47 protein-coding genes and 7 tRNA genes (1 of these 54 running past the window's edge) are annotated in these 57,671 nt (G+C 50.3%); 11 read left to right on the plus strand and 43 right to left on the minus strand.

Annotation, left to right across the window (positions count from 1 at the left end; genetic code table 11):
* The 14 genes from RNAN_RS07185 to pspA all read right to left on the minus strand — a co-directional run.
* A partial coding sequence (locus RNAN_RS07185; RefSeq protein ID WP_040551855.1) for a chemotaxis protein occupies positions 1-848 on the minus strand: 848 nt, incomplete at its 3' end.
* Between the two features lie 186 nt (positions 849-1,034).
* Entirely contained in the window at positions 1,035-1,673 is a 639-nt protein-coding gene (gene maiA, locus RNAN_RS07190) for a maleylacetoacetate isomerase (protein ID WP_008220280.1), read from the minus strand.
* A gap of 155 nt (positions 1,674-1,828) precedes the next feature.
* Positions 1,829-2,845: a fumarylacetoacetate hydrolase family protein gene (locus tag RNAN_RS07195; protein ID WP_008220282.1), complete on the minus strand. Its 1,017-nt coding sequence runs from the start codon at positions 2,843-2,845 to the stop codon at positions 1,829-1,831.
* Positions 2,846-2,868: 23 nt separating this feature from the next.
* A complete protein-coding gene (locus tag RNAN_RS07200) occupies positions 2,869-4,002 on the minus strand; it encodes a homogentisate 1,2-dioxygenase (RefSeq protein ID WP_008220284.1) in 1,134 nt (377 codons plus the stop codon).
* The gene (gene hppD / locus RNAN_RS07205) at positions 3,995-5,068 is read right to left on the minus strand and encodes a 4-hydroxyphenylpyruvate dioxygenase (RefSeq protein WP_008220285.1); all 1,074 of its coding nucleotides are present in this window, start codon (positions 5,066-5,068) and stop codon (positions 3,995-3,997) included. Before hppD ends, RNAN_RS07200 begins: the two co-directional genes overlap by 8 nt.
* Before the next feature lie 214 nt (positions 5,069-5,282).
* Positions 5,283-6,845 (minus strand): transcriptional regulator TyrR, encoded by a 1,563-nt coding sequence (tyrR, locus tag RNAN_RS07210; RefSeq protein WP_008220287.1) that lies wholly within the window; start codon positions 6,843-6,845, stop codon positions 5,283-5,285.
* Between the two features lie 202 nt (positions 6,846-7,047).
* Entirely contained in the window at positions 7,048-7,389 is a 342-nt protein-coding gene (locus RNAN_RS07215; protein ID WP_040551856.1) for a 4a-hydroxytetrahydrobiopterin dehydratase, read from the minus strand.
* Between the two features lie 9 nt (positions 7,390-7,398).
* Positions 7,399-8,205 carry a phenylalanine 4-monooxygenase gene (gene phhA, locus RNAN_RS07220; protein WP_369403246.1) on the minus strand — a complete coding sequence of 269 codons (807 nt, stop codon included), beginning with the start codon at positions 8,203-8,205 and terminating at the stop codon, positions 7,399-7,401.
* A gap of 175 nt (positions 8,206-8,380) precedes the next feature.
* Entirely contained in the window at positions 8,381-9,592 is a 1,212-nt protein-coding gene (locus RNAN_RS07225) for a trans-sulfuration enzyme family protein (RefSeq protein ID WP_008220294.1), read from the minus strand.
* A 104-nt stretch (positions 9,593-9,696) separates the two neighbouring features.
* On the minus strand, positions 9,697-10,707 hold the full coding sequence (locus RNAN_RS07230; protein WP_008220296.1) for a TIGR01620 family protein: 1,011 nt from the start codon (positions 10,705-10,707) through the stop codon (positions 9,697-9,699).
* Positions 10,704-12,083 carry a YcjX family GTP-binding protein gene (locus RNAN_RS07235; RefSeq protein ID WP_040551872.1) on the minus strand — a complete coding sequence of 460 codons (1,380 nt, stop codon included), beginning with the start codon at positions 12,081-12,083 and terminating at the stop codon, positions 10,704-10,706. Before RNAN_RS07235 ends, RNAN_RS07230 begins: the two co-directional genes overlap by 4 nt.
* Before the next feature lie 19 nt (positions 12,084-12,102).
* Entirely contained in the window at positions 12,103-12,519 is a 417-nt protein-coding gene (gene pspC, locus RNAN_RS07240) for an envelope stress response membrane protein PspC (protein ID WP_008220300.1), read from the minus strand.
* The gene (gene pspB / locus RNAN_RS07245) at positions 12,512-12,748 is read right to left on the minus strand and encodes an envelope stress response membrane protein PspB (RefSeq protein ID WP_008220301.1); all 237 of its coding nucleotides are present in this window, start codon (positions 12,746-12,748) and stop codon (positions 12,512-12,514) included. Before pspB ends, pspC begins: the two co-directional genes overlap by 8 nt.
* A 23-nt stretch (positions 12,749-12,771) precedes the next feature.
* Positions 12,772-13,443 carry a phage shock protein PspA gene (pspA, locus tag RNAN_RS07250; protein ID WP_008220303.1) on the minus strand — a complete coding sequence of 224 codons (672 nt, stop codon included), beginning with the start codon at positions 13,441-13,443 and terminating at the stop codon, positions 12,772-12,774.
* A gap of 185 nt (positions 13,444-13,628) precedes the next feature.
* On the opposite strand from pspA, the gene pspF reads away from it, so the two are divergent.
* Genes pspF through RNAN_RS07280 form a run of 6 tightly spaced genes read left to right on the plus strand, consistent with a single transcriptional unit; the run spans position 13,629 to position 20,015 of the window.
* Positions 13,629-14,714 (plus strand): phage shock protein operon transcriptional activator, encoded by a 1,086-nt coding sequence (pspF, locus tag RNAN_RS07255; protein ID WP_008220307.1) that lies wholly within the window; start codon positions 13,629-13,631, stop codon positions 14,712-14,714.
* Positions 14,711-16,345, plus strand: a complete 1,635-nt coding sequence (locus RNAN_RS07260) for an ABC transporter substrate-binding protein (protein ID WP_008220309.1) — start codon at positions 14,711-14,713, stop codon at positions 16,343-16,345. Before pspF ends, RNAN_RS07260 begins: the two co-directional genes overlap by 4 nt.
* A complete protein-coding gene (locus RNAN_RS07265; RefSeq protein ID WP_008220311.1) occupies positions 16,342-17,358 on the plus strand; it encodes an ABC transporter permease in 1,017 nt (338 codons plus the stop codon). Before RNAN_RS07260 ends, RNAN_RS07265 begins: the two co-directional genes overlap by 4 nt.
* A 1-nt stretch (position 17,359) precedes the next feature.
* Positions 17,360-18,256, plus strand: coding sequence for an ABC transporter permease subunit (locus tag RNAN_RS07270; RefSeq protein WP_008220313.1), 897 nt, complete (start codon positions 17,360-17,362; stop codon positions 18,254-18,256).
* Positions 18,256-19,251, plus strand: a complete 996-nt coding sequence (locus RNAN_RS07275; RefSeq protein WP_008220315.1) for a peptide ABC transporter ATP-binding protein — start codon at positions 18,256-18,258, stop codon at positions 19,249-19,251. Before RNAN_RS07270 ends, RNAN_RS07275 begins: the two co-directional genes overlap by 1 nt.
* Positions 19,248-20,015, plus strand: coding sequence for an ATP-binding cassette domain-containing protein (locus tag RNAN_RS07280; RefSeq protein WP_008220317.1), 768 nt, complete (start codon positions 19,248-19,250; stop codon positions 20,013-20,015). Before RNAN_RS07275 ends, RNAN_RS07280 begins: the two co-directional genes overlap by 4 nt.
* A 45-nt stretch (positions 20,016-20,060) precedes the next feature.
* Here the strand turns inward: RNAN_RS07280 and RNAN_RS19510 are convergent, their stop codons facing one another.
* The 21 genes from RNAN_RS19510 to RNAN_RS07380 all read right to left on the minus strand — a co-directional run bounded on the left by RNAN_RS19510 (position 20,061) and on the right by RNAN_RS07380 (position 45,457).
* A complete protein-coding gene (locus RNAN_RS19510; RefSeq protein WP_272942683.1) occupies positions 20,061-26,645 on the minus strand; it encodes a calcium-binding protein in 6,585 nt (2,194 codons plus the stop codon).
* A gap of 709 nt (positions 26,646-27,354) precedes the next feature.
* Positions 27,355-27,864 carry a hypothetical protein gene (locus RNAN_RS19090; RefSeq protein ID WP_148275679.1) on the minus strand — a complete coding sequence of 170 codons (510 nt, stop codon included), beginning with the start codon at positions 27,862-27,864 and terminating at the stop codon, positions 27,355-27,357.
* Positions 27,865-28,201: 337 nt separating this feature from the next.
* Positions 28,202-28,918 (minus strand): hypothetical protein, encoded by a 717-nt coding sequence (locus RNAN_RS07290; RefSeq protein WP_008220326.1) that lies wholly within the window; start codon positions 28,916-28,918, stop codon positions 28,202-28,204.
* On the minus strand, positions 28,915-30,318 hold the full coding sequence (locus tag RNAN_RS07295) for an HlyD family type I secretion periplasmic adaptor subunit (RefSeq protein ID WP_008220327.1): 1,404 nt from the start codon (positions 30,316-30,318) through the stop codon (positions 28,915-28,917). The genes RNAN_RS07290 and RNAN_RS07295 overlap by 4 nt, the downstream gene beginning before the upstream one ends.
* Complete coding sequence (locus tag RNAN_RS07300; protein WP_008220329.1) at positions 30,315-32,531, minus strand: type I secretion system permease/ATPase; 2,217 nt, start codon at positions 32,529-32,531, stop codon at positions 30,315-30,317. Before RNAN_RS07300 ends, RNAN_RS07295 begins: the two co-directional genes overlap by 4 nt.
* A gap of 153 nt (positions 32,532-32,684) precedes the next feature.
* Positions 32,685-34,595 carry a SurA N-terminal domain-containing protein gene (locus tag RNAN_RS07305; RefSeq protein WP_008220332.1) on the minus strand — a complete coding sequence of 637 codons (1,911 nt, stop codon included), beginning with the start codon at positions 34,593-34,595 and terminating at the stop codon, positions 32,685-32,687.
* 221 nt (positions 34,596-34,816) lie between these two features.
* Positions 34,817-35,089 (minus strand): nucleoid-associated protein HU-beta, encoded by a 273-nt coding sequence (gene hupB, locus RNAN_RS07310; RefSeq protein ID WP_008220336.1) that lies wholly within the window; start codon positions 35,087-35,089, stop codon positions 34,817-34,819.
* Between the two features lie 210 nt (positions 35,090-35,299).
* Complete coding sequence (gene lon / locus RNAN_RS07315; RefSeq protein ID WP_008220338.1) at positions 35,300-37,696, minus strand: endopeptidase La; 2,397 nt, start codon at positions 37,694-37,696, stop codon at positions 35,300-35,302.
* 127 nt (positions 37,697-37,823) lie between these two features.
* Positions 37,824-39,104 carry an ATP-dependent protease ATP-binding subunit ClpX gene (gene clpX / locus RNAN_RS07320; protein ID WP_008220339.1) on the minus strand — a complete coding sequence of 427 codons (1,281 nt, stop codon included), beginning with the start codon at positions 39,102-39,104 and terminating at the stop codon, positions 37,824-37,826.
* Positions 39,105-39,158: 54 nt separating this feature from the next.
* Positions 39,159-39,782: an ATP-dependent Clp endopeptidase proteolytic subunit ClpP gene (clpP, locus tag RNAN_RS07325; RefSeq protein ID WP_008220341.1), complete on the minus strand. Its 624-nt coding sequence runs from the start codon at positions 39,780-39,782 to the stop codon at positions 39,159-39,161.
* 105 nt (positions 39,783-39,887) lie between these two features.
* Positions 39,888-41,198 carry a trigger factor gene (tig, locus tag RNAN_RS07330; protein WP_008220343.1) on the minus strand — a complete coding sequence of 437 codons (1,311 nt, stop codon included), beginning with the start codon at positions 41,196-41,198 and terminating at the stop codon, positions 39,888-39,890.
* A 237-nt stretch (positions 41,199-41,435) separates the two neighbouring features.
* On the minus strand, positions 41,436-42,689 hold the full coding sequence (locus RNAN_RS07335) for a glutamate-5-semialdehyde dehydrogenase (RefSeq protein ID WP_008220344.1): 1,254 nt from the start codon (positions 42,687-42,689) through the stop codon (positions 41,436-41,438).
* Positions 42,686-43,807, minus strand: a complete 1,122-nt coding sequence (gene proB, locus RNAN_RS07340) for a glutamate 5-kinase (protein ID WP_008220346.1) — start codon at positions 43,805-43,807, stop codon at positions 42,686-42,688. The genes RNAN_RS07335 and proB overlap by 4 nt, the downstream gene beginning before the upstream one ends.
* A gap of 213 nt (positions 43,808-44,020) precedes the next feature.
* Positions 44,021-44,521, minus strand: coding sequence for a GNAT family N-acetyltransferase (locus RNAN_RS07345; protein WP_008220347.1), 501 nt, complete (start codon positions 44,519-44,521; stop codon positions 44,021-44,023).
* Between the two features lie 193 nt (positions 44,522-44,714).
* Positions 44,715-44,791: transfer RNA gene (locus RNAN_RS07350), tRNA-Pro, on the minus strand.
* 21 nt (positions 44,792-44,812) lie between these two features.
* A tRNA-His gene (locus RNAN_RS07355) sits at positions 44,813-44,888 on the minus strand.
* Positions 44,889-44,912: 24 nt separating this feature from the next.
* Positions 44,913-44,989 (minus strand) — tRNA-Arg (locus tag RNAN_RS07360).
* 58 nt (positions 44,990-45,047) lie between these two features.
* Positions 45,048-45,124: transfer RNA gene (locus tag RNAN_RS07365), tRNA-Pro, on the minus strand.
* A gap of 21 nt (positions 45,125-45,145) precedes the next feature.
* A tRNA-His gene (locus tag RNAN_RS07370) sits at positions 45,146-45,221 on the minus strand.
* Between the two features lie 24 nt (positions 45,222-45,245).
* Positions 45,246-45,322 (minus strand) — tRNA-Arg (locus tag RNAN_RS07375).
* Positions 45,323-45,380: 58 nt separating this feature from the next.
* Positions 45,381-45,457 (minus strand) — tRNA-Pro (locus RNAN_RS07380).
* 189 nt (positions 45,458-45,646) lie between these two features.
* Here RNAN_RS07380 and folD point away from each other — a divergent pair.
* Entirely contained in the window at positions 45,647-46,507 is an 861-nt protein-coding gene (folD, locus tag RNAN_RS07385) for a bifunctional methylenetetrahydrofolate dehydrogenase/methenyltetrahydrofolate cyclohydrolase FolD (protein ID WP_008220350.1), read from the plus strand.
* Between the two features lie 213 nt (positions 46,508-46,720).
* Entirely contained in the window at positions 46,721-47,776 is a 1,056-nt protein-coding gene (locus RNAN_RS07390; protein WP_008220352.1) for an alpha/beta hydrolase family protein, read from the plus strand.
* 78 nt (positions 47,777-47,854) lie between these two features.
* On the opposite strand, the gene RNAN_RS07395 is transcribed toward RNAN_RS07390, so the two are convergent.
* Both RNAN_RS07395 and RNAN_RS07400 read right to left on the minus strand, forming a co-directional pair.
* The gene (locus RNAN_RS07395; protein WP_008220353.1) at positions 47,855-48,163 is read right to left on the minus strand and encodes a helix-turn-helix domain-containing protein; all 309 of its coding nucleotides are present in this window, start codon (positions 48,161-48,163) and stop codon (positions 47,855-47,857) included.
* Positions 48,153-48,470, minus strand: coding sequence for a transcriptional regulator (locus tag RNAN_RS07400; protein WP_040551858.1), 318 nt, complete (start codon positions 48,468-48,470; stop codon positions 48,153-48,155). Before RNAN_RS07400 ends, RNAN_RS07395 begins: the two co-directional genes overlap by 11 nt.
* 197 nt (positions 48,471-48,667) lie before the next feature.
* On the opposite strand from RNAN_RS07400, the gene RNAN_RS07405 reads away from it, so the two are divergent.
* On the plus strand, positions 48,668-49,018 hold the full coding sequence (locus tag RNAN_RS07405; RefSeq protein WP_237739899.1) for a hypothetical protein: 351 nt from the start codon (positions 48,668-48,670) through the stop codon (positions 49,016-49,018).
* A 148-nt stretch (positions 49,019-49,166) separates the two neighbouring features.
* Here the strand turns inward: RNAN_RS07405 and RNAN_RS07410 are convergent, their stop codons facing one another.
* Positions 49,167-49,925: a hypothetical protein gene (locus tag RNAN_RS07410; protein ID WP_008220358.1), complete on the minus strand. Its 759-nt coding sequence runs from the start codon at positions 49,923-49,925 to the stop codon at positions 49,167-49,169.
* A gap of 186 nt (positions 49,926-50,111) precedes the next feature.
* Positions 50,112-51,491, minus strand: coding sequence for a cysteine--tRNA ligase (gene cysS, locus RNAN_RS07415; protein ID WP_008220360.1), 1,380 nt, complete (start codon positions 51,489-51,491; stop codon positions 50,112-50,114).
* 168 nt (positions 51,492-51,659) lie between these two features.
* Here cysS and RNAN_RS07420 point away from each other — a divergent pair, with 168 nt between their 5' ends.
* Together RNAN_RS07420 and RNAN_RS07425 are read left to right on the plus strand one after the other, a co-directional pair.
* Positions 51,660-52,154: a peptidylprolyl isomerase gene (locus RNAN_RS07420; protein WP_008220361.1), complete on the plus strand. Its 495-nt coding sequence runs from the start codon at positions 51,660-51,662 to the stop codon at positions 52,152-52,154.
* Between the two features lie 8 nt (positions 52,155-52,162).
* Positions 52,163-52,912 (plus strand): UDP-2,3-diacylglucosamine diphosphatase, encoded by a 750-nt coding sequence (locus RNAN_RS07425; RefSeq protein ID WP_008220364.1) that lies wholly within the window; start codon positions 52,163-52,165, stop codon positions 52,910-52,912.
* Here RNAN_RS07425 and RNAN_RS07430 read toward each other — a convergent pair.
* From RNAN_RS07430 to RNAN_RS07445, 4 genes are all read right to left on the minus strand, one after another.
* Positions 52,909-53,484 carry an acyloxyacyl hydrolase gene (locus RNAN_RS07430; protein WP_008220365.1) on the minus strand — a complete coding sequence of 192 codons (576 nt, stop codon included), beginning with the start codon at positions 53,482-53,484 and terminating at the stop codon, positions 52,909-52,911. The two genes, RNAN_RS07425 and RNAN_RS07430, sit on opposite strands and share 4 nt — an antisense overlap.
* A 134-nt stretch (positions 53,485-53,618) precedes the next feature.
* Positions 53,619-54,527 (minus strand): LysR family transcriptional regulator, encoded by a 909-nt coding sequence (locus RNAN_RS07435; protein WP_008220367.1) that lies wholly within the window; start codon positions 54,525-54,527, stop codon positions 53,619-53,621.
* A 102-nt stretch (positions 54,528-54,629) separates the two neighbouring features.
* Positions 54,630-55,640, minus strand: a complete 1,011-nt coding sequence (locus RNAN_RS07440; protein ID WP_008220368.1) for a Gfo/Idh/MocA family protein — start codon at positions 55,638-55,640, stop codon at positions 54,630-54,632.
* Positions 55,597-57,671, minus strand: partial view of a GH36-type glycosyl hydrolase domain-containing protein gene (locus RNAN_RS07445; protein ID WP_008220372.1) — the 3' portion only. It continues 379 nt past the right edge of the window; 2,075 of the gene's 2,454 nt are visible here — the last part of the coding sequence; the start codon falls outside the window, past its right edge; the stop codon is at positions 55,597-55,599. The genes RNAN_RS07440 and RNAN_RS07445 overlap by 44 nt, the downstream gene beginning before the upstream one ends.

A 57,671-nucleotide genomic window follows, 5' to 3' on the forward strand; every position in this document is an offset into this window, starting at 1 on the left:
CCTTTTTTCACCATCGCTTCATTAAATACCCCACTTAACGACGAATGCAGTCCTACATGCATATTGCGCAGCTGCGGATCGGCTTTAATTTCAGCCGTCAGGGTATAACCATCCATCTCTGGCATTTCAATGTCAGAAATCAGCAACGGCACCTTAGCAGAAATATCACCACCGAGTTCAGCCGCTTTCGCATTGAGCCAATCTAATGCCAGTTTGCCGTCATTAACCAGCTCCACCCGTATGCCAATTGAACTTAACGCCCGCTTTACCTGATTGCGTGCCACGGCGGAGTCGTCTGCTACCAAAACAATCAGATCGTCAAAATCACGCTCAGTTGCTTTAGTTTTTACCTCCTCACTAACGTCTTCATTCACCGGGGTAATCTCAGAGAACACTTTTTCCACATCAATAATTTGTACCAGCTTGCCATCGATCTCGGTAACGGCAGTAAGATAATGCCCGGCGCCGGCGCCTTTAGGTGGCGGCATAATCTGATCCCAATTAGTGTTTACGATGCGGTCAACACTGCTAACTAAAAAGCCCTGGGTATGACGGTTGTATTCGGTAACCAGCACATAGGCGCTAGATAAATCTTCTATTGGTTTGCCGCCGGTCGCCTGGCTTAAATCGATTACCATCACCGGCACACCGCGCAAATGGGCAATGCCCCTGACATGCGGGCTAGAGCCCGGCATTTCGGTTAACTCAGGGCATTGCAGCACTTCACGCACTTTAAACACATTAATGCCAAATGGCTGCGGCCCGCGCAAACGGAACAACAAGAGTTCCAGCCGGTTATTGCCAACCAGATTGGTACGCTGGTTTACTGCCGCCATCAATTTACTCATGCTTGCCTACCCCAGTGGCCTTGCGCCGCTTTTGAATATTAATGCTATCTACTACAACATGTTACCGGTGTTCACGCAATCAACTGGTGACAAATTGTGGTAGAAACTTGATTAAGCATAGGCGACTCTGGCCAATCGTCTAGAGAAAAGAGAAAGATGATACCGGCTGCAATGCAGCCGGTAGCTTTACTGAGCGTCAGGTTGTTGCTCTGGGGCAGCTAAGGCAAACGCCGCCAGCTGCAGGCAGTTATGGTACACCGCGCGAATATGTGGATAAGGCGTTAAGTCCAGCGCAAAGCGCTGAGCGTTATACACCTGTGGCACCAGGCAGATATCGGCCAGGGTTACGCTATCGCCAAAACAGTACTGGCCGGCGCTTTGTGCCAAGCGCTGTTCCAGTGCCGTAAAGCCAGTGCTTAACCAGTGTGCTATCCACGCCAGCTTTTGCTGCTCGGTTAACGCCAGCGGCCCGGTCAGGTACTGCAGCACCCGTAAGTTATTCAGCGGGTGAATATCACAGGCGATATCCAGCGCCAGTGCCCGTACCCAGGCTTTGGCTGCGGTATCTTCTGGCAACAGCGCAGGCTGTGGGTACATCTCATCCAGATAATCGATAATGGCCAGCGACTGGTTCAGGCTAAGATCGCCATCCACTAAGGTGGGCACCAGCTGCGCCGGGTTTAGCGCTTTGTAACTGTCGCTATGCTGTTCGCCGCCGTTTTTCACCAGATGTACCGGCAGGTTTTCAAAACTAAGCTGTTTTAAATTCAGTGCGATGCGCACCCGATAAGCGGCAGATGAACGCCAGTAGCCATAGAGTTTCATGATCTGTCCTGCAAATTATGCGCTTCGAATCCCGCAGCTGCTGCGTACATTTTTTCTGTGACACGCCGTAAACCCATCCCTGGGGGCTCGTCTCAGGCCGTCCGGGCCTTCAACGGTCACAGAAAAAAGTACATCCGCATCTGCTCACTAAGCTGTTAGTTCTGATACTTAACCACTTGCTGGTCAATAGCGCCAAAAATGCTATTGCCCTGCTCGTCCAGCATTTCCATACGGATAGTATCGCCAAACTTCATAAAGGATGTTGACGGCTTACCATCGCGGATGGTTTCAATCATGCGGATCTCGGCAATACAGCTATAGCCTACACCACCTTCTTCTACCGAGGTACCATGATCAGTACCCTGCTTGTTCGACACTGTCCCCGAGCCAATAATAGCGCCCGCGCCCAGGTTACGGGTTTTCGCCGCATGCGCCACCAGCTGGCCAAAGTCGAAGGTCATATCAACACCGGCATTGGGTTTACCAAACAACTTACCGTTGTAGGTCGATAGCAGCGGCAAATGCACCCGGCCGTCCTGCCATTTGTCGCCCAGTTCATCCGGCGTAACCGCTACCGGGCTAAAGGCCGATGCCGGCTTCGATTGAAAAAAGCCAAAGCCTTTAGCCAGCTCGTTCGGAATAAGGCCGCGCAGTGACACATCGTTTACCAGCATAATTAAGCGGATTTTGCTGCGCGCCTCATCGGCAGTTGAGGCCATCGCCACGTCATCGGTAATCACCGCCACTTCGCCTTCAAAGTCGATACCGTAGTCTTCGCTGACCACATCGATATTGTCACGCGGGCCGATAAAATCGTCTGAACCGCCCTGATACATTAAAGGATCAGTCCAGAAGCTGGGTGGCATTTCAGCATTGCGCGCTTTGCGCACCAGCTCAACGTGGTTGACATAGGCACTGCCATCGGCCCACTGATAAGCGCGAGGTAATGGCGATTCACACTGTGCCTGATCAAAGGCCATTTCGCCATCGACTTTGCCGCTGTTCAGTGCCTGATACACTTCCTCAAGCTTTACACTTAACTGCGCCCAGTTATCCAGCAGCTGCTGCATGGTTGCGGCCACTGCTGGCACCGCCACACAGCGGCTTAAATCACGGCTTACCACTACCAGCAAACCGTCACGGCTGCCATTTTTTAAACTTGCTAACTTCATGTTTTGTCCTTAACCAACCGTGCTCAGGGTTTTACTTTCCAGCTGTTAACGTATTCCGGGTTTTCGGTGGCCAGTGCCGCCTCGCCCATTTCCAGCGCATCGCGGGTATCCAGCATTACCGCCACTTCGTCGGTAAACTTTTTGCGGTACTCCAGGCCAGCCTGAAAGGCTTTCGGGTGCGGGCCGTGGGTAAAACCAGCCGGATGAAAAGTCACCATGCCTTTTTCGATATTATCTCGGCTGAAAAAATCACCGGCATGGTAAAACAGCACTTCATCATAATCATCATTGTTATGATAAAACGGCACTTTTAACGCGCCCGGGTCACTCTCGATTGGCCTTGGCACAAAGGTACACACCACAAAGCGCTGCGCCACGAAGGTGGTGTGCGCTGAGGGCGGTAAATGGTAACGGTGGCTCATCAGCGGGCGGATATCGCGCCAGTTAATGCGCATTACCGCTAAATCACCGTGCCAGCCAATAGCATCCAGCGGGTTGTAGGGGTAAGTAATTACTGACACCTGGCCGTGACGTTTTACCTCAACCTGCCAGCGCTCTTCGCTGTACTGTGCTTTAAAGGCATCGTTAATTTTTGGTGTATCCAGCATCGCCGGGTCAAAAATAGCGTGGTTACCTACCAGGCCTTTTTCCGGCAGCTGATAGCTGTCGTTGGTGGCCTCAATCAGCAGAATAAACATCGGCTCTTTTGGCTCTAAGCGCCACATGGTTGAGCGCGGGATCACGATGTAATCACCGTCGCGCACTGTCATATGGCCGTAGTCGCAGTACAGCTCAGCACTGCCTTCGTGGATAAACAGCAGTTCATCACCATCGGCGTTACGCACCAGCTTGCTCATGTTTTCTGTTAAACGCCAGGTGCGCATTTTGCAATGCGCATTAAACAGCAGGTTTGGCACTGCCCAGGGCGAGTTGGCGTTATCTTTACCAATCTCATTAAAGTTGAACAGGTGCGGCCGAAGCGGCCCCTGCCAGTCGGTCCAGCCGGTTGGTGCATGGCGATGATGAAAGTGCGTCGCCGGGCCAAAAAAGCCGCTGCGGCCGGTTTCGCGCTCATAAATCGCCTGCTCGGGAAAATCGGCATGTGCCTGACGTGATACATCTCCTTCCTTTAACGGAAACGATGCCCATTTACGCATTGCTTAACACTCCGCGCTGAATTTGGTCTTCTTCAATCGATTCAAACAGGGCTTTAAAGTTACCCTCGCCAAAGCCTTCATTGCCTTTACGCTGGATAATTTCAAAGAACACCGGGCCTATTACTGTTTTGGTGAAGATTTGCAGCAAAATGCCATCTTTCATCGGTGCGCCGTCAATCAGAATACGCAGCTCGCGCAGCTGATCTAAATCTTCGCTATGGCCTTCAACCCGCTCGTTTACCTTGTTGTAGTAAGTATCCGGTGTGGGCATAAACTCCATACCACGGCTACGCAGCGTGCGTACGGTGTCATAGATATTGTCGGTGGTTAACGCAATATGCTGAATGCCTTCGCCTTTATATTCACGGATAAACTCTTCAATCTGTGATTTGTCATCTGATGATTCGTTAATCGGAATACGAATTTTACCGCAGGGTGCTGTCATCGCTTTTGACACCAGACCGGTTAACTTACCTTCGATATCAAAGTAGCGGATCTCGCGGAAATTACCGATGTTCTCGTAAAAGCCGGCCCAGACATTCATATTGCCGCGCATCACGTTATGGGTTAAGTGATCCAGCACTTCCAGGCCAACGCCGTGCTTGGCCATCTCGACCTGCCAGTTGTCGTAATATTTAAAGTCGATGTCGTACACGCTGCTTGCGCCGTAACGGTCAACAAAGTACAGCAGACTGCTGCCAATACCGTATACGGCTGGAATATTCAGCTCCATTGGGCCAATTTGGTTTTTGTACTCTTTGGCACCGTTGGCCAGCGCATGCTTCAGGGCATGGGCCGCATCTTTTACCCGAAATGCCATCGCGCAAACGCTCGGGCCATGGGCACGGGCGAATTCTTCGGCTTGTGAATTTGGCTCAGCATTGACAATAAAATTGATATCACCCTGTTTGTACAACCAGGCCTGTTTAGAGCGGTGCTTGGCTACTTCGGTAAAGCCGAGTGAGTAAAATAAGTCTTTTAACTTTTGAATGCCTTCTGCATCTGCCGCCGTGTATTCAACAAACTCAAAACCGTCAGTACCCAGTGGGTTAATGTTATCAATCATTGGTGTATTCCCTGCTACGTCTTAGATGGCGCTAATAATGCGCCAGCGGTAAAAAAAAGGAAGAGGCCAACAGCCGACACTTAGAACAGGGCCAAACGGTGGTTTTGTAAAGTTGGCGCTACGAAACGCACAAAGTACCCATAAAAGGGTAAAAACGGGCCGCCAACTGGCATTGGCGGCCCTGATTTCGTATCACTTTGCGGACAAAGCGTAATTAAATTTTTACACTCTTGCGATTTATGCCGTAGTCGCGCAGCTTGTTGGCGACCGCGGTATGGCTTAAGCCCAGCTTTTTCGCCAGCTGGCGCGAGCTGGGGTAAGCCGGAAACAGCTTTCGTAGCAGGTTGGCTTCAAAGCGTTTTACCGCTTCATCCAGGGTGCCGTCAAAATCCTGCTCTAAATAGCCAAAGTCATTGTTGTAGCTGGGCAGTTGCAAATGCTCTTTATCCAGTTCAAAGCCTTCGAGCAGCGTAATGGCGCGGTACAAGGCATTTTCTAGCTGACGCACATTACCCGGCCAGGGGTAATTTTGCAGGAAATTAGCACAGCTGTCGGTCAGTTTCGGTGCCTTACGGCCCAAACGGGCGGCAAAACGGGCGATAAAAAATTCGGCCAGCGGCACTATGTCCTGTTTACGCTCTCTAAGCGCCGGCAAGGCCAGTGTCAGTACGTTTAAGCGGTAGAACAAATCTTCGCGGAATTTGCCCTCCTGTACCATGCCGGGTAAGTCTTTTTGCGTGGTGCAAATCACCCGCACATCCACTTTTACTTCGTTTTCATCGGCAACCCGGCGGAAACTGCCATCCTGTAAAAAGCGGATCAGCTTAGTTTGCAGCTGGTGCGACATTTCACCGACTTCATCTAAAAATACCGTGCCGCCATTGGCCTGTTCAAAAATGCCTTTTTTGCCTTCGGTGGTACCAGGAAACGCATTGGCGCCGTAGCCAAACAGCTCAGACTCCGCAACGTTATCCGGTAAAGACGCACAATTGAGCGCTAAAAACGGTTTACCACTGCGGCTACTGGCAGCATGACAGGCACGGGCCAGCAGCTCTTTGCCGGTGCCGGTTTCACCCATAATTAAAATAGGGGCATCGAGCTGCGACATTTTCTTGGCTTCGCGTACCACCTTTCGCATTAAATTACTGTGTGCCTGCAGGGTGTTAAAACTTTCCTGATCGCCTTTTTTAAACGCCACCATATGTTGGCCAAGCCGGCTTTCCGATTTTAAGTTAATCACCGCACCGGCCAGAATTTCATGGCCGCTTTCATCCGGCACCATTACCGGCAGAATATCTGCAACAAAGCGCTTGCCGTGAATTTCCAGCCGCCGCGTTTGCGCCAGCACTTCATCACCTTCCAGCCAGCGCTGAAAGTTAAAGCCTTTTACCATGCCCTGTAACGACTGGCCGGCAATCGCATCCTGACTAACGGCTAACACGTCCAGCGCCGCATCATTGATTACCGTAACATTGGCTTTGCTGTCTACCGCTATCAGGCCATCCGGCAAGGTTTTTAATAAGGTCGACAGCTCGTTATGTTCGCGCTCTGAGGGCATAAAAGCGGTGGTTTTCACGTCTTCCACCCCGGCAATGCGGCGGATCTTAGCCATCAGCTCCTGGAATTTCTCAAAGTTAACGGTAGGAAAAGACACGTACATCCGGCTTAAGCTGGGGTCTACCTCGATACCACGCAGATCCAGCTGATAACTTACCAGAACATTTAAAACTTCTTGCGCCAGCCCAAGCCGGTTCTGACATTGAATTTCTAACCGCATACCGCAAAGTGCCTCACGACTATCGAATGAGCAGCATAATACGGTAAAACACGAACAAGAGACCAGCGCTTTTGTAAAGAAATGTGAACAAAAAGACAGTTGACAATGCCGATGCGGCAGATAACGGGAACAGCGCTGAGATATTAACACAGCAGCGCGGCGCGTTAACGCCACGCTGCTAACTAGCTTAGCGCACTATGGTTTAGGCCGATAACAAAGCATCAGTTTTGGCAGCGCAAATAAAGTCGTTCTTATGCAGGCCTTTAATCGAATGCGACCACCAGGTCACCGTCAGCTTACCCCACTCAAGTAATAATGCCGGGTGGTGGCCTTCAGCTTCAGCCAGCTCCGCCACTTTGTTATGAAAGGCCCAGGCCAGCTTGAAGTTTTTAAATTTAAACTCACGCTCCAACTGCAAAATGCCATCACGCACTATTGGCGTCCAATCCGGGATCTGACGCATTAACTGCGGTAATTCAGCATCAGACACCTTAGGCGCGTCAGCACGGCAGGCCTCGCATTGCATAGCTTTTAATTCAGACATCACTTTATCCTAACTTGCTTGTTTTTCTTTTGGCGGAAATTTAGGCGCATGCAGCCCCAGTGCTTTGGCTTGCTCAACCAGCGCCATCAGATCCAGCTGGGCAATATCAAACAGCTGGTCGATACGCTCAATCATAAAATAAATCGGCTGCATAATATCAATGCGGTATGGCGTTCTGAGCACATCAAGCGCATCAAACGGCTTGCGCTCTGCCACTGTTGACTCTAGCGCATACTTCGTCTCACCAGGCGAAGATAAAATACCGCCACCATAAATGCGCAGGCCATCGGGCGTGCTTAATAAACCAAACTCGATGGTAAACCAGTACAACCGCGCCAGATATACCCTGTCCTGCTTGCTGGCGGCCAGGCCCAGCTTGCCGTAGATATGGGTAAACTCGGCAAAGGCCGGGTTGGTCAGCATGGCACAGTGGCCGAAAATTTCGTGGAAAATATCCGGCTCTTGCAGATAATCAAATTCCTCGCGACTGCGAATAAAAGTGGCGACGGGGAAACGCTTATTGGCTAACAGCTCAAAAAACTTGTCAAAACTTATCAGCGCCGGCACTTCAGCACACTCCCAGCCAGTGGTCGCGCGCAATACTTTACTCACTTCTTCCAATTGCGGAATGCGGTCAGTTGGCAGCTGCAGTTTATCCAGCCCGGCCATATACTCGTCGCAGGCTTTACCTTTGATCACGCCAAGTTGACGGGTGATCAGCTCATGCCAAATTTGATTCTCTTCATCTGACCAGGCAATAACGCCATTGTTATCAGACTGACGGGAAACATACTTACTCGACTTACTCATAGACAACCTGTTGCTAAATACTGTTATACGGGGTGTCCCGCTTATCTGCGCGGATATTATTGTGTGTTGTTGGGCAGATAATTAGTTAGTGCGGATACTAAGCGATAGCACGGCAAGAGTTAATCTCGTTGCCGGCTAAAGTTAACGCTAAAAGCGTAAAGAATGGCTTACAAAGCAACACTCAGCGCTGCAACTGCTGCATCTTGGTCAGCGCCTGCGCCAGATCGGCAATAATATCATCGACATGCTCCAGCCCAACCGATACACGGATTAAGCCATCGCTAATACCGGCCATTTGCCGCTCTTCGGCGGTGTAAGGGCTGTGCGTCATTGAGGCCGGATGCTGAATAAGCGATTCGGCATCGCCCAGGCTAACGGCAAGGCTTAACAGCTGGCATTGGTTAATAAAATAGCGGCTCTCGTCCAGACTGGCATTGAGCTCAAAAGCCAATACACCGCCGGCGGCTTTCATCTGACTGCCGATAAACTTATAGCCCGGGTGGCTGGGTAAGCCCGGATAGTACACTTCACGCACCGCCGGGTGTGCCGCTAAAAACTCGGCCACTTTTTGCGCGTTGCTGCAATGGCGCTCTAACCTTACCGCCAGCGTTTTTAAACCGCGGATAATCAGCCAGGCATCATGCGGACTAATGGTAGCGCCCATGTCTTTTAGCGTGGTCAGCTTAATGGTTTTAATGGTTTCACTGTCTGACACGATAAGGCCGGCGACCACATCGCCGTGGCCATTGAGGTACTTGGTGGCACTGTGAATAATAATATCAATGCCATAGTCAGCCGGTTTTTGCAGCAGCGGCGTCATAAAGGTGTTATCGATCACCGAAATAAGCTGATGCTGGCGGCAAACATCGGCTAAAAACGCCAAGTCCAGCACCACCATATTGGGGTTAATCGGGGTTTCGGCGAACAGCATTTTCGTATTCGGTTTAATGGCCTGCTCTACCGCGGCATGATCTGTCATGTCAACAAAGCTGACTTCAATGCCATAGCGGGCAAACATATGGTTAAACAGCGCGAAACTGCAGCCATAAATCGCCTTACTGGCCAGCAGATGATCGCCCTGCTGTAAAAATGCCATGGTACTGGCAGCGACGGCGCCCATACCGGTAGCGGTGGCAGCGGCATCGGCCATCCCTTCCAGCGCAGCAATTTTAAGCTCCAGCTCGCGCGTAGTCGGGTTGCCTAAGCGGGTATAAATATAGCCCTCGGCTTCGCCGGCGAAACGGGCAGCGCCCTGCTCGGCATTATCAAACACAAAGGTAGAACTTTGATAAAGCGGTGTGGCTAAAGTGCCATGCTGGTTTTTCTCTTTACCGGCATGAATGCAGAGTGTTTCAGCGTGGTTGTTTTTATTGTTTGGTGTGTTGTCGTGCATAGAAATACTGCTACTGAGAGTGATAGTCGCAGTAACAAATAGCAGAATCTGCCGTTAATGGAAGCACGCCAGACATCTTGCAGTCTGGCGGTATCAGCTAAGTGTTAGGCTTTGCTGTCAGCTTTAGTTTGCAGCGCGGCTTTAAAGCGCTGCAGCAGCGCTTTACTCAGTGCGCTAAGGCTTACTTTGGCAGTCTTGCTGGCCGGCAGTGGTCTGAGCCGCTGCTGGGCCAGGTTACCCAGCCGCGCTACCAGCAAGCCGGCAATAATACCCTGGCCGGCGCGGGCAGAAATTTTTGCTGTCAGTTCACTACTTAGCACGTCAGAGGCCATATCCAGCGCCAGTTCAGAGCCACCGGCCCACAATAACGCGCTAAACAGCTGCTTCAGTAACACCAGGCTGCGTAACTGGCCAATACTGCCGCCATATAGCTGCGCCAGTTCACGCAGCATGCGGCTGCTGCGCCACAGTACCAACAACATGTCGGCCAGAGCAAAGGGGCTTACCGCTACGGCCATGCTGGTATCGGTCGCGGCGCGGTAAATCAGCTGCTGCGCCTCTTTGTCCAGCGGGCTTAACACCAGTTGCTCAAACAGTTGTAACTGCTCTTCGTCACTGTGCTCGGCTTTTACCGTACTGCGCCATTGCTGTAATGCTGCATCAAGCTCAGCACTGGGTGTCAGGCTCTGCGCTATCGCCTGACACAGCGCTGCCGCCTCACCATATTGCACGCTGTTAGCGATACGCTCAGCACTGTGTTGCCAGCGGCGGTTACGTGCCAAACGCCGCCATAGCATTAGCTCACGCCAACCAAGCGCCACCAGCAAAATAAGCAGCGCTAATGAAATAAGGCTGACAGCTGTACCGTACAGCCAATGCTGTTGCCAGCTTTGCTCCAGCCATTGCCACCACTGCCAGCCTGACAACAGCAGCAAGCCAATTAAAGTGCCTGCCGCCAGCCGCCACCACCAGTTCGCGGTCGCTTTTGCCGGCACTTCAGCACTGACCATATCTGGCTGCATCTGCTCACCGTCCAGGGCGATGGGCCCTTGCAACGGTGCAGGCTCTGCCAGCGTTTTGTCAGCAAAAAAACGTGCTTGTTTTAACGGGCTCATCTGAGTTTATCTCCGAGCAAAAATTGCAGCACATGATCCATGCGAATGTGGGGCAAGGCGGTATTGTCACGCCAGGGCTGTGGCCTAAGTTCAATAAATTCAAATTTATGGCGGCTAAACAGCTGCGCATCTGGCTGTGCTGCCGGTACCTCGCCGGGAAAGTAGGTTACCGCTTTGCCTGTCATAGTAGTGCCGCTTAAACAGGGCTGCGCCAGACCGTCTACCTGCACATAACCGCTGTTACTGGCGCGAATGGCAGCAATCGACATTGCCTCTGAAGTCGCGGCCTGATACAGGCTTTGTTTCAGCGGCTGTTGCAACAATTGCTGCAGCAGCAGTGTCAGCGCTTTGTGCTGCTCTGGGGTAACATGATCGGCTTTGCTGGCGGCAAATAACACTTTATCGATGCGCGGCTTAAACAAGCGGCTTAACAGCCCGCCCGGCCCGTACTGAAAGCTCTGCAGAATAAGCTTGAGCGCCTGGCTCAGCTCAGCTAACGCATCAGCACCGGCATTAAGCGCCGCCAGACAGTCAACCAAAATAACCTGCCGGTCCAGCCGGGCAAAATAACGCTGATAAAATGGCTTAATCACATGCTGGCAATAGCTTTGATAATGCTGCTCCAGTTGCTTAGCCAGTGCCGGTGCAGCCTCAAGCTGCTCTGGCAGCAGCGGAAACAGCTGCAGCATAGGCGCACCGGCAAGCTCCCCCGGTACCAATACCCTACCGGGCTGGTTTAAATAAGCGCCTGGGATCTGGTGAAACTGTTGCATTAAGGTTTTGTAGGCATCGGTTAACTGCTGCAGCTGGCCGGGCGTACTCAGGCTTAAATCAGCAGATAGCAACGCTTGTTTAAACGGCTCTGCCGCCGCTTTACGGTGCGGCCGGGCAAATAACTGCCAGCTAAACTCACACCACTTGGCATAAGTTAACTCTAACAGTGGTAAATCAAGTAGCCACTCCCCCGGGTAATCGATCACCTCCAGCGCCAGCTCACTGCTATGTTGTAACCTGGCGCGCAGCCCTTCAGCAGCTTTATAACGCAGGTTCAGGTTCAATTGGCTAAAGCCCTGCGTTGAAGGCGGCCACTGTGGCGGCTCGTGCTGCAGATAACTGAGGTTTTGATCCAGCGCAAAGCGCGGCACGCTAAGTGGTTGCTGGCTTAAACGCGCGCCTAAAAAGCGTTGCTGTTGTACCACGGCAAAAAACGGCAGGTTGTCACTGCTATCGCCTTGTGTCAGCTGATGTACCAGGGAAGTAATAAACGCAGTTTTACCGGCTCCACTTAGCCCGGTTACCCCCAAACGCAGGTGACGGTCAAGGGCCCGGCCGGTCAGCTCGCGCCCCTGATGTTGTAGTTGACTGAGAAATGACACCGGCAATAGCGCTTCCTGGTTAAAGGTTGTTAAATTCGCGGTTTAACTGGAACCGGGCCGAGGTAACATGACGCTCCAGATCGCGTAGCCGCAACTCTAAATGGTTAAACTGGCTATTAATATGTTGCAGAGCCTCTTTTGGCGCTTCACCGCGCTGCCAGAGGCGGGTTTTTACTTCCACCGTTTTTTCAGCAGGCAAGGGGCTGCTGTCGATAGTATTAGCCTTTAGCGCCGCTTTGGATTTTTTCTCCAGCACCACCCAGGCGGCGATATACAACACCAGCACCAAACCACCGGCGCCAAGGAAAAACGCTGATACCGTTACGATGCGCACCAGCCACAGCTCCCAGCCAAAGTAGTCGGCGATGCCGGCACAAACACCGGCGATTTTGCCGTTGGCGTCATCGCGCAGCAACTCACGTTTTGGCTTAGTCATGCTGCGATCTCCATTTGGGGCTTTCTGCATCTAAAATCGCTTCCAGCGTTTTTATGCGATCTGCCATTTTCTCTGCCCGCTGTGCCAAATCATTTAGCTGTGTCAGCTCCTGATCCGACAAGCCCTGTCCCATTTTACTTTTGCTGCGGTAATGCATAATGACCCAGATTGGCGCCACAAAAATCATGAACAAAATAAACGGGATGCCAATGACCTCGGTAATATCCATGTCTGCTCCTAAACGCCTGAAGATCAGGCGTCTTTACCTTTTTGATTAACTTTAGCCTTTAATGCCGCCAGTTCATTATCAATTTTGTCCTGCGCTGCCAGCTCGGCAAACTCGTCTTTCAGGGTTTTCTTACCTAAATCATAGGCTTCTACCTGAGCTTCTAAAGTATCAATTTTTTGCTCGTAACGTTCAAACTTATACATCGCATCATTGATACGGTTGCTGTCCAGCGTTTTCTTTACTTCCAGGCGCGAGGCTACCGTTTGCTGACGCATCAGCATCGACTTTTGCCGGGCTTTGGCATCAGCCAGTTTTTCTTGCAGTTGGGTGACTTCATCCTGCAACTTGCTGATATGTTCGTCCAGGTTAGCTATATCTGCCGCTACGGTCTCAGCCTGGTCGGCCGCTTTTTGCCGTTCAATCAGCGCCGCACGGGCTAAGTCTTCGCGCTCTTTACTCAGCGCCAGCTCAGCTTTGGCTTGCCAGTCGGCCACTTCCTCCTGCAAACGGGTGACTACACGTTGCAGATCTTTTTTCTCGGCGATAGTTTTAGCCGATGACGAGCGCACCTCAACCAGGGTGTCTTCCATTTCCTGAATGATCAGGCGCACCATTTTTTCCGGATCTTCGGCTTTATCTAACAAAGCGTTGATATTTGAGTTCACTATGTCTGAGAAGCGTGAAAAAATACCCATAATATTTACCTCTATGAATGACTGTATTAGTACAGGCTAGCTTATTCAGTTTTCTTGCCAACTTTGCCAGCCATAATAAAGCAATGATTAATAACAGCTTTTATTTATTTTTCGCAAAAGCTTCTGCTACCCGGCATTATGAAATACACTACTAATTAGCCAATTTAACCAACTAATAGCACGCCATGAACCGAAAATTCCAACAAGATAATCTGGTGGGCCAGTCTAACAGCTTTCTGAATGTGCTGGATCAGGTGTCACAAATTGCGCCACTGGACAAACCGGTGTTAATTATTGGTGAGCGCGGTACCGGTAAAGAGCTGATTGCCGCCCGCCTGCACTTTTTATCACAGCGCTGGGATCAACAATACTTAACGCTGAACTGCGCGTCATTAAATGAAAACCTGCTGGAAAGTGAGCTGTTCGGCCACGAAGCTGGCGCTTTTACCGGCGCCAGTAAACGCCATGAGGGCCGCTTCGAGCGCGCCCATGGCGGCACCTTGTTCTTAGACGAACTGGCCAATACACCGGCACTGGTGCAGGAGAAATTGTTACGGGTTATCGAGTATGGCGAGTTTGAGCGGGTAGGCGGTAGCCGGGCAATAAAAACCGATGTGCGGCTGATTTGTGCTACCAACGAAGACTTACCGACACTGGCCGAGCACGGCGAGTTTCGGGCAGACTTACTCGATCGGCTGGCGTTTGACGTCATTACCCTGCCGCCGATGCGCGAGCGGCGTGAAGATATCCTGGTATTGGCAGAACACTTTGCTATTAATATGGCGCGTGAGCTTGGTCTGGAGCTATTCAGTGGCTTTAGCGAGAAAGCCAAGCGCACCCTGCTGGAATATGATTGGCCCGGTAACGTGCGCGAGCTAAAAAACGTGGTCGAGCGTAGCGTATACCGCACCAATAATGCCTATGTGCCGGTGCATCATATTCAGTTAGACCCGTTTGAGTCGCCGTACCGGCCGAAACAGCGCATTAAAGCCGCACGCCAGGCCCCGCAGCCCACTGCAGCGGCTGAACCGGTAAACCCGGTAACAGCGCCGCAACATGCGCTAATGATGCCTAAAGCCGATAAATTTGATTTTAGTCAGGTACAGGATTTTAAAACCCTGTCACAGGATTTTGAAGTAAACCTGATAAAACAGGCGCTGGCGGCTAGTCAGTTCAATCAGAAAAAGACAGCGGAGCTGCTCAACCTGACTTACCATCAACTGCGTGGCTATATGAAAAAATATCAGTTATTGGAAAGCCAACAAGCATGATGCTGAACAAGAAAGCATCTGAAGGGGGGCGCCGCGCTGCTCTGCTAGCAGCGGGCTTAATGCTAAGCGCCTGTCAACCACCGCTGCCCGATACGCTGCGCAGCGGCCTGGTATACTGCTCTGAAGGCTCGCCCGAGTCGTTTAACCCACAACTGGTGACCTCAGGCACCACTATTGATGCGATTAGTCAGCAGTTATATGACCGCTTACTGGACATTGCCCCTGGCAGCGGCGAGCTGTTACCTGGCCTGGCGCTAAGCTGGCAGGTCAGCAGTGATGGGCTCGAATACCGGTTTACTCTGCGCCCCGACGTGCAATTTCACCGCACCGAGTATTTCAGCCCCAGCCGGCCTTTTAACGCCGAAGATGTAGTGTTTACCTTTAACCGCATCATGCAGGACGAGCATCCGTTTCATCGGCAAGGCGGTGGCAATTATCCGTTTTTTCAAAGTGTCGACTGGGCCGCGTTGGTTAACAGTGTTACAGCGCTGGATGAGTATCAGGTGCGTTTTACCCTGAACCGGCCGGACAGTTCATTCTTATCTAACTTAGCCACTGATTTTGCTGCTATTTTATCAGCTGAATATGGTGCCCAGTTACTGGTGGCAGGCACGCCACAGCTTATTGACAGCAAACCTGTTGGCACAGGGCCGTTTCGGTTTAAGGAATATCAAAAAGATGTACTGATCCGTTACTATCGCCACCGTCAATACTGGCGTGAGCTGGCAAAACCAGAGCAACTGGTATTTGATATTGTGCCCAATAACGCCAGGCGGATGGCCAAATTATTTACCCATGAATGCGATGTAGTGGCTTTTCCGCGCGTGGCCGAACTTGGCCTTATCAGTAAGCGGCCAGATGTCGATGTGCAGGAAAGTACCAGCATGAATGTGGGCTTCTGGGCGTTTAACACCACCAAGCCGCCGTTTGATAATGTAAAAGTGCGCCAGGCGCTGGCGCTGGCGATCAACCGCGATGCCATTTTGCAGGCGGTGTATTTTGGCCACGCTACCCGTGCCAATTCGGTGCTGCCACCTACCTCCTGGGCCTATAATGACGATCTGGCAATCACAGGGTTTGATCCAAAGCGGGCCAGGGAGCTGCTAAAAGAGGCCGGTTTTGCCAATGGCTTTAGCATGGATATCTGGGCGATGCCGGTACAACGGTTATACAACCCCAATGCACTGAAAATGGCCGAGCTGATGCAAGCAGATCTGGCCCAAATTGGTGTCAGAGCCAGCATCGTATCTTATGAATGGAACAGCTTTCGCCGTAAGCTGGGTGCAAATGAGCATGACTCGGTATTAATTGGCTGGTCGGCCGATAACGCCGATCCGGATAACTTTTTCCGGCCGCTGCTTAGCTGCAGTGCAGCACAAACCGGCACCAACAGAGCAAACTGGTGCGATGAAACCTTTGACCGCTTAATAGGCCAGGCACTGTTAACCGCCGACCAAAAACAGCGCCGCAGTTTTTACATGGCCGCGCAGCAGTATCTGAGTGAGCAGATGCCACTGGTTCCCATAGCGCACTCGCAACGCTTTCAGGCACTTAATAGCAGAATTAGCGGTGTAGAGATAAACCCGTACGGCGGTATTGCGCTGGCTGGCGCCACCAAGGAAGCACCATGATCCTGTACTTATTGCGGCGCTTATTTTTACTCGGTTTTGTGTTTATTGCGCTGAGTATCCTCGCCTTTAGTTTGGCTTATCTGTTTCCGGGCGAGGCCTGGCAAAATTTTAGTGGCCTGCGCGACGTACCCGCAGCTGAAATGCAAGAGGTAATAGCGCGTTACCGACTGGAGCACGGCTATCTGAGCCAATATCTGGCTTATCTGGGGCGGATTTTCAGCGGTGACTGGGGTCTGTCTTTTGCCAGTCAGCAACCTTTATTAAAAGAGATGCTGCCTTTACTGCCGGCAACCATTGAACTGGCAGCCTATGCGTTATTTATCTCTTTTGTCATCGGTATACCGCTGGGTATTGCTGCAGCCATCAAGCCTGATGGCCTGCTTAGCAAAGCCATTTCAGCACTGGCGGTAGCCGGCTATTCGATCCCGGTGTTCTGGTGGGCGTTATTGCTGATTATGGTGCTGTCGCTAGGGCTGGGCTGGCTGCCAACCGCTGGTCGCATTGGCGTGTTATACGAGATTAATCAGGTAACCGGCTTTATGCTGCTGGATATCTTACTGGCCGACAGCCCACACCAACAGGCTGCGCTATATAATGCGCTACGGCATTTGTTACTGCCAACTTTGGTGCTGGCAACCTTCCCGACTACGGTTATGATACGTTTTACCCGTGACTCGATGCTGGAAGTGTGGGAGCAAAGCTACATTAAAACGGCACGGGCCAAAGGCCTTAACCGGGCGCAGGTATTGTACCGGCATGGCCTGCGCAACGCGCTACTGCCGGTGATCCGCCAAATTGGCTTACAATTTAGCACCCTGATTACGCTGGCGATGATCACCGAGGTCATTTTCTCCTGGCCGGGTATTGGCCGCTGGCTGATTGACAGTATTTATCAGCGCAACTATCCGGCTATCCAGGCCGGTCTGTTGGTGGTGTCTACTCTGGTGATCACCGTAAACATGCTGACGGAAATTTTGCACACCTTATTTAACCCGCTGGCGAGGAAACGTTAAGATGCCACGCTTTCGCTTGCTTCCTGATGAGCAACTGGCCCGCTCGCCGCTGTCACAGCTTTGGCGTGAATTTGCCCGCCAGCACAGCGCTGTGGCTGGCCTTATTCTGTTTACTGCGTTCTTTGCCCTGGCCATACTGGCACCGCTGATTACGCCGCACGGCCCTTATTGGCAAAATGACGCTTTATTGCTGCTACCTCCTTCCTGGTCTGAGCTGGGTTTAGTGCAATATCCACTGGGTACTGATGATTTGGGCCGCGACTTGTTCTCGCGTATTTTGGTGGGTGCCCGTTACACCTTTGGTATCGCAGTGATAACAGTAATCGGGGCGTTGCTAATGGGATTGTTGCTCGGCACCCTGGCGGGCATGAGCCGGGGCGTAAAGTCCAGCGTGTTTAACCATATTCTTGATTTGGCGCTGACCATCCCCTCCCTACTACTGGCCATTATTATCGTCGCTATTTTGGGCCCTGGCCTGCTTAACACCACCTGGGCGATTATGCTGGCTTTATTGCCCCAGTTTGTGCACGGCATTCGCAATGCGATTGCCGAGCAATTAAGCCAGGATTACGTTATCGCCTACCGGCTGGATGGCGCCAATAACTGGCAAATCTTCAGCCGCATTGTGATACCCAATATCTGGGAAAAGCTCACCTTAATGGCAACAATGGCATTATCTACCGCGATTTTAGACATTGCCGCCTTAGGCTTTCTTGGGCTCGGTGCCCAGGCGCCCAGCGCAGAATGGGGTGCTATTATCGCCGATTCATTGGATCTGATATACATAGCACCAGCCGGTGTTGCTATACCCGGCTTACTGATTTTTCTGGCGGTATTATCGGTGAATCTGGTGGGCGATGGCTTGCGTACAGCAGCCAAAAAGCGGCGGGAAAACTAATGTTATTACTGGATATTAAAAACCTGACCATAGAGCTTAATACCGCCGATGGCCTGGTGCGGGCAGTAGACAGAGTAAATCTTAGCCTGCGCGAAGGGGAAACCCGCGGCTTGGTCGGCGAGTCGGGCTCAGGCAAGAGCCTGGTGGCCAAGGCTATTGTTGGTGTGTTAAATAAACGCTGGCAAATCAGCGCCGACCGCTTTAATTGGCGCGGTCAGGATATGCTGAGCTTACCCTATGAGCAGCAGCGAAAAATTATCGGCCGCGATATCGCGATGATTTATCAGGAGCCCAGCCGCAGCCTGGATCCGACCGCTCATATTCTGGAGCAACTGGAAGAAGCCATACCCGACCACTTGCTGGACGGCCCCTGGTGGAAACGTGGTTACCTGCGCCGGCGTAAGGCTATTGGTTTGTTGCACAAAGTCGGTATTCGTGACCATCAAAGTGTGCTGCAAAGCTATCCGTTTCAATTATCTGAAGGGGTTTGTCAGAAAATCATGATCGCCATGGCGATTGCGAAAAACCCTAAGTTATTAATTGCCGATGAGCCTACCACGGCGCTTGAGAGCACCACTCAAGCCCAGCTGTTTCGCTTACTGGCCAGTTTTAATCAGCTAAAAGGCATGTCGGTACTGCTTATCAGCCACGAGCTGGAGAGTATAGCCCGTTACACCCAGAGCTTAAGCGTGCTGTATTGTGGCCAATTGGTAGAAGCCGGTGAAACGGCGGCGATTTTAAAGCAGCCCTATCACCCTTACACCCATGCCCTGATTAAAAGCGTGCCGGAGTTTCAACCTAACCTACAGCCGAAAACACCGCTTTATGCCCTACCGGGCAGCATACCGGTACTACAGCACTTGCCGATAGGTTGCCGTTTAGGCCCGCGCTGCCCCAATGCACGCAAAGAATGCGTAAAAACCCCAACGCTGGAGCGGCTGCAAAACCATTTTTACAGTTGCCATTTTCCGCTCACCGGAGCCAAAGAGCCATGAGTACCCTGTTAGACGTACAGCAGCTTTGCAAAAGTTATCGCAAGCAAAGCGGCTTATTCCGTTATCGCACTGTGCAAGCACTGGATAACATCAGTTTTAGCTTACAACAGGGAAAAACGCTGGCGGTGGTGGGCGAAACCGGCTCGGGTAAAAGCACCCTGGCCAAGCTGTTAGTGGGCATTGAAAAGCCGGATCAAGGCCGCATCCTGCTGGATAACACCGAAGTCCAGCTGGGACATTACCGGCAGTACAACCATCAGGTAAGGTTTATTTTTCAGGATGCGGCGAAATCGCTCAATCCGCAGCAGAAGATAGGCCAGATGCTGGATGATGTGCTGCGCTTTAGCACTGCCATGGATGTGACTGCGCGCAAACAAAAAATTCAGCAAACACTGAAACAACTCGGGCTATTAGACGAACACAGTGAATATTATCCGCATATGTTTTCCGGCGGTCAGCTGCAGCGCGTGGCGCTGGCCCGGGCCCTGATCCTTGACCCTAAGCTGTTGATCCTCGATGAGGCCCTGACAGCCTTAGATCCGTCGTTACGGGCACAAATTGTCAACCTGCTGCTGGAACTGCAGCAAAACACCGGGCTGGCGTATTTGTTAATCACCAACCATTTGCGCCTGGTTAAACATATTGCCGATGATTTATTGGTATTACATCAGGGCAAAGCGCTGGATTATGGCGAAACGGCTTATGTGTTTGAGCACGCCGAGCACGATTACAGCCGTAAACTGATCAACAGCGCCATTGCATAAAAAAACCGTGGCAAGCCACGGTTTTTTAATTTATGTTACTGGCATTTAGTAATATAACTCTTCCAGCTTAGGCTGCAGGGCTAAGTTGCCGCCAATTTCAGCGTCATCTGCACCATCAAACGCATTTAATGCGTCGACCAGGCTGGCATAGCGACTATCTACAACAGTGTCCGGTTGCTCGGCGTACGCCATCGACTGCCAGTCCATGCTGCTTGTTGCAGCTGCCAGCTGTTGGGTTACGCTATTGCTATCCCACACAGTACCATCAGCGAACTGGATTTGATCTAACCGGTAAGCACTGACGCCTGCGTCGGCAAAATAATTCACCACTGTTACACTGGTGTCCGCGACCGCTAACAGCAAGTTGTCACCATCACGCTGCACCGATACATCGCCCGGGTTTATTCCCTGCGCAAATCGCAGTACATCAGTGCGCCCTGTCGTCGGATCATAGTTGTTAATGGTGTTATTACCGTCATTAGCGCCAAACAGGTAAGTGTCGTTGCCCCGACCGCCCAGCAGGTAATCATTGCCCGCACCGCCGTTAAGGATGTCATCGCCATTACCAGCGTCGATAAAATCATCATCAGACGAGCCGACAATGTTTTCTGTCTCACCGGTGCCAACAAACACATTGCCAAAGGCACGCTCATCCGGTAAATCGGTATAGGCCAACGAACCTTGTGGATTGGGATTACTCAGGCCAAAGGCACCAAAGATTTGATTAGCGGTAATTTGGCCACCGGCAGCAAAACGGATGGTTGGTACGACATAATCGCCACCAAGGAACCAGTTTTTCAAGGTAACTTTGTCACTACCTCCGCCAATGTTTAATACCAAGTCATTACCTGACTTCATTAAACCACTGGCTACCTGATTAAAGCTGATGCCCTCAAATAGCAGCACATCTTCACCCCCGCCACTGTTATCAATAGTGTCGTGGCCACCGCCGGCACTAAATACGTACGTATCGTTACCCCGGCCACCGATCAAGGTATCATTGCCAGCACCACCGTTTAACGTATCGTTTCCGTGCGAACCCGTCAGAACATCCGTGCCAGCAGAACCGTTCAGCACGTCATTGCCTGCGGTGCCGTTGATCAGATTATTTGCTGGTGATTCACCTGTTGGCACCGGCAAACCGAAGGCGCCAAAAATCTGTGCTGCACTAATACTGCCGCCGGTTTCAAACTCAATGCTTTCGACTAAATGGTCTCCCCCGAGGAAGAAATTAGTCAGGGTTACACTATTCGCAGCGTTACCATTTACCCGAAGCACAAGGTCATTGCCACTCTTCATTAAGCCTGATGCAACCTGATTAAAGGTAATACCGTTACTGAAGATAAGCTTATCGGTGCCGCCTGCTTCAGTAATAACGTCCTGTCCTGAGTGATAAATATACGTATCGTTGCCAGTGCCACCAAATAAGCGGTCATTGCCCGCCAAGCCGTTTAGCACATCATCGCCTGCGCCGGCCAGCAACACATCGTTGCCGGCAGTACCCGTTAGCTGATCATCACCTCCCAACCCCGGCGTTACCGTATCGCCCGGCTCGGGTTCGCCATCACCTGGCTCAGTAGGATCTACAGGGTCTGTGGGGGTCGGCTCGGTAGGGTCTACTGGTTCTGGCTCTTCCTCGTCACCAGCGGCAATAATGGCAGCAATCTGTGCTGCCGTCAGCATAGAGCCGCCGCTTGGCTGCACATAGCTTATGGCCGCCTCACCACCTAAGAAGTGGTTTAGTACCCTTACACTTTGTGTTTCATCACCATCAACCAGAATAACTAAATCGTCGCCATCCTGGCTAAAGCTAAGCCGTGATGCATCGATGCCATTGGTAAAGAATACGCCATCAAAACCGCCGCCGGTATTATCAATAGTGTCCTGGCCAGTTTGCGGGTTATAGACATATTTGTCATCACCGGTACCGCCAACCAGTAAGTCGTTGCCCGCGCCACCCACTATGGTATCGCTACCGGCGCCACCATAAAGTTTGTCGTCACCAGCGCGGCCATCGATATAATCATCGCCGGCTTCGCCGTAAATCACATCCACTTGTGCCGAGCCAAACAAGCTGTCCTCGCCTTCAGTACCAAAGGTAACCATCTGTGCTTCAACTTGTGCTGCAGTCAACTCAGTACCATCGGCAAAGGTCAGTAAGTTAAGCTGGTAATGCGCCGAGCCAGCAAACCAGTTTTGCACCCTGATGCTGTCTGTGCCATTACTGTGACGAATAAGCAAATCACTGCCACTGCGGATAAACATCAAATCATCCGCCGCAATGCCTTCACCAAATTGCAGCGTATCGTTCGATGCTTCAACATTGCTGTAGGCTTCACCCTGACGGCGTTCAATTATTACATCTGCGCCATCGCCTAAGTTAAAGATATAAGTATCGTCGCCAAAGCCACCGTAAATAGTATCATTGCCTTTGCCGCCCTCCAGAATATTGCTGTTTTTGGTCCAGGCATCGCTATGGGCAATTAAGGTGTCGTTGCCGTCGCCACCGCGCAGAATGTCAGAACCTCGGCCTTCCAGCACATCATCACCTGCACCACCATCCAGCAAGCCGGTACCAATAATATGGTCGTTGCCGTCTTCGCCGTATAGCTCGTTATTGCCTTTCGTTGCAAGGATATAATCATTACCAGAACCAGCATAGACAAAGTCATTACCAACGTCACCATAAATTCTATCATCACCGGCTTCTGCCGTTATCGTGCCGCCCTGTCGAATAGATTGAATGGTATCATTACCAGCCGTACCTAAAAGCGCTCTGGCGTTAAGTTCTTCTCCAAACCAACTCACACCATCAGCAAATTCAAATCGACTGTCGGTAATAAAGTTTCGCCCGATACCATAGCTACCAAAGAAATTTTTAATTGTAACGTTATCACCGGTCAAATTATTAACCAGCAGTGCATCTGTCAAAGGCACATGATTTACCACTACTCCATCGCGCACGACTTCGTCTACTTTCCTGCGTATAACAATATGTTGGGAGTCTGTATCAAGAAACTTGAAAATGCTGGCGTCCCATGGATCAAAGACAATATCATCCCCGCTGCCTTGCTGAAAAACATAGGTATCAACACCAGAGCCACCTTCAAGCCAGTCGTTGCCTGCACCGCCGTTTAGCACGTCATCACTGTCGCCACCGTACAGTCTGTCATTGCCATCGCCACCAAACAATAAATCCTTACCTTTGCCGCCGTGTAATTCATCATTACCCGCACCGCCCTGTAATTCATCATCGCCATCCTGGCCATACAACATATCATCGCCTGCGCCGCCCTGCAGCACGTCATCTGTTGCATAACCATACAAAGTATCGTTGCCCTCTGTACCTTGCATCGCTATCGCTTTGATCTGTTCAATGTTCCATACCGTGCCATCGGCAAAGCGGATTTCCTCCAGTTTGTAATCACTGGCGCCATCGTTCTGGAAGTAGCTGCTCACTGCAATGCGGTCTGTGCTATCATTCAACGTCAATATCAGGTCGGTGCCTGAGCGGGTAATTAGGATATCTGCCGGGGTAATGCCTTGGCCAAATACAATAGCATCGGTCTTATTTATACTTGTATCGTGGTTATAAATGATGTCCTGGCCCCAACCACGGCTAAAGTGATATTCATCACTGCCGGCTCCGCCATTTAGTTGGTCATTGCCAGCGCCGCCAATCAGTACATCCTGGCCATCGCCACCATACAGGCTATCGTTACCGGCACCACCATCCAATATGTCATCGGTTTCAAAACCATACAACGAGTTATCGTTGTCATCGCCGGTTATGGTGCGTACGTCTATTTCAACCTGTGCCAGGTCAAATTGCCGGCCATCGGCAAACTGCACCGCCTGCAGCTTATAATTGCCGTTGCTGCTAAACCAGTTGCTTACTGTCACTGTGTCAGTAGTACCGGTTATGCTAAATACCAAATCGCTGCCTGAGCGGTAGTAGCGAACATCTTCCAGTGCAACGCCGTTTTTAAACACTAAACGGTCGTGGCTATCAGGGTTTAGCTCATCTACAGTGTCATAATTGTAGATGGTGTCCTCGCCATCACCACGGCCAAACAAGTAAGTATCGTTACCAGCGCCGCCATACAGATAGTCATTACCGGCACCGCCATCCAGCACATCATCACCGGCATTGCCATATAGGCTGTCATCGCCTGCATGGCCGTACAGCACATCATCGGTAGCAAAGCCATGCAAGTGGTTATTGTCTGCATTACCATGAATGGTCTGTACATCAAGCTCTACCTGAGCCAGGTTCAGGCTACGGCCATCAGAAAATTCCACTGCCTGCAACTTATAACTGCCAGTATTGTTGAACCAGTCACTTACAGTAATCGTGTCCGTGCTACCGGCAATCCGAAATACCAGATCATTATGTAAACGGAAATACTCGACATCCTCCAGCGCAACGCCGGCTTTAAATAGCAGCCGGTCATGGCTTAACGGATTATTGTGATCTGCGCTATTGTGATTATAAATAGTGTCCTGACCATCACCACGGCCAAACAGATAGGTGTCATTACCTTCGCCGCCGTATAGTTTGTCATTACCGGCACCGCCATCCAGCACATCGTCACCGCCATCACCATATAGCTGATCGTCGCCTTCCTCACCAAGCAAGGTATCATTCCCGTCTGAACCAAACAGCATATCATCGCCTTGCCCGCCGTATACCTCATCATCTCCATCGCTTCCCACTAAAGAATCGCCCCAATGAGATCCGTGCAAGGCTAAAGCTGATACATCAGAATATTGCCACACGGTGCCATCGGCAAAACGAATTTCTTCCAGCCTATAATCACTTTCACCATTATCGGAAAAATAATTAATTACAGTAACATAAGCCATGCGACCATATTCAAGAAGCAAGTGAGCTCCACTTCGCCTGACCTGAACGTCAGAAGCACTAATCCCCTCAGCAAACTGAATGGCATCAACTTTATCTGCTGAGTTATCAAAATTATCAATAGTACTGTTGTCGCCGGCTGCGACTAAGTAAACATCACTACCAGAGCCGCCCTGCAGATGATTACGGCCACCTCCGCCAATCAGAATATCGTCACCATTACCGCCATTAAACGTATTGTCCTGAGTACTGCCTACCAGAATGTCGTTGCCCTCAGTGCCTTGAACAGCACCGACAGATTGCGCGTCTGCTTTTATCAGTTGCACCGTGCCTGCAATCCCCTGCAACTCCCCCTCTGGCAGCACGGTCAATAGCTCTGATGGTAGAAAGCTTAACCAGCTTTGACCATTAAATACGTCAGCAGAAAGCTGGTCAAATAAAGGTGTTGCCGTCCAACCAGTTTCAACCAGTAATTCGCCATATTGTCGGATGAAGATAGTCAAATCAGCCAAGCCGACTTCAGGGTTTTGCGCGATATGTTCAACTAGCTGTTGGTGCATCGAACTAAAATCAGCCACTAAACCCTCAGCAGTAAAACTGTAACTGATGCTTTCGAGTGAAGATCTAATGTGCTCAAGACTTTGATGATATTGAAGCAAATCAAACAATTGCCGATGCAATTCTGTGTACGTTAATTCAATAGCTTTAACTGTATCGTATTGCGTCCAAGCCTCTCTGCTGTTGTCCTCATACTGCGCATAAGGCATAAAGTGCGTGAACCAACCTTCATAGCCATTATTATTATTTAACTGTGTCTGCATTCGCTCAATTTGACGGCCGTTAAAAGCTTCCAAAATACTGTATTTGCCGGCCAGCTCACCTTGAACCACGGTAAAAGCATAGTGATTGCCATGCGCTACGTCTTGATACAAGGTTGGCGTGGCTGCGCTTAGATGCCATTGCCATAAAATGGCATCAACAAGGCTTTTTTGCTGCGCGGGATCTGTGGTTTGGGCAAATTGCTCTAACAAGCTCGCCAATACGCCATCCTGGGTGGCCGCTTCACGCAAATTGCGTAAGCCTCCGGTGCCATCGATGTTAGCGAAATTTTCAGTTCTATCGGTGAGTTCAATAGTATCGGTAAAGTTATTGCGAAAGTTATTCGCGGCAAAAAACAATGAACCTACCTGCCCCTCGGTGCCATCTTCTCGCGTAAAATGAGCAAAACTGTCCATTCGGTTACCGTTGCCGAGCGCCCAACCAGAACGTAGCAGCTCCATATTTATGGACGCGATACCCAATTCGCTAAGGCTGAAAAGCTCAGTAGACTGGCTGATACCATCCTGGTTTACATCCTGCCAAATCTGTAAATCTGCAAAAATGGCATCGTTATTGTCAATAACGCCATCAGCATTCACGTCGTAATGTAACAAAGCTTCAAAGCCGTCCCGAGCTAACCGCTCCTCAGCAGTGCCAGAAAACAGCAAGTGATTATCGCCAAACAACTCCCGGCCACTGTCAATGGTGCCGTTGCCGTTAATATCCCATACAAGCAAACCATCACTTGGTGCTACCCAACCGGTGCCACTGCGTATACCATCATTGTTATGGTCAAATAATACCCCGTCAGCCACACCTACGGTTTCAATACCGTTGCCGTTTAAGTCAAATACTAAAGGGTCAAGCGCATATGTGGCGCGGTCGAGCATATTGAAAAGATTGTTGATATTGTCTGTAAAGCTGCCAGGTGCATCGAAACCAAACAAAGATTGCAGTTTGGATAGGCTGTTCGAAAAGTTTAGCAACTTGTCTAAAATCAACGATTCAAAGGAACCTGGGGTTGAATCCGGAACAGGACTTGAGATCATCCAGTTGTAAATACCTTCAGCTAAATTACCAGCCCAATTTATTCCGTCGTTTAGCCCTTCTGAAAAACTATGTAATGTATCAGCAATTTTTACTGATAAATCAGAAGCATAATCTTGAAAGTTATCAGCGTAACTCGAAAAGCTATCTACGACAGAATTAAATGCCTGTATTGATTCGATATGAGCTTGATATTGGGTTGGCGTAAAGAAATTTTGAAAGTTGTTCACGCCCCCTGCTTGCAGTATCTTATTGACCACTGTTGCGCAGTTATCGCCTAAAATTGAATGATGAAGATTTGGGCTATCGACAAGAAAGTAGGGCGGTGGGGAGTTTTTAAGCGAGTCTCCCATTAACTTCATACCATCATACATTTCTTGTGTAATATGCATCTCAACTCTATAATCATCACGACCTATTGGTTCACTATAGTCCCGCATTGCGCCTGGACCATAAATCGTATTACCTAAACCATCAGCTGCAGGGCCATAGCTATATTGGAAACTGTTACCATCAGCATCCGTAAGAACAACCCAAACATGATAACCTTCTGAATTTTCGTGAGTTGAACTGTCAACAAAAACAGTTGCTTTATAACCTTCCATAAAACTAACCTCTCCTTCCATTATTATTTAAAACAATTGACCAAATAAAAAATACAAATATAAAAAACGTACAAATCAAATAACCAACCAATGAATCCGCACCAATTCTTAGTATCAGATCATTTCGACCAGGCAAGGGGGCCAAATATATTTTGCAAACTGCAAAACGCGCTCTAACAGCAAGCATGTCAACACCATTACTTTTTCTATGACTTACTGAACACATAGAAAATTCAGTAGGTGAAAAAACTGATTTAATATCTACACCACAACTATCACCATCACACGTAACCCCATCCAACTTGTAATAACTGACTAACGCAGGATGAACACTGAAGACATAAATATCGTCATCAATATTTTTACCATCACCAAAAACGCTAGATTGGTAGGAAACAAAAAAGACAAAACAAAATAACAATAACCCAAAGTAATATGAAACATAACACCTATACTTTCCCCCAAAAAATATAACGGCAGCTGGAGCAAACAAAAAAACCGACCAAAAAAACATAAACCACCTATAAGCCAGTATTAAAAAATTAATTAAACACTAAGCACTCTACTTGTGCCCAACTCTAACTCATAAACCAGAGAACGCCAGACATAAACATCAAGGAAAATATCAATGCTTTTTAAATTATCATTTAACGCTACCTTACCCCCTTCATCTACCGCCTTAATCACCGGTGACAATAAAAATTCAATAATCCGCCGCTGGCCGGTTTTATGCCTACCGTTACCAAAATAGATTCACAGCAAAATAAAATAAAAGCAGAATTGCCATTTAATTTTGATCTAACCCAATTAATTATTTATTTTCCACAGCCTGTTGTAACTGTGCCAATACCTCACTGCTTAACTGCATTATTTTCTTCCTTTTCTTCTTTTATTAAATCGTCTGTGACTTTAAATTTGTCGACCAAAGCCGCCAGTCGATCAGTAATCAACTGCCAATCCGTTAAGTAATCTTTTGAAAATGAAAATGAGAATGAGAATGAGAAATAAATATCGTCGCTATAGTTGTAAAAACCTCGGCAGGATGGGTAAGGAACACTTCCGTCTGTACTACAGGAAAAATTTACTTTGTCGTAGACTTCAGACTTGGGCATCACATACAGACGATCTTCAGATACGCTCGAAGTCCAAATCCAAAGATCATGAAAAACCTCTGGCTGTGCCCGTTTCCAAAAACCTTGCTGCTCTGCAAAAGCCCTAGCCCCAACGCTATTTGGCCCTCGCTCGCCAATTACAAATGTGATTTCTATCCCCAAGCCCGGTGATGCCGATTCCTCCTTGGTAATAGGTAGCATATCCGGGTAGGCTGCATGCAGATTAACCCCTTCGGCTTTACAGCCCATAAGCCCACGCGTTGACCAGATATAGTTTGGTGGTACACGGAAAGTGTCACCGGCCACAGTAAATTCAATCACCTCACAGGCGCTGTAATGCTGCACCGAGCGAGTTAAATAATACATTCCCAGCAGCAGTAAAAAGCCCAGTAATAGCGACACACCAATAAAGCCTGCAATAATCAGCGCCCATTTCTTAAAAGCATTTAATCTCATCGCTCCCTAATCCCTTCATCCACCGCCTTTATCACCGGTGACAATAAAAACTCAATAATCCGCCGCTGGCCGGTTTTTACTTCTACCGTTACCGCCATACCCGAACCTAAGGGCACGGTTTTACTACCGGCTTTAATACTGTGCTGCTTTAAGGCAACCTTTAACGGGAACACTAAGCCGACACCTTCCATTTCCACTGCATCGGTGGAGATATCGATAATTTCGCCGTCTATCACGCCGTATTTGGTAAATTCAAAGCTTTCCAGCTTTAACTCGGCGGTTTGCCCCACTTCAACAAAGCCGATATCTTTGTTGAGCAGCCAGGCTTCGGCGACCAGTTGCTGATCTTTGGGCACGATGCGCATCAGCTCTTGTGCTGGGGTGACTACACCGCCGATGGTAGTGAGCACTAATTGCTCTACGGTGCCATCTACCGGTGCCAGCAATTGCTGCTGGGCGTTGGTGCTTTGTGCTTTGATTAGCTCTTGTTCCAAAGTGCTGGCATCACGGTGGTATTGGTTTAGTGCATCACTAAGCTGGCGCTGAAACTCAGCTTGTAATACCTGCTGTTGTTGTTTGGCTTCGTTAATGGCGGCGGCCAGCTGCTGCAGTTTGGCCTGTTCAATAGTTAAGCTTTCGGCCTGATTAATGCGGTTTAATTCCAGCTCTAAATACTGGCTGCGTGAGGCCAATGATTTGGCCAGCAATTGCTGCACGCTATCGGCTTGCTCGGTGATCAGCGGCAAGGTTTTCTCAATGCGGCCAATATTGAGCTTGGTGGTCGCCACTTCGGCGTCCAGCTTGTCGATTTGCCGCTGTACGCTAAGCTGCTTCGCCTGATATTCCTGCCAGCTGCTGTTAAGCGCCTGTTGTTGTGGCAGTGATAATGCAGTGATATCTGCCTGGCTTTGCCGTTGTTGCAGCCGCTGCTGTAATAACTCAGTGCGGGCAATATCCTGCTTAACGCTATTCAGCTGCAGCGTTAAACGCTGTAAGTCAGCCTCAGCGATAGTGCCGTCCAGCGTTAGCAACACATCGCCTGCCTGTACTTTTTGCCCCTCGCGCACATGAATGTGCTGCACCACACCGGCATTAAGCGGCTGAATAGTTTTTACTTTGGCACCTGGCACCAGCTTGCCCTGGGCGCTGGCGGTAATATCAATTTGGCCCCAGCAGGCCCAGGCTATGGCTAACACAAGCAGTACCATAATGGCCCAGAGGATAATGCGGCTGTAAGGGGCTGGTGGCGCCGCTTCTATTTCGAGTGCTGCCGGTAAAAAGCTTAATTGCTCGCGGCTTAAGCGTTTTGCCAGCGGTAGCTCAACAACATTAGATGCCGCGCTGCTGTTTTCTGCTGTTGCCGCTGTAGTCGCATTAGCCGCGTGTTGGTTTTGCATCATGGCCGCTCTCCTTTACCGGCCACAGCCTGCGGCAGTAAACTGGCCACCTGCACTGCTGCAGAGGTGTGGTTTGGGTTAGCCGCCGCTGCTGGCCCGCCATGCTGTATTTGCATTAGGTAATGGTAAATACCCTGCTGCTTTAGCAGCTCTGTGTGGCTGCCCTGCTCGGCAATTTGGCCTTTGTCCATCACAATAATGCGGTTACAGTCACGCACCGCAGACAACCTATGGGCAATAATAAACACGGTACGGCCAGCACAGATTTGCGCCATATTGGTTTGGATAATGCGCTCCGACTCGTAGTCCAGCGCACTGGTGGCTTCATCAAAAATCAGGATTTTCGGGTTAGCAATTAACGCGCGGGCAATAGCTAAGCGCTGACGCTGACCACCGGATAAACTGGCGCCGTGCTCACCGACGACAGTGTCGTAGCCTTCTGATAACTCGCAAATAAACTCATGCGCCCCAGCGAGTTTTGCCGCCTGGATAACCTGCTCTATACTGCTGCCCGGGTCGCTAAGCGCAATATTGTCGCGAATACTGCGGTTAAATAAAAAGCTCTCCTGCAGCACCACGCCCACCTGACGGCGTAACCAGGCGGGCTCAACCAATGCCAGGTCAATACCATCAATCAGCACCCGGCCACCTTGCGGCACATATAAGCGCTGAATAAGCTTAGTGAGCGTGCTTTTACCTGAGCCAGAGCGGCCAACTATGCCGATACGCTCGCCGGCGGCAATGTCCATGCTGACGTTATTTAAAATCGGCGCCGAGTCCGGCCGGTAGCGAAAACTCACCTGCTGCAGGCTGACCTGGCCCTGCACGGCCGGCAGCGCGGTGCGGTTAGGGTTATAGCCCGGCTCTGTCGGCGCATTTAGTACATCACCTAAGCGCTCTATCGAGACTTTAGCCTGCTGAAAATCCTGCCACAGGTTAACCAGCCGCATAATAGGGCCCGACACGCGCTGCGATAGCATATTAAAGGCAATAAACTGGCCAACGGTAAGGCTGCCTTCTACTACCGCAATGGCACCAAAATACAGCGTTAATAACGACACCACTTTATTAATGTAATTGGCAATGCTGGCGTAAATATTATTGATATGCGAGGCGTCAAACGAGCTGGCGACATAATCGGCCAGCTTTTCTTCCCATTTGTTGCGCATTTGCGGCTCGACCGCCAGCGATTTTACCGTTTCAACGCCAGATACGGATTCCACTAAAAACGAGTGATTCTCGGCGCTTTTCTGAAATTTTTGCTCCAGTTTCGCCCGTAAGGTCGGTGTTATTAACACCGACAGCAGGATATAACAGGGAATAGAACCAACGATTATCCAGCTAAGTAGCGGCGCGTAATAAAACATCACCGCAAAAAACACCACGCTAAACAATACATCCAGCACCACGGTCAGCGACGAGCCGGTAATAAACTCGCGTACCTTATCCAGCTCTTTAATCCGCGCTACTGTGTCGCCGACCCGCCGTGCAGCAAAGTAAGATATCGGTAACGACAGCATATGCCGGTACAGCTGGCCGCCCAGCTCCACATCCACCCGGTTAGTAGTATGGCTAAACACATAGGTGCGCAGCGCGGTTAGCAGCACCTCAAAGGTAATCACCGCAAAAAAACCAACCGCTAACACATCCAGCGTCGTCATGCCTTTGTGCACCAGCACTTTATCAATCGTGACCTGAAAGAAGATGGGGGTAGCCAGGCCGACTAGCTGAATAAAAAACGATGCCATCAATACATCGGCAAACAGATGGCGGTATTTAATCAGCGCCGGAATAAACCAGCGAAAACCAAAGCGGGTTTTATCATCCAGCAAACTGGCGCGCTTGGTTAAATGCAACAGCTCGCCTGTCCACATTTTCGCCAAATTTATTAAAGGAACACTTTGCACCTGGCCGGTTGTAACATTCTGAATAAGGGCGTTATTGTCTTTAATTCGTGCCAGAATAAAGTAACCACCATCCTGGGTTTTACCCACTGCCGGCAATAACAGGGCGTCTAATTTGTCAGGGGCTACGGCAATAAACTTAGCCTTAAAGCCTAAGCTTTTAGCGGCCTTAACCAGGTAAATATCATTTAAATCATCAGATTGTGGAGTAAACTCACGCAGTAAACTACTTACTTCAGCAGGGGTTTGCTGCATGCGGGCAACAATAGCCAGACACTGCACGCCAACGGCAAATGGCGAATTCTGTGACATAAGTTCCCTTTATCACTAAATAATAAGGGTTGCATACTAATGTCTCGAGTTAAAAAAATAAACGCCCTGCGTTACATTTTTTAATATTCTGATAAATGTTTAAGCAATAAAAAAACCGTGGCTTGCCACGGTTTTTTTATATCACCAATGTGGTTACATCGGCTCTGTGCTTTGTGCTGCACGTAAATTGCGGCTGATCTCAGCTTTAGCTTTTAAAGACGCTATCAGCGCTCTGTAGGCCTGCTCTGCCTGCTGGTCGGCTAAGCGGTCAAGCTGGGCATTATCTGGCACCAGCGTTACTTCAGCGTCTTTTACCGCCGTTACTGACACTAAGGCTGCATCACCGTTGGCCAGGGTAGCTAACTCAGTCGATGCAGTATCGACCGGACGGGCCATGGCAAAGGCTTTGGCGCGAATTTCACCATCTAAAGTACCGCCAAAGCGTGGCGTGTCAGCGGATTGCTCCAGCGTCATATTCAGTGCTTGCGCTTGTTCAGCCAGGCTGCTGTTGGCAATCTCGGCCAATACCTTTTCAGCTTGCTGTTTCGCCAGCAGTGCACTTTGCTCGGCACGCACTGCAGACTCTACCTGCGCTTTCACTTCGTCTAAGCTTTGTGTGCGTGCACTTTGGTAATCTTTTACCCGCACCACTATGGCCCGCTCTTTACCCAGCTCTATCACTTCACTGTTTAACCGCTGCTCAATAAAGTCAGCTTCAAACAACTTGGTCAGTACCGCAGGCTCATTTAACGGTGCCGTTGCCTCGTTACGGCCAAACAAGCCGGTAGTAATCACTTTCTGCCCTACAGCAGCCGCGGCGTCCTCAAGGGTGTCCGGCACTTCAAAGCTTACTTCGGCCAGACGCTGCTGCAGCTCATAAAACGCTGCTGTGGCACGGTCTTGTTTTAAGGTCTGGGCAATTTCTGCCGACACTTCAGTTAAAGGTTTAACCTGAGCCGGTTCCAGCGCCACTAATTTTATGATGTGATAGCCATAAGCACTTTTCACCACCTGGCTTAACTGACCTTGGGTCTCAAGGGCAAAAGCAGCTTGTTCAAAATCAGCGTCCATATCACCGGGCGCCAACCAATCTAATACGCCGCCGTTTTCTGCCGAGAAGGTATCCGCTGAGTTGGCTTTAGCCAGCTCGGCGAAGTCTGCACCGTCGTTTAGTTGCTTAAGCAGTTGCTCAGCCTGCGCTGCCACCTCAGCATTGTCTTCTTCTGACTCCAGCATGATATGCGCCACCTGACGGCGCTCTTCGCGGGTGTAGCGGGCTTTATTGGCGTCATAGTAAGCGGCAATTTCATCTGTTGTTACTTGCTGCTCAGCCGCCAAAGTTTGGGCAGAGATTTCGACATACTCAACGGCCACTTTCTGTTCGGTTTCAAATTGGGCCAGATTAAGTGTGTAGTAATCTTGCAGCATTTGCTCGGTGACAGTCACCTGATCGGCGTAATCCGCTGCTTTAAACCGTAAAAAGCTAATGTCACGCGTTTGTTGTTGCAGTTTTAACAGCAGCTGCATTTCCTTGGCGGTAGCAAACTCACTGCCCAGTAAGCCCATTACCAACTGATTACGCGACATTTGCTCGCGAATAAGCTCACGGAATTGCTCAGGCTGATAACCGGCCTGACGCAGTAACGCCAGATAACGGTCATTGTTAAACTGACCGTCAATCTGAAACTCTGTCATCGCTCTGATGGCATCACGCACCTGCTCATCACTGACACGCAGGCCCAAACTGTCAGCGTATTGTTGCTGCAGTCTCTCATCGATCAAACGCTCTAACACCTCTGAGCGGAAATTATTCATGTAAGCCGTATCGGCGGCCAACGCCGCGTACATTTCACCGAATTGCTGCTGCATACGGGCACGTTCATTTTGAAATGCCTGTTCAAAATCCTGGCGGCTGATTTTTTCGCCGTTAACTTCCGCCACATTAGTCTCGGCTGGCGTAGCTAAATAACTGCCAACACCGGCTAATGCAAATGTCAGGATCACTAAGCCTAAAATAGACTTAGCGATAATTCCCTGTGAGCCTTCTCTGATTCTTTCTAACATCTTAGCGCAATCTCTTTATTCAACTTTTAGCCGCCAAAGGGCAACAACACCGGTTTGATGTTGCCGTAAAAAAAAACGCATCTTAACAGATGCGCTTTTTTTAGAGAAGCCTTGGGAGGCGACGGTGGCGGGTTTAGGCTACCTTGTTTGGTCTGCCGCACCAGCATGCAAACCTCACAGCACTCCCAACCTGAGCGTTACCTTAGCGGCAACGCTTCAGCTTAGTTACATGCGTCTTTTAACGCTTTACCAGGCTTGAAAGAAGGAATTTTCGCAGAAGCGATTTGAATAGTGGCACCAGTTTGTGGGTTACGGCCAGTACGGGCAGCACGCTCGCGTACGCTGTAAGTACCAAAACCAACTAATGCTACAGAGTCGCCTTCCTTAAGAGCTTCGGTAACAGCGTCAATGAACGAATCTAAAGCACGACCAGCTGCCGCTTTAGAAATGTCTGCACCAGCAGCAATTTTGTCGATAAGTTGAGACTTGTTCACAATATCATCCCCTTCAATTGTTATTATTTTCAACACCTACACGTTATTAGTTTTGTAAGTGAGCATCCTCGTTATAACAAGCATCCTGAATGCTTGCAAGCAAAAGAAGCGACAAAACTAATAATTCTGGCTTTGACTGCAGCCCTTGTATAACAAGGGCTTGGTCGAAACTGTCCATAACTTAGCACAGCCAACGGGAATGAAAAGCCCCTATGCAGGATTTTTTTCCGTTTTTTTGCTTTTTGCTGAATTTTTTGCCGTATCCAGCACTGAAACACGCGCTAAAGGCTCTTGCAGCGCCAGCTCCAGCACTTCGTCTATCCATTTTACCGGGCAAATTTCGATATCGCCTTTCACATTGTCAGGGATATCTTTTAAGTCACGCACGTTGTCATGGGGAATAAGCACCCGCTTAATACCACCGCGATGCGCCGCCAACAGTTTCTCTTTTAAACCACCTATGGGCAGCACTTCACCACGCAGGGTAATTTCACCGGTCATTGCCACATCAGCCCGTACCGGGTTACCGGTTAAACTCGACACCAGTGCCGTTACCATGCCAATACCGGCGCTGGGGCCATCTTTTGGTGTGGCGCCTTCCGGCACATGCACGTGAATGTCGCGCTTTTCGTAAAAATCTTCGCTGATCCTAAGCCCTTCCGCCCGGCTGCGCACCACGGTCATCGCCGCCTGAATAGACTCTTTCATCACATCGCCCAGCGAGCCGGTAAACGTGAGTTTGCCTTTACCGACCACCGAAGCCGCTTCAATGGTGAGTAAATCCCCTCCCACTTCGGTCCAGGCCAGGCCGGTAACCTGCCCTACCCGGTTGCTGTCTTCGGCTTTACCGTAGTCATAACGCTGCACGCCTAAGAAGTCTTCCAGGTTTTGCTGGTTAATCACCACTTGCTTCAGGTTTTTACTCAGTAAAATCTGCTTCACGGCCTTACGACACAGTTTAGAGATTTCCCGCTCTAAACTGCGTACGCCAGCTTCGCGGGTGTAATAACGGATAATGCCGATAATAGCGCTATCCTCTATCAGGATCTCACTGACTTTTAAGCCGTTACGCCCGATCTGCTTCGGAATAAGATGCTGCTTGGCAATGTTTAGCTTTTCATCCTCCGTGTAGCCGGCCAGCCGGATCACTTCCATCCGGTCCAGCAGCGCTGCCGGAATGTTCAGGCTGTTGGAGGTGGCGAAAAACATCACATCAGACAGATCGTAATCGACTTCCAGATAGTGGTCGCTAAAGGCGGTGTTTTGCTCCGGATCCAGCACTTCTAACAGTGCTGCCGCCGGATCGCCGCGAAAATCAGATGCCATCTTGTCAATTTCATCAAGCAGGAACAACGGGTTGCGCACGCCGACTTTAGCCATTTTCTGGATAATTTTACCCGGCATAGAGCCAATATAAGTACGGCGATGGCCGCGGATTTCGGCTTCATCGCGCACGCCGCCAAGAGCCATCCGCACATACTTACGCCCGGTGGCTTTGGCAACCGACTGGCCCAGTGAGGTTTTACCCACTCCCGGTGGCCCGACCAAACACAAAATCGGCCCTTTGAGCTTATTCACCCGCTGTTGCACCGCCAAGTACTCTACGATGCGCTCTTTCACCTTTTCCAGACCATAATGATCGGCATTCAGAATTTGCTCGGCTGCAGCCAGGTTCTTTTTCACTTTGCTGCGCTTTTTCCACGGCACATTGCTCAGCCAGTCAATATAGCTGCGCACCACGGTCGCTTCGGCCGACATCGGCGACATCATTTTGAGCTTTTGCAGCTCGCTACGGGCTTTATCAGCCACTTCCTGCGGCATCTGCGCCTGTTCAATTTTCTTGCTTAAGGTTTCAAACTCATCCGGTGCATCTTCCAGCTCGCCAAGCTCACGCTGAATGGCTTTCATTTGCTCATTCAGGTAATACTCGCGCTGGCTTTTCTCCATTTGTTTTTTCACCCGGCTACGAATACGTCGCTCTACCTGCAGAATGTCGATTTCACTCTCCATCATCGCCATCAGGTATTCCAGCCGCTCGGTCACGTTGAAGATCTCCAGCACTTTTTGCTTATCTTCAACCTTAAGCGGCATATGGGCGGCCATGGTGTCAGCCAAACGTGCCGGATCGTCAATACCGGTCAGCGCCGTAAGCACCTCTGGCGGGATCTTTTTATTAAGCTTGATATAGCCTTCAAACTGGTTAATCGCCGAGCGTAGAAATACTTCCTGCTCGCGGCTGTCAACTTCAGCCGTTTCAATAATATCCACGTAGGCGGCAAAGGCTTTGTCTGTTTCGGTAAATTCAGCCAGGCGGGCGCGGCGGCTGCCCTCAACCAGCACTTTTACCGTGCCATCGGGTAACTTTAACAGCTGTAAAATGGTGGCAACCGTACCGACCTGATACAGATCAGTCGCCGCCGGGTCATCCAGGGTGGCATCTTTTTGCGCTACCAGAAATATTTGTTTGTCATTTTCCATTGCCGCATCCAGGCATTTAATGGACTTTGCCCGGCCGACAAATAGCGGGATGACCATGTGCGGATAAACGACCACGTCGCGCAGTGCCAGTACCGGCATATGCAAACGTTCAGCGTGTTCTGATGTCATTGATTCTCTCTCGAATTTAGTTACTGCAGGCGCAAATATGTTTCAGTATATGGGGTTCATTTTAAAAACTTCAATTACATATACGAAAAAGGAGCTGTATCAGCTCCTTTTTTCAGCGGCGTTTCGCCTAATGTGACTCTGCTGCCAGTGGTTCACTGCTCTGGTAGATCAGAATGGGGTCGCTTTCACCACGGATCACGGTTTCGTCAATCACCACTTTGGCCACATCCTGCATCGAGGGCAATTCATACATGGTGTCTAACAACACACCTTCGACGATAGAGCGCAGGCCGCGGGCGCCGGTTTTACGTTCCATCGCTTTTTGTGCGATGGCGTTAAGGGCGTCATCACGAAACTCCAGCTCAACATCTTCCATGGCAAATAACGCGGCAAACTGCTTCACCAGGGCGTTTTTCGGCTCACTGAGAATTTGCACCAGCGCAGCTAAGTCCAGCTCGGTTAAGGTAGCCACCACTGGCAAACGGCCGATAAACTCCGGAATTAAGCCATACTTGACCAAATCTTCCGGCTCAACATCGCGGAACGACTCACTTAAGCTGCGGCTGCTTTCTTTGCTACGCACCTCAGCACCAAAGCCAATGCCAGAGCCTTTGGCGCAGCGCTGTTCGATCACCTTATCTAAACCGGCAAAAGCACCGCCACAGATAAACAGAATTTTCGAGGTATCTACCTGTAAAAACTCCTGCTGCGGATGCTTACGGCCACCTTGCGGCGGTACCGAGGCAATAGTGCCTTCGATCAGCTTTAACAGCGCCTGCTGCACCCCTTCACCGGATACATCACGGGTAATAGAGGGGTTATCAGATTTACGTGAAATTTTGTCAATTTCATCGATATAGACGATACCACGCTGGGCCTTTTCGACATCGTAATCACATTTTTGCAGCAGCTTCTGAATGATGTTCTCGACATCTTCGCCAACATAACCCGCTTCGGTCAGTGTTGTGGCGTCGGCCATGGTAAAGGGCACATCCAGTAACCTGGCTAAGGTCTCGGCCAGCAGCGTTTTACCACTGCCGGTTGGGCCAATTAACAGAATATTACTTTTGCCAAGCTCAACCTCTTGTTTGTGCTGTGCACTGCGCAAACGTTTGTAATGGTTGTACACCGCCACCGCCAGCACTTTTTTGGCATGATCCTGGCCTATGACATAGTCGTCCAGATGGGCGCGAATTTCGCGGGGCACCGGCAATTTATCGGCATCACGTTTGGGGGAAATATCTTTAATTTCCTCGCGGATGATGTCATTGCATAAATCAACGCATTCATCACAAATATAAACCTGTGGGCCTGCAATCAACTTACGCACTTCATGCTGTGATTTGCCACAAAAAGAACAGTACAACAACTTACCGCTCTTATCGCCGTCAGTGCGGTGATCAGACATGTATCTACCTCTTTCACTACCTGCAGCGGCGTTGCGCGCCGCTGCACAATGTCATTATTTTACTTCTCGTTGCGTTAATATGGCATCTACCAGGCCATATTCCAAGGCTTGCTGCGCACTTAAGAAGTTGTCACGCTCAGTATCCTTACACACCTGCTCGTAGCTTTTACCACTGTGTTCAGCCATCAGGCGGTTTAATTTCTCTTTAATACTTAAGATCTCGCGGGCATGTATTTCAAAATCGGTCGCCTGGCCCTGGAAACCACCTAAAGGCTGATGGATCATCACCCGGGCGTTGGGTAAACAATAACGCTTACCTTTAGTACCGCCAGACAATAAGAATGCCCCCATACTGGCCGCCTGCCCTACGCACACTGTGGCAATATCTGGCTTGATATAACGCATAGTGTCATAAATTGACAAACCAGCCGTTACCGAACCACCCGGTGAGTTGATATAAATATAGATGTCTTTTTCCGGGTTTTCTGATTCTAAGAACAATAATTGCGCCACGATCAGATTGGCCATATGGTCTTCTACCTGACCGGTCAGAAAAATGACCCGCTCTTTTAACAAGCGCGAATAAATATCAAAAGAGCGCTCGCCCTTGGCAGTTTGCTCAATAACGATTGGCACCAGTGCATTAACTATGTCGTTCAGATGTTGCGGCATAGACATATTATAGGGTTCCCTCTAAATGGCTGGGTTTTGCTGTTGCAGAAAATAAAATGGCCCGAACTGTTGTCCGAGCCATTAAAGCCGTCAAGCCAAAAGAAGTCAACGTTAGTTGGCAGCTTGCGGGTTCATAATTTCGTCAAAGGCGGCTTTTTGTTCAGTTACCTTGGCACCGGCCAGGATAACGTCAATGGCCTGCTCTTCCAGTGCAACATTACGCATGCTTTGCAGCAGTTCTTTGTTGCTATTGTAGTACTGCACCACTTCTTGCGGATCTTCATAGGCAGAAGCAACCGTTTCGATTAGTGCCTGCACCTTTTTATCATCCACTTTCAGCTCGTTGGTTTTGATGACTTCACCCAACAGTAAGCCTACTTTAACGCGATCTTTCGCCTGAGCTTCAAATAATGAAGCTGGCAGCTCTGGTAATTGCTTTGGATCCAGGTTGTTGCCAAAACGCTGCAGCGCTTGCTTACGCAGCACCTCTACTTCACCTTTGATCAGGGCTTGTGGCACATCAACGTCATTGTTCGCTAACAGGCCTTTGATCACCTGCTCTTTTACTTTGGCTTTGATGTTCTGGTTCAGCTCACGCTCCATGTTCTTGCGCACTTCTGCTTTTAACGCATCAACAGTGGCCGTTTCTAAACCAAATAACGCAGCGAATTCATCGTTCAGCTCTGGCAGTACTTGTTTTTCTACCTTGTTCACGGTAACGGCGAAGCTGGCGGCTTTACCTTTTAAATTTTCTGCGTGGTAGTCTTCCGGGAACGTTACGTTAACGGTAACTTCTTCACCGGCTTTTTTACCAATGATGTCATCTTCAAAACCCGGGATCATGCGGCCCTGGCCCAGCTCCAAAGAGAAGTTAGTGGCTTTACCGCCTTCGAATTCTTCACCATCAATTGAACCGACAAAGTCGATGACCACACGGTCGGCTTTAGCGGCTTTGCCTTTTTTCTCTTCCCATTTCGCATGTTGTTTGCGCAGGGTGTCCAGCATTTTGTCCAGATCAGCGTCTGAAATCTCTACCACTGGCTTATTGACTGCAATTTTATCCAGGTTTTTAACTTCAACTTCCGGATACACTTCGAAGGTGGCTTTGAACTGCAGATCTTTACCCTGCTCTAATTTTTCCGGTGCAAACGTAGGTGCACCTGCCAGGTTCAGCTTGTTCGCGATAATGGCATCATAGAAATGACGCTGCATTTGCTCACCGGCCACTTCCTGTAATACGGCTAAGCCGTAACGCTTCTGAATTAATGACACCGGTGCTTTACCCGGACGGAAACCGTCGATACGCTGACGCTTGGCCAGATCACGTAAACGGCTTTTTACTTCAGCATCAATTTTTTCAGCCGGTACAGTGATGGTGACCTGGCGCTCTAAACCCTGAGTGGTTTCCACAGAAACTTGCATCTTGCTACCTCAAATTCATAAACAGGCGACACTCGCCGCCGTACTGGTGTGATCTGGTATCAAAATGCCACCTGAACCAGACCTGTTATAAAATAGGACGCGGCATTATAGCGGGCTAAATGTCTGGAGTCGAGCCCTTAACCCAACTGCGCTAACGGGCTGAGCCTGAAACTAAAAAGCGCTGTATAGTCAGTTAGTTAACTATACAGCGCCGGCAATTTAGCAGCCGCTTTAATGCTAATTACGGGTTTGGCCGCGCCCGGTGACCACGTATTTTTCCGTGGTTAAAGCTTCAAGCCCCATAGGGCCGTAAGCATGCAGTTTGCTGGTTGAAATACCAATCTCTGCCCCTAAGCCTAACTCACCACCATCAGAGAAGCGTGAAGAGGCGTTGTGCATCACCACAGCAGAGTCGACCCGGCGGATAAAGCGCTCGGCATTAGCGCCATCTTCTGTACAGATCACCTCGGTATGCTGGCTGCCAAAACGGTCAATATGCGCAATAGCCGCATCAACATCATCCACCACCCGGATGGCAATTTCAGGCGCCAGGTATTCCTGACCAAACTCGTCATCAGCAATGGCTTGTGCCTGGCTGAAATAGCCAATGCTGTCTTTACAGGCATGCACTACAACATGGTGCTCTGACAGCGCGGCCGCGGCCAGCGGCAGAAAATCGGCTGCGATATGTTTGTTCACCAACAAGCCTTCGAGCGCGTTACACACCCCCGGCCGCTGCACTTTACCGTTTAATAGCAGCTCAAGCGCCATGGTAAGGTTGGCACTTTGGTCGACATACAAATGACAAACGCCTTTGTAATGCTGGATCACCGGAATACGGCTATGCTCGGTGACAAAGCGGATCAGCCCCTCGCCACCGCGTGGGATCACTAAATCAATATGATCATCTTGCTTTAACAGTGCCAGCATCAGGTCGCGGTCTGGGTTTGGCACTATGCTAATCACTTCATCTGGCAATTGATGCTCGCGCAGGGCCTTGCCCATCGCCGCAGCAATAGCCAGGCTGGTCTGAATAGCCTCACGGCCACAGCGCAAGATAACAGCATTGCCCGATTTAAAACACAGCGCGCCGGCATCGGCGGTCACATTAGGGCGGGCTTCGTAAATCATACAGATAACACCCAGCGCAATGCGGCGCTTTTCAATATTAATACCATTGGGTCGCTGTTCGATATGACGGCTTTGGCCAACCGGATCTGGCAGGGCAATAATTTGCTCTATGGCTTTGGCCATGGCTTCGATGCGCTCATCATTAAGCGTTAAACGGTCCAGCATAGCCGCACTGGTGCCATTCGCCTGAGCGGTGGCAACTTCATCTTTATTGGCTGCCAGTATGGTCGCTTTGGCTTGCCTAATCTGGTTTGCCATACTTTGCAGCACCAGGTTTTTCTGCTCTGTGGTTAAGTTAGCAACTGCTTTAGCCGCTATAGCAGCTTTGGCGGCTATTGTAGCCGCTACATCGGTACTCATATTCTCTCCAATAACATCATTTCGCTGCGGTGAATCACCGCATTACTCCCGGCCGGGCAATAACCTAAACAGGACGCAATGTCACTGCTGTGATGGCCCTTAATTGAGAAAAGTTCACTGGCACTAAAACGGCTGACACCTTTGGCAATTTTACGCTTACCCGACGCGCAGCGCACCAGTACGGCATCACCTGAATCAAATTCTCCCTGAATATCGACGATACCGCTGCAAAGTAAAGACGCGCCCTGCTGGCAAAGTGCTTCTACGCAACCATCATCAACCCAAATTTCGCCTTTGGCGCGCAGCGTATGACGTACCCAATGTTTTTTAGCCGGTAACGGCCTGGCCTGGCCATAAAAAATGGTGCCCGGATTTTTACCCGCTAAAATACACTGAAAAGCCTCGGCCTTATGGCCGTCAATAATTAAGGTATCAATGCCCTGCGCAGTGGCTTTTTCGGCCGCTTCAATTTTCGTGCGCATTCCGCCGGTACCGACCTTAGATGACGCACCGCCGGCCAGGCCATAAATATGCTGATCTATCTTACGCACCTCAGCAATGAGACTGGCGTTAGCATCCTTATTTGGATCGGCAGTGTACAGCCCGTCAACATCCGAACAAATAATCAGCGCATCGGCATTCGCCACTGTCGCCACCATGGCCGCCAGATTGTCATTATCGCCCACTTTAATCTCGTCAGTGGCGATGGTGTCGTTTTCGTTAACGATGGGCAAAATCTGGTGGTCGAGCAGTCGTCTTAACGTATTGCGGATATTAATATGCCGCACCCTATCGCTTAAATCGCCGTGGGTTAACAGCACCTGAGCACAGGGGAAATCAAAGCACCGGCTCCAGAAATTCATCATCTGGCTTTGACCCACAGCAGCCATCGCGCGTTTTAGCGCAATAGGTACACGTTGATGCTGAAAATTAAAATGATGACGGCCAGCGGCCACACTACCTGAAGAGACCAGGATCACTTCCAGACCCTGCAGTCGGCATTGCCGGATAAATTCGGCGATGGGACGCAAATACAACTCGCTACACCCCTGGTTTTCTGGCGCGATCAGGGCACTGCCGACTTTAAGCACGACCCGACGCCAGGATGGGTTAATCATAACTCCTCCAATGGTTGTTCCGGCGGCTATACTAGCAAAAACTGTAACCCGGTTCCACTTGGGTTACAGCTGCGCTATAGAAAGGGCTTATAAAAATAATATAATGCTATTGAAAAATATAAATAATTCACAAGATAAATAACCGCCATAGCGTTTGGGAATACCAAAAAAGCGGATAAAAATGTAATTAAATTACATTTTTATCCGTAAGCATTAGCTGTAAAGCTGGATAAACTCAGCACCCGGCTGCAACTGCACCATTTTTTCAAAGCGCAAACCAAGCCGCTGCAAAATAGCCACTGACGGCAAATTACCTGCCAGGGTAAGCCCGACGATACGTTTTAGTTTCAGCTGGCCGTAGCCATAATGCATCACCGCAGCGGCGGCTTCATACGCGAGCCCTTTGCCACGAAAGGCCGGCAGAAAAGCAAAACCAATATCGGTTTCTTGTAAAGAGTCACGATAGAGTAAACCACAAAAGCCCATCGCCTCTGAGCTGGCGTTATCTTCCACCAGGAACAAGCCATAGCCATGTTGCTTATAACTTTGGATAGGCCCGTCGGTCAGGTACTGCAAGGCTTGTTGTTCCGTGCGTACACCCCGGTCGGCAATATTGCGGATAAAATCGGCATCGTTTAGTAACTGACAGGTAAAGGCCGCATCGGCAGCGGTTAAATGGCGGATCCTCAGCCTTGGCGTTTCAGCGATAACCAAGATAATTGTCCCTAAAGCATTGGTTTAGAGCAGCTTACCTCAGTTTAGTGTCGCTAAGAAAGAGTTTTGCTGTACTGAAGTCGACGATGGGAGAATGGTCGGTAATGCAGAATGTAAAGCTGCGACCGCTGGTATCATGAGCACCCAAACCAAGTGCGCTTGTTTTGCTGTAACGAAATTTAACATGGGAGAATGGTCGGTGATGCAGGATTTGAACCTGCGACCCCTTGGACCCAAACCAAGTGCGCTACCAAGCTGCGCCAATCACCGACTGTTGTGAAGCAAGAGAGATGGGGTGGATGATGGGGCTCGAACCCACGACAACCGGAATCACAATCCGGGGCTCTACCAACTGAGCTACAACCACCACTGAAACGTTTTGCGCTTGTTATGGCGCGCCCGATAGGATTCGAACCTATGACCCACGGCTTAGAAGGCCGTTGCTCTATCCAACTGAGCTACGGGCGCAATATCGAAAGCCCTACCAAGCTGTTTTCTGAACGCAGATGAGTTGCTATCAGAAAGATGGTCGGTGATGCAGGATTTGAACCTGCGACCCCTTGGACCCAAACCAAGTGCGCTACCAAGCTGCGCCAATCACCGACTTTTGTGAAGCAAGAGAGATGGGGTGGATGATGGGGCTCGAACCCACGACAACCGGAATCACAATCCGGGGCTCTACCAACTGAGCTACAACCACCACTGAAACGTTTTGCGCTTGTTATGGCGCGCCCGATAGGATTCGAACCTATGACCCACGGCTTAGAAGGCCGTTGCTCTATCCAACTGAGCTACGGGCGCAATATCGAAAGCCCTACCAAGCTGTTTTCTGAACGCAGATGAGTTGCTATCAGAAAGATGGTCGGTGATGCAGGATTTGAACCTGCGACCCCTTGGACCCAAACCAAGTGCGCTACCAAGCTGCGCCAATCACCGACTTTGCTGCACTGCTGCAACGGGGCGGAATATTACAGCTGAGGCGCTATAGCGTCAAACCTTTTTTTGCACAAAACAACTGATTGTCTAATATTTGAACCCCGCGTCATTGGGCGATAGCAGGATGGCGTTACGCCGGTGTCTGTGCGAAAATATGCCGCAGTAAAAATATGGCAGAGACCTAAGCAAATGACAGCGCAAATTATTGATGGCAAAGCCGTTGCACAGGCAACAAAAGATAAAGTCGCCGCCCAGGTTCGCGCCCGGGTTGCCGCCGGCAAACGCGCGCCCGGCTTGGCAGTGGTATTAGTCGGGCTGGATCCGGCATCACAGGTGTACGTTGGCAGCAAACGCAAAGCCTGTGAAGAAGTGGGCTTTCACTCGGTATCCTATGATTTGCCATCCGACACCACTGAGCAACAGCTGCTGGAATTGATTGACAAGCTGAACAACGACAACAGCGTCGATGGCATCCTGGTACAACTGCCCTTACCGGCCGGCCTTGATGCCTCTGCCATTTTAGAGCGTATTCACCCGCATAAAGATGTCGATGGTTTTCACCCTTATAACATTGGCCGCTTAGCCCAGCGTATGCCGGCACTGCGTCCTTGTACCCCCAAAGGCATTATGACGCTACTGCAAAGTACCGGCGTTAACGTAAAAGGTATGGATGCAGTAGTAGTCGGTGCTTCTAATATCGTTGGCCGGCCAATGGCGCTGGAGCTGTTGCTGGCCGGCTGCACTACCACGGTATGCCATAAATTTACCAAAAACCTCGAAGCCCAGGTACGCCGCGCCGATTTACTAGTCGTCGCCGTAGGCCGGCCCGAGTTTATCCCCGGTGACTGGGTAAAACCGGGCGCCCTGGTTATTGATGTCGGCATTAACCGGCTGGACAGCGGCAAGCTGGTCGGCGATGTGGAATATGGCGCCGCAGTAAAACATGCGCGGTATATCACGCCGGTGCCGGGCGGCGTAGGCCCGATGACGGTGGCCAGTTTAATAGAAAACACGCTGGAAGCCTGCGAGCTGTATCACGATAAGCATTAAACCTGACGGGCAGCGGCAGTTGCAATTGCAGTAGCCGCTGCCCTCGCTCCATTAAATCTGCAACGTCTTTGTCATTGCCCGGCGTTATACCACTTTCACCACTTTTCTTTTTTGCTGTACATCCGGATACTGTTAACTTGTATTGAGCTGTTACCAAACCCTACAGCCGTTTTGCACGTATTAAGTGGCCGGTTTCAGCGAAGAGGACTATTTATGCCATCTAATGTCAGTTTAACAGCATCAGGCATCGCCGCAGTTATCGTTGCTTTGCTGATATCGTTAAGCGGATGCGCGCAAAAGCCGGTAGCCGATAATGTGGTCTGGCAACAGCAACTGAATTTGCCCTCGGTAAAGTACTCGGCTGAAGTTACTGAGCGCTTGTGGCTAAATATTGAAGAAATCAGTTTTAACTGGCTGGACCAAAGCCGGGATCGGGTTGTGCCCGCTTTGCTGTTTAAGCCCGCCCGTCAGCAAAAAGCCAGCGCCTTAGTGGTGTTTTCTCACGGCTTAGGCGGCTCGAAAGAGCGCTATGCCTACCTTGGTCAGTATTGGGCCAGCCAGGGTTATGCCAGTTTACATGTGCAGCATGATGGCAGTGACCGCAAAGTCTGGCGCGGCAGCCGGCTAATGTTACCTTTTCGCTTGATGGACGCCGCCGATACCACCGAAGCTTTAGCCCGGGTGCAGGACGTGAAGTTCGCCCTGGATCAGCTATTAGCGTCAGAACACGCCGCGGATTTTAACGACAACCATATCGTTATGGCCGGCCATTCTTATGGCGCCAATACCGCTATGTTATTAAGTGGCGCACAGGTTGAGCAAGATGGCAGCCTGGTCAGCTTGAAAGATGATCGCATTAAAGCGGCGATTTTAATTTCAGCGCCACCGTTTTATAACGAGCAGTCGCTGGATAAGGTGCTGGCAGACGTGAGCATCCCCACTTTGCATATCACTACCACAGAGGATGAAATTCGGGTGCCGGGTTACTATTCCTCACCCCAAGACAGAATTGACGTTTATCAGGCGATGGCCAGCCACTACAAAGTACTGGCGGTGTTTAGCTCAGGCAGCCACAATATTTTTTCCGGCTGGCGTGGCCGTAACGATAGCAAATCGCAGCAGCAGGTCATTAAGGCCGCGACTCAGGCGTTATCTGCGGCGTTTCTTAAGCAAATCACCACTGAAGACAGCCAGGCTATCAGCCTGTGGGCACAGCAGCATCAAGCGGTGTTATCTAAGTTTATCCGCTCAGATAATTGGGGGGTATAATTAACGGGCAGTTCAAAGTAAAAGCTGCTTAGGCTATTTAGTTTTTATCCTGCCGTAATGATTCGCAACTACTCCAGTTCAAGCCATGACTTCTTGAAGTATTTGCGGGTATTTCGACACAATTTTCAGCAAGGTTTCCGCTGCGCCTGATGGCTGACGGCGGCCCTGCTCCCACTGCTGTAATGTGCGCGGTGAAATATGCAACGCCTTGGCAAATTGCGTTTGTGACAAGCCACACTTTAACCGCGTAGCAATAATCTCGTTGGGCTCAACAGCGTAGCTTTGGCCAATTCTGCCAGCTTTAACATCACGGATCGCCAGCAGCAGCTCTTCGCCAATATTGCGGCCAGCATCTCTTTTAAGCAGCTCTTTTTCATCAATCGGCATTGCCCATCTCCTGTGCTATTTGTTTCAGCAAGTGAGCCGGGATATTCTCCAGCGCACTCTTGGCGTAAATAACTAACAACACCAAAGCCCCGTTTTTAAGTCGAGTCGTGTAAATCACTCTGACTCCGGCTCGTTTTCCTGCTCCTGAGCGCGACCAGCGGATCTTTCTACAACCGCCGGAGCCCGGCACCAGGTCACCCGCTTCAGGGCTGGCAGCTAAAAAAGAGGCAAATTCGGCTCGTTCTTCTTCAGTCCAATAATCAGGCCACAACTTGGTAAATAGCGGTGATTCAATGATTGTTAGCATAAGCGCACCATACGCCAAAGGAGTATAAAATTCAAGTTAGCGTGCCACTGTATGCTTACAACCCAATCACCAGTGACAAACCAAATTGATAATTATTTGTTTATAAATAGCTAATTTATATATATGATTTCAATAATTTTTGCCAACACTAAAGTGGCAGTAAAGCATCCTTACTACGGCAGGTTATGTATAAATCTATGGCACAAATAAAGAATATGGTTGCACTAACCCTATTCGCTTTCGTCATGTCCTTTTGCAGCAATGCCAGCGAGAGTGGTGATATTTTCGGCCGCTGGGTCATGACCGAAGTGGTTTATGATGATGGCAGTGTCAATCAACTGGAAGCCGGTAATTTTGTTGATATTAACGCGGATACGATAACAGAGGTTATTAAGGGCTATGGCAACCGACAGTACCCCTACACTAGGCAAGACAAGGTGCTTACGTTAACTGCGGATGATGAGCAAATTATCTGGCAAATACTCAGTGAAGCCACTGATCGTTTAGAAGTTGCTACTCCGATAGGAAAATACAAGCTAACCCGCTGAACGATCGCCTGCCTTGATGACAGATAAAGCAGTCTATCTTGCTGATGGACTACAGACTGGCCGCTAACGCAGCCAGAACAGCGGTTTTACCTATTGACGGCGGGAAGGCTCAGATTTGTTATGTTGTGGGACTCCTGTCCCCAGAGAGCTATCTTTGCTGTAACGGCTTTGTTTCAACTCTTTCTTGACGACGCTCACCTTCAATTTCAGCAATACGGTTGCTTAGTACTATCAGTAAACGGGCGCAGCCCGCTGAATAAAAATGGCGTGCCTCAAATATATAAGAATCACCAACTGTCTTACTGTAAATATCCTCGCACTTGCTGCGAAAACTCTGTTCCTCTAGCGAAACTCCCACTTTGTGCGCGAAATCATTTCTGATAGCTCGAACTTTATCAATAGCCTGCATCTCATCTTTCGCGATCAGACCCAGCGAGAAAGCAACCTTTGTCCGAGATGAGAAAGACGTCAGTGGACCACTAGAGCCGCCACGCAAGACTTTCTCAGTCACTGCGTCCTGGACCAAAAAGCGCTCTAACAGCCGACAAAGCATCTCATCAAGCATTGCAGCCCACACAAGAACAAGACCACGTTCGGTTCCACTAGCGTTCTCTCGATTCGCTTCATCAAGAAATTGGTTAATTTCATGCCATCCAGAAGGGAGCTTCGGATCTCCAAAGTTTTCAGAGGGCTTCTTGTTGGCTATCGATGGACCAATTTCTCCAAACTCGCCCTGAATACAACGGCCAAATATCTCTCGGCCGTGCGGTTCAATATCAGTTGCGGAGGCTGTGAAAGGCACTTCAGACTTCAGGTGTTCGAAATACACCAGGCAGTCTATAGCAGTCTTTTCCAAGTTAGCCCAACACGGCTCCCTGACTGAGCTGTAAGTTATTTTCATATCCATCCCTAGCACTTATTCTACGGTTCGTCCCGCAATTAAACACGGGCTAACCTAACTTGGTAACTTTATATGCTCAAACATTACACCGCATATTCGCAACTTACAATCACTATAGGTACAGCCTATTTCAGCGAAACATCAACGCATAAAAAAACCGCCAACAGGCGGTTTTTTGTCACGCTAACTCACTCAGCCTTTACGCCAGCTGGTTACGCCGTTTTTATCTTCGACGATAATACCCTTCGCCGTTAACGCGTCGCGGGCGGCGTCTGCTGCGGCCCAGTCTTTGTTAGCGCGGGCGGTGTTGCGCTGAGCTATCAGCGCTTCTATTTCGGCGACATCATCATCCGATGTACCCGATTGCAAGAACTGCTCAGCATCGCCTTGCAGCAAGCCCAGCACACCGGCTAACAGGCTTAATACGCCAGCCAGTTCTGCGGCTTTGGCCGGTTCGGTTTCTTTAAAGCGGTTGACTTCGCGTGCCAGCTCAAACAATACCGGTAATGCTTCCGGGGTGTTGAAATCATCATCCATTGCCGCTTTAAAGCGGGCAATGTAGTCGCTTTGCAGATCAACGTCAGCAGCAGGTGTGATATTGCGTAGCGCCGTGTATAAACGGCCTAAGGCAGCATGGGCCTGCTCCAGGTTTTCGGCTGAGTAATTCAGCTGGCTGCGGTAATGGCTGGATAACAGGAAATAGCGCACTGCCTCGGCGTTATACTGCGCCAGTACATCTTTTACCGTAAAGAAATTGCCTAAGGATTTAGACATTTTCTCTTTATCTACCTGCACCATACCGGTGTGGATCCAGGTATTGACGTACTTATGGCCATGGGCACAGGTCGACTGGGCAATTTCGTTCTCGTGATGCGGGAACTGCAAGTCCGAGCCGCCGCCGTGAATATCAAAATGCTCACCTAAATGCTTGGCGCTCATGGCCGAGCATTCGATATGCCAGCCCGGCCGGCCATTGCCCCACGGCGACTGCCAGTATGGCTCGCCGGGCTTGGCACTTTTCCACAGCACAAAGTCCAGCGGATCGTCTTTATTCTCCGCCACATTTACCCGGGCACCGGCCTGCAGCATGTCCAGGTTTTGCTGGCTTAGCTCACCATAGGCTTCGTATTTACTGACATCAAACAGTACATCGCCATCGGCCGCCACATAGGCATAACCTTTGGCGAGCAGCTGCTCAATCATCTGAATGATTTCGGCCATATGGGTGGTGACCCGCGGCTCTATATCGGCCGGCATCAGACCCAGGGCGTTGAAGTCCGCGTGCATGGCCTTAGTAAAACGGGCAGTCAGCGCATCACAGCTTTCGTTGTTTTCAGCCGCGCGTTTGATAATTTTGTCGTCAACGTCGGTAATATTGCGTACATAGGTCACATCGTAACCCAAAAAACGCAGGTAACGGTTTATCACGTCAAAGGCAACATAGGTACGGGCATGGCCAACATGACAGTAATCATAAATAGTAATACCGCAGACATAGAGCCCCGCTTTGCCGGGCACTATAGGGGTGAACAGTTCTTTTTTTCTGCTTAAGGTATTGTAGATCTGTAGCATGTTTTCCTCGGGGTCCTTTGACTGAAAACGCCGGCATTAACTGAATGTCAGGCCTGCGGTAACACAAGCGCGTTAGTGTATCACCGGCTGATCAAAGCGGCTATCCTTGCTTTATGATTTGGCCTGACTACGTTAGAATAGCGCCACTTTAACAGAGGACACCTGATGATGATTAGTTTACACACTAACTACGGCGTAATTAAATTAAACCTGTTTGCCGACAAAGCCCCGGCCACAGTAGAAAACTTCATTAGCTATGTAAAAGACGGCTTTTTTGATAACACCATTTTTCACCGGGTGATTAACGGCTTTATGATCCAGGGCGGTGGCTTTACGCCGGATATGCAGCAAAAAGACACCAAAGCGCCGATTAAAAACGAAGCGAATAACAAAGTGCCAAATAAAAAAGGCACCATCGCCATGGCGCGCACTAATGACCCGCATTCTGCTACCTGCCAGTTTTTTATCAACGTGGCTGACAACGACTTTTTAAACTTCAGCTCTGAAACCGGCTCTGGCTGGGGCTATTGTGTATTTGGCGAAGTGGTTGAAGGTATGGATGTGGTCGACGAAATTAAAAAAGTCGCTACCGGCCGCAGCGGTGGCCACAGCGATGTACCGGTGAAACCGGTGATCATTGAAAAAGCTGAGCTGCACGCTTAAGCCTGTTAATGACCCAAGCTCATACCCTGTTTATCGCCGATCTGCATTTATCTGCCGATCGGCCTGATATCACCAGCGCTTTTTTGCACTTTATCCGGCACACCGCTAATGAGGCTGAGGCGCTGTATATACTCGGCGATTTATTTGAAGTCTGGATTGGCGATGATAACCCCGAGCCGTTACTGCAGCAGGTCGCTACTGCACTAAAGCAGCTCAGTGACAGCGGTGTTGCGCTGTATTTTATTCACGGCAACCGTGACTTCTTTTTACGTCAGGCCTATGCCAAGCGCTGCGGCATGACACTGCTGCCGCCAGCCAAGGTAGTTGATTTGTACGGCACCGCCACCTTAATTATGCATGGCGACAGCCTGTGTACCCTGGATATTGCCTACCAGAAATTTCGCAAGTGGTGGAACCAGCCCTGGTGGCAATGGCTGATGCTGCGCCTGCCGCTATGGTATCGTCAGCGTTTAGCGCGTAAAGCGCGCAATAAAAGCGCCCGGCATAAGCAGCAGTATATGACGCAAGCCCAGCCGCATATTATGGATGTTACGCCCGAAGAGGTGCCGCGCGTAATGGCGCAAGCCGGCGTGCTAAAGCTGATACATGGCCACACGCACAGGCCGGCAGTACATGAGTTAACGGTAAATGGTCAGGCAGCACAGCGTTATGTGCTGGGTGACTGGTACAGCCAAAGCAGCTACTTACGCGTCAGTGCTGATAACTGGCAGTTACATTTTGCCCGCCTGGCGGATTAAAACCGCCAGGAATAGGCAATATTGAGAAAATCCATACCCGGGTTGCGGCTGGATAAGCCGGCATTAGAGTAATGCATGTAGCGAACAGCCAGCATTTTCTTGTTTTGCCCATCCAGCTCTATCAGCAAGCCCAGCCGGTCTTCAAACTGAAAATGTGAGCCTAAATCTTTACCGGCAAACTCGCGCTTGGTCAGCATGCTGACACCAATACCAAACTCCCAGAACACCGGCTTGCCATACCAGTTGGCAAACTGCTTTTTCAGCACCGGCGACAGTGCCAGCGCGACGTTGGTTTGATACTGCGACGGCTGGCCGTACTGCCAAAAGTTAGTGCTGGCTTCCAGATACATATTGGCATCGCCCAGCAGTGGCAAGGTAGTAAAGTGAAACTCCAGCGGCCGGTAAGCCAAACGCACGCCATTTACCCTGCCTTCGCCTTTTAAATACTCCACGGAAAGCTGTGAAATTTGCTCTGTGCGCATATCCGCCTGCGCTTGCGCTATTATTCCTGCCAGCAATACAAAAGCTATTACCCAGCGTTGCATATCTTCACCCCATTTTACTTGCTCCACAGCGGAGCCGGCTTTCAATGGTGAGAAATATACCGATCGGTACAAATCAGATAAAGTCGCAAATCACGACAACATTATTCACAGTGGTGAATAATGTTTTGGCATAAACTATTACGTTTTTATGTAAGGCAGCTTTAATATGGCCGGTACGGCTGAAATACCGCCATAACCCAGTTGATAAAGGCGCTTAAACGGCCACTCAGATGGCGACCAGGCGGATAAATCAGATACAGCGGAAAGGCGGCGCGCTGCCAGTCCGGCAGCAGCAATTGCAACTCACCACTATCAAGATAGGGCTGCGCCATAAACAACGGTAGTTGGCTAACGCCCAGGCCACTTAAGGTAGCCGTTAACTGCGCGGTGCTGTCATTTACCGATAGCGGGCTGCCTTGCTGCTGAATTTCCATTGATTGTTGCCGGTTGCTAAATCGCAGTGGCATGACGCGGTTGGTTTTTCTTGAGCGGTAATAAATAATGCGGTGTTTGCTGCTTAACTCGTCCGGCGTTTGCGCTATGCCATGCTGTTTAAGGTAAGCCGGCGCCGCGCAGGTGACAAAAGCAAGCTCTGCTATCCGTTTAGCAATCAGTGATGTGTCGTTTAGCTCACCACCGCGGATCACGCAATCGACATTGTCGGTCAGCAAATCAATATTGGTATCACTAACACCCAACTCCAGCTGAATTTGCGGATATTGCTGCATAAAAGACGGTAACGCCGGTAACAGGATAAAATTGGCAATCGCCGACGCCATATCCACTTTTAACCGGCCGCGCGGTGTGCTTTGCTCATTGCTGATATTGCTTTCGATATCGTCCAGTTCATGCAGTAACTTAGTAGTGCGCTCGTAATAGGCTGCGCCTTCCATTGTCACGGTAACGCGTCGTGTGGTGCGGTGTAGTAATTTCAGCCGTAAGTGTGCTTCCAGCTCCTGCACCAGCTTGGTTACGGTAGATTTAGGCATATCGAGTAAATCTGCAGCGCGGCTAAAGGTGCCGGCCTCTACCACACGACAAAACACTTTAATGGCTAACAGATGGTCCATGCCGCTATACCCCAAATGCGAGTGTAAGCGGCATAATAGGCAACAACCAACAGCGCTGCAATGCTGATGCCGTGCTTTTATTCGCTGCGGCACTGGCCACGGCTAACGGCGGCAGCGACCACGACTAAGCAGCCCGGCGTGCTGATAGATCTGGTCCAGCAGGCGCATATTATTCACCGCATCGCTGCCGCCGGTTAGTGCTGCTTCGCGGCCTTGCAGGCACTCCTGTACATGCTGCAACTGATAATAATAAGTGCTGTGGCCGGGCACGCTGTATTGCCGCTCTGAGCCGGCGCTAATCACTTTAATACTGTTGGCCAGCTGCGGCGTAATCAGCCCGGTCACTTCAATGCTGCCCAGGCTGCCTTCCAACACCAGGCTGGTATCGGGCATACGGCTTAAATGCTCTGCCATGCTGCTGCCGATATCAGCAATAACGCCATTAGCAAATTGCAGCTGTGCCTGCATGGTGAGATCAATCTGCCCGCCGCCAGTGGTTGCACCGGCAGTAATACAGTTAGCGTTTAATACCCAAGGTTCGCTGCCGATAACAGTACGCACCCAATGCAGCGGATAACAGCCTAAATCCATCATGGCACCGCCACCTAATGCCGCTTCATGGCGCAGCGAGCCGGCAAAATACGGGACCCGCACTGAAAAATTCGCCCGCAAATGGCTGATAGTGCCGATAGTACCGGCCTGCACCAGCCGCATCACCTCCACAAACAACGGATGAAAGCGGTAATGAAAGGCCTCCAGCAATAGTTGGCCGGAAGCTTTTGCCGCCTGCACCATGGCTTTAGCTTCGGCTTCATCCATAGCAAAGGGCTTTTCACATAAAACATGCTTGCCGTGCTCAAGCGCCTGTATAGTCCAGTGCGCATGTTCAGACGGCGGCAGCGCATTGTAAATAAGATCAATATCATCCCGTTCCAGCAAGGCCTGATAACTGTCGGCGACATGCAAGATACCATGCGCGCCGGCATACTGCCGCGCCCGCTCCGCTGCTGAAGCGGCTACGGCTTGCAGCACAAAGCCGTCCAATTGCTTCAGCGGCTGAAATATTGCTTTATCGCTGATACGGGCAGCGCCTAATAAGCCAATGCGGATCATCGCGCTTCCTTATCCTGTTTTTTTCAACGCCAGAGGCAACAGGCAGCAACAGCTCAACCTGATAATGCCGGCCGGCGACAATGTCGCGAATAAGCGGCTCTGGCAGCAAATGGCCATCGACGCTGAGCTGCGCTACTTTAATGCCGCTTTGCCGGCGCATCACTATGCTAAACGCTGCGCCACGGAATTGCCGCTTAAGCTTAACCTGCGGCCAATTACCCGGCAGTTGTGGTTGCAGCAATAAGCCCTCTGCACAGCCTTTTACGCCAAACAGCCCTTCAATTAACGAGCGATACACCCAGTGCACGGTACCGGTATTAAATAACTGGCTGGAGCGCCCGGCCGTGCGCGGAAACTGCCGGTAAGCACCGCGATAGTAATTCGGAATAAACACCGGTAACTGGCCGCGCTGCAGGCAGTCTTGCTCAGTGCTGCCGGGCAGCATCTGCCGCAGCACCGCAAAGGCTTTGTCCGGCTGGTTAATCTGGTACAACGCATACAGGTAAAATGCCGCCGCATGGTTATATACCGAGCCATTTTCGGCCGAACCCGGGTGTTTTTGCGTGACCCGGCCGACATCGTCACGCATGGCGGTATAGGCCGGCGCCAGCATTTGCACGCCGTAAGGTGTGGCAAGTTGCGCCTCGATTTCGGCCAGCATCAGTTGCTGCTGCTCTTTGTTAGCAGCACCGCTTAGCATGGCCCAGCTTTGCGGGTTCAGGTAAATCCGGCCTTCAGTGTCTTTACTGACGCCAAATACCACATTGTCATCGGTAATGCCGCGGCCATACCATTTGCCGTCCCACAGATACCGGTTAACCGCCTGATTAAAACTGTCGGCATCCGCGCGGTATTGCTCAGCAAGGCTTTGCTCACCCAGTTGCTGACAAGTATCGGCCCAGCAGTTAAGCGCATACGCCGCCGCCAGCGATAACCAGCCCGATACCCCGCGGCCTTTGTAGCCGACCATATTCATCGGATCGCACCAGTCGCCCTGCTCAATAAAGCTCAGGCCGCGCGCATCACGTTTATGCAGCAGCCAGCTCATGGCGCGGCAAATATGCTCAAATACCGTGGCTTGCTCAGCGCTGTCGCCAAAGGCGATAGTTTGCTGCAATAAGGCGTAGTCGTTGGTTTCGGCCAGGTACGCCGTTAAACACACCGGCAGCCAGACACATTGGTCGGTATGTGGCACCTGGTTAATATATTTCAGCTCGGCGTCGGGGTGCAGCAAAATACCGTCCGGCATTTCGCCGCTGCTGTGCTGCTGCGCCAGCGCGGTTAACAAGGCCGTGCGAAACGCTTCTGGCCGCACATAGCTCATGCCCATATTATCCTGCAGATAATTACGCGTTTGCGGATCTGTGGTGAGCCGGTTGACATCGCCGTGGTAATACACCTGGCGCGCCAGCCAATGGTTAACAAAGTTATCCAGCGCGCCATCCGGCGTTTCTATCTGTAAACAACCCTGGCCTTGGGCAATATAATCGCTGTACTGCTGCTGCGCCTTGCTAAAGCCATCCGGCGTTAAAAAATAACGCTGCCGGGCAGCGGCAATCTCGCTTTCATCCAGCGCCGGGCCGAATACAAAACGATAAAGCTGCTGCGCACCGCCTGCCAGTTGCAGCCGGTATTGCATCACACAAGCCGGGGTTTCATATAAGGCATCGCCACCATCAAGCACGGTTTGCTGCAAAGCATCAGGGGCATGCAGGCCACCCTCGCCTTCAAAGGCTTGCTGCGCGCATTGCCAACTGGTAGGCACCTGCTCGGCCAGTAAAAAGGTTTTATCTTTTAACAGCTTGTTTTTAAAGTAATCGGGATATTTTTGATAGGGTGTAACCGAGGAACAGACTATCGCATTTAGCGCCGGCTCAAACCTTGCCGACTGGTTCATCCACGATATATAACCAACCGGGAAATACGGGTAGATACTCAGCTGCCGCGGTGTTGCGCTAAGGTTAGTCACGCTAAGCTGCCACAGCTCATGCGGCTGATCCGGGCTTAAGCACAGCTGCCACTCCAGTTGCA

It is taken from the genome of Rheinheimera nanhaiensis E407-8 (assembly GCF_000296695.1).
Classification (GTDB): Bacteria; Pseudomonadota; Gammaproteobacteria; order Enterobacterales; family Alteromonadaceae; genus Alishewanella; species Alishewanella nanhaiensis.

Excerpts from the sequence above, each read along its gene's own strand:
- maiA (WP_008220280.1), bottom strand. The coding sequence starts at position 1,673 with ATGAAACTCTATGGCTACTGGCGTTCATCTGCCGCTTATCGGGTGCGC.
- RNAN_RS07195 (WP_008220282.1), bottom strand. The coding sequence starts at position 2,845 with ATGAAGTTAGCAAGTTTAAAAAATGGCAGCCGTGACGGTTTGCTGGTA.
- RNAN_RS07200 (WP_008220284.1), bottom strand. The coding sequence starts at position 4,002 with ATGCGTAAATGGGCATCGTTTCCGTTAAAGGAAGGAGATGTATCACGT.
- hppD (WP_008220285.1), bottom strand. The coding sequence starts at position 5,068 with ATGATTGATAACATTAACCCACTGGGTACTGACGGTTTTGAGTTTGTT.
- tyrR (WP_008220287.1), bottom strand. The coding sequence starts at position 6,845 with ATGCGGTTAGAAATTCAATGTCAGAACCGGCTTGGGCTGGCGCAAGAA.
- RNAN_RS07215 (WP_040551856.1), bottom strand. The coding sequence starts at position 7,389 with ATGTCTGAATTAAAAGCTATGCAATGCGAGGCCTGCCGTGCTGACGCG.
- RNAN_RS07225 (WP_008220294.1), bottom strand. The coding sequence starts at position 9,592 with ATGCACGACAACACACCAAACAATAAAAACAACCACGCTGAAACACTC.
- RNAN_RS07230 (WP_008220296.1), bottom strand. The coding sequence starts at position 10,707 with ATGAGCCCGTTAAAACAAGCACGTTTTTTTGCTGACAAAACGCTGGCA.
- pspC (WP_008220300.1), bottom strand. The coding sequence starts at position 12,519 with ATGACTAAGCCAAAACGTGAGTTGCTGCGCGATGACGCCAACGGCAAA.
- pspB (WP_008220301.1), bottom strand. The coding sequence starts at position 12,748 with ATGGATATTACCGAGGTCATTGGCATCCCGTTTATTTTGTTCATGATT.
- pspA (WP_008220303.1), bottom strand. The coding sequence starts at position 13,443 with ATGGGTATTTTTTCACGCTTCTCAGACATAGTGAACTCAAATATCAAC.
- pspF (WP_008220307.1), top strand. The coding sequence starts at position 13,629 with ATGAACCGAAAATTCCAACAAGATAATCTGGTGGGCCAGTCTAACAGC.
- RNAN_RS07260 (WP_008220309.1), top strand. The coding sequence starts at position 14,711 with ATGATGCTGAACAAGAAAGCATCTGAAGGGGGGCGCCGCGCTGCTCTG.
- RNAN_RS07265 (WP_008220311.1), top strand. The coding sequence starts at position 16,342 with ATGATCCTGTACTTATTGCGGCGCTTATTTTTACTCGGTTTTGTGTTT.
- RNAN_RS07270 (WP_008220313.1), top strand. The coding sequence starts at position 17,360 with ATGCCACGCTTTCGCTTGCTTCCTGATGAGCAACTGGCCCGCTCGCCG.
- RNAN_RS07275 (WP_008220315.1), top strand. The coding sequence starts at position 18,256 with ATGTTATTACTGGATATTAAAAACCTGACCATAGAGCTTAATACCGCC.
- RNAN_RS07280 (WP_008220317.1), top strand. The coding sequence starts at position 19,248 with ATGAGTACCCTGTTAGACGTACAGCAGCTTTGCAAAAGTTATCGCAAG.
- RNAN_RS19090 (WP_148275679.1), bottom strand. The coding sequence starts at position 27,864 with ATGTTTTTTTGGTCGGTTTTTTTGTTTGCTCCAGCTGCCGTTATATTT.
- RNAN_RS07290 (WP_008220326.1), bottom strand. The coding sequence starts at position 28,918 with ATGAGATTAAATGCTTTTAAGAAATGGGCGCTGATTATTGCAGGCTTT.
- RNAN_RS07295 (WP_008220327.1), bottom strand. The coding sequence starts at position 30,318 with ATGATGCAAAACCAACACGCGGCTAATGCGACTACAGCGGCAACAGCA.
- RNAN_RS07300 (WP_008220329.1), bottom strand. The coding sequence starts at position 32,531 with ATGTCACAGAATTCGCCATTTGCCGTTGGCGTGCAGTGTCTGGCTATT.
- RNAN_RS07305 (WP_008220332.1), bottom strand. The coding sequence starts at position 34,595 with ATGTTAGAAAGAATCAGAGAAGGCTCACAGGGAATTATCGCTAAGTCT.
- lon (WP_008220338.1), bottom strand. The coding sequence starts at position 37,696 with ATGACATCAGAACACGCTGAACGTTTGCATATGCCGGTACTGGCACTG.
- clpX (WP_008220339.1), bottom strand. The coding sequence starts at position 39,104 with ATGTCTGATCACCGCACTGACGGCGATAAGAGCGGTAAGTTGTTGTAC.
- clpP (WP_008220341.1), bottom strand. The coding sequence starts at position 39,782 with ATGTCTATGCCGCAACATCTGAACGACATAGTTAATGCACTGGTGCCA.
- tig (WP_008220343.1), bottom strand. The coding sequence starts at position 41,198 with ATGCAAGTTTCTGTGGAAACCACTCAGGGTTTAGAGCGCCAGGTCACC.
- RNAN_RS07335 (WP_008220344.1), bottom strand. The coding sequence starts at position 42,689 with ATGAGTACCGATGTAGCGGCTACAATAGCCGCCAAAGCTGCTATAGCG.
- proB (WP_008220346.1), bottom strand. The coding sequence starts at position 43,807 with ATGATTAACCCATCCTGGCGTCGGGTCGTGCTTAAAGTCGGCAGTGCC.
- folD (WP_008220350.1), top strand. The coding sequence starts at position 45,647 with ATGACAGCGCAAATTATTGATGGCAAAGCCGTTGCACAGGCAACAAAA.
- RNAN_RS07390 (WP_008220352.1), top strand. The coding sequence starts at position 46,721 with ATGCCATCTAATGTCAGTTTAACAGCATCAGGCATCGCCGCAGTTATC.
- RNAN_RS07395 (WP_008220353.1), bottom strand. The coding sequence starts at position 48,163 with ATGCCGATTGATGAAAAAGAGCTGCTTAAAAGAGATGCTGGCCGCAAT.
- RNAN_RS07400 (WP_040551858.1), bottom strand. The coding sequence starts at position 48,470 with ATGCTAACAATCATTGAATCACCGCTATTTACCAAGTTGTGGCCTGAT.
- RNAN_RS07405 (WP_237739899.1), top strand. The coding sequence starts at position 48,668 with ATGGCACAAATAAAGAATATGGTTGCACTAACCCTATTCGCTTTCGTC.
- RNAN_RS07410 (WP_008220358.1), bottom strand. The coding sequence starts at position 49,925 with ATGGATATGAAAATAACTTACAGCTCAGTCAGGGAGCCGTGTTGGGCT.
- cysS (WP_008220360.1), bottom strand. The coding sequence starts at position 51,491 with ATGCTACAGATCTACAATACCTTAAGCAGAAAAAAAGAACTGTTCACC.
- RNAN_RS07420 (WP_008220361.1), top strand. The coding sequence starts at position 51,660 with ATGATTAGTTTACACACTAACTACGGCGTAATTAAATTAAACCTGTTT.
- RNAN_RS07425 (WP_008220364.1), top strand. The coding sequence starts at position 52,163 with ATGACCCAAGCTCATACCCTGTTTATCGCCGATCTGCATTTATCTGCC.
- RNAN_RS07435 (WP_008220367.1), bottom strand. The coding sequence starts at position 54,527 with ATGGACCATCTGTTAGCCATTAAAGTGTTTTGTCGTGTGGTAGAGGCC.
- RNAN_RS07440 (WP_008220368.1), bottom strand. The coding sequence starts at position 55,640 with ATGATCCGCATTGGCTTATTAGGCGCTGCCCGTATCAGCGATAAAGCA.